This is a genomic window from Bacteroidota bacterium (assembly GCA_018831055.1).
Taxonomy (GTDB): domain Bacteria; phylum Bacteroidota; class Bacteroidia; order Bacteroidales; family B18-G4; genus M55B132.
Genome location: JAHJRE010000145.1, coordinates 1 through 41,077 on the forward strand (window position 1 = coordinate 1; position 41,077 = coordinate 41,077).

Consider the following 41,077-nt stretch of genomic DNA (forward strand, 5'->3'; position numbering starts at 1 on the left):
CAAAGCGCTGGAATCTGCCTGGATCACAGGCCGCCAGATAGAAGCTGCCCGTCAGGCCGTTACACGTCATATGAAACGTGAAGGTCAGATCTGGATTCGCATTTTTCCTGATAAACCGGTTACCAAAAAACCTGCGGAAGTCCGTATGGGTAAAGGTAAGGGCGCACCCGAGTATTTTGTGGCAAGGGTAACCCCCGGCAGAATAATGTTCGAAGCCGAAGGCGTTCCCATGGAAATTGCAAAGGAAGCCTTACGTCTTGCCGCACAAAAGCTCCCGATCAAAACAAAATTAATTGTCAGACGCGATTACGTTGAATAAAAATTTTACCCTATATGAAAATGGAAGTTATCAGAGAGCTCGGTACGGAAGAACTCAAAGAAAGACTGGATGAGGAAAGAAAACAACTGGTCAGGCTGAAGCTGAACCATGCCGTTTCTCCTCTCGAAAATCCTAATAAAATAAAGGAATACAGAAGGACCATTGCCCGGATGATGACCGAACTCAGAAAAAGAGAAAAAGAAGCCAATAATTAGATTAAGAATACATGGAAAGGAATCTCAGAAAAGAACGCGTTGGTGTTGTAACCAGCAATAAAATGGAAAAATCCATTGTTGTTGAGATCATGCGCCAGGTGAAGCACCCGATCTACGGTAAGATCGTGAAAAAAACTTCCAGGTTCGTTGCTCATGACGAAAAAAACGATTGTAATATCGGAGATACGGTAAAAATCATGGAAACCCGTCCGCTGAGCAAGAACAAATGTTGGAGATTAGTTGAAATCATTGAAAGAGCGAAGTAATTATGATACAGCAGGAATCAAGATTATCGGTGGCTGATAACAGCGGTGCCAAAGAAGTATTGTGCATCCGGGTACTGGGCGGTACTGCCAAGCGTTATGCCACCATCGGCGACAAGATCGTTGTCACCGTAAAGAATGCCTTACCCTCCGGCAACATTAAGAAAGGCACAGTTATCAAGGCCGTTATCGTAAGAACCAAAAAGGAAATCCGTCGCAACGACGGTTCCTACATCCGTTTCGACGACAATGCCTGCGTTCTGCTGAATAATACCGGAGAAATGATCGGAACTCGTATCTTCGGGCCGGTTGCCAGAGAATTAAGGGATAAAAAATATATGAAGATCGTTTCATTGGCACCTGAAGTGCTTTAATGATTGAATAAACAAGTAACATGGCAAGGAAATTACATATCAAAAAAGGCGACAATGTGATGGTCATTGCAGGCGATTCCAAAGGCCAGCAGGGTAGAGTGCTGGTTCTGGATCCTGAAAAAGAAAGAGCCATCGTGGAAGGCATCAATATGGTTGCCAAGCATACCCGTCCGAACAAGGATAACCCCAAAGGTGGTATCATCCGCAAAGAAGCGCCCATCCATCTCTCAAACCTGCTGCTCGTCGACAGCAAAGGCAATGCCACACGCATCCGGCGCAGCAAGGATGAAAAATCAGAAAAAAACGTACGCATCTCTATTAAATCAGGGGAGGTTATAAAGTAATGGCATACATTCCAAGACTTAAAACGAAGTATAAGGAGGAGATCGTTCCCGCGTTGATGAAAGAATTCAACTTCAAGAACGTTATGCAGGTCCCGAGACTGCAGAAAATCTCCCTCAACCAGGGTTTGGGTCAGGCTACTGCCGACAAGAAACTCATCGATACCGGTGCAGAGGAAATGTCGATCATTGCAGGTCAACTAGCCGTACCTACAAAATCAAGGAAAGACATATCCAACTTCAAGGTTAGAAAAGGCATGCCGATAGGTGTGCGGGTTACTCTCCGGGGTGACAGGATGTACGAATTCCTCGACCGCCTGGTGTCAGTAGCAATACCCAGGATCAGGGATTTCAGGGGTATTAATGATAAAGGATTCGACGGCCATGGCAATTATTCCTTCGGAGTATCGGAACAGATCATTTTCCCCGAAATCGATATCGACAAGATCGGAAAGATCAATGGGATGAATATCACTTTTACAACATCCGCTAAAAACGACAAGGAAGCTTTTGCCCTCCTCAGAGAATTTGGATTACCGTTTAAAAATCAAAAAAGATAGAACATGGCTAAGGAATCAATGAAGGCAAGGGAAGTGAAAAGGGCTAAACTGGTTGCCAGGTACGCCGCCAAAAGAGCTGAACTCAAAGCTCAGGGTGACTATATCGGGCTGCAAAAACTGCCGAAAAATGCTTCTCCCATTCGTTTACATAACCGTTGCAAATTAACGGGCAGACCGAAAGGTTATATGAGAAAATTCGGTATCTCACGTATCAACTTCAGGGAAATGGCGCTTCAGGGCCTCATTCCCGGTGTTAAAAAAGCTAGCTGGTAAATTTTAAGCATAAGGAAATGATCACAGACCCAATTTCAGATTATTTGACCAGAATCAGGAATGCCATGATGGCCGGCCACAGAGTAGTGGAAATTCCTGCATCAAATATTAAAAAAGATATCACGAAAATATTGTTCGAGAAAGGGTATATCCTGAACTATAAGTTCGAGGATGACGGGGTTCAGGGAACCATAAAAATCGCCCTGAAATACCATCCCGTAACCAAACAACCTGCTATCAGCAGACTTGAACGGATCAGCAAACCCGGCCTCAGAAAATATGTCAATGCCGATAAATTGCCCAGAGTCTTGAACGGTCTCGGTATTGCCATTATCTCCTCTTCCCAGGGTGTGATAACCGATAAGGAAGCCAGGAAGAACAATGTAGGCGGTGAAATTTTATGTTACGTTAGTTAAAAAGAAGGGATCAGGAAAATGTCACGTATAGGAAAACTACCGATCACCATCCCCCAGGACGTTGAGATCAAAATCTCAAAAGAAAACATTGTTACCGTCAAGGGAAAACTCGGAGAACTGCAACAGGCAGTACATCCCGACATCAAATTAGTCGTTGATAACGGAATTCTTACCCTGGAAAGGCCTTCCGAAGAAAAAGACCACAAGGCTATGCATGGCCTTTACCGTGCATTGTTGGCCAATATGATCAAGGGTGTATCAGAAGGCTTTAAAATCGTTCAGGAGATAGTAGGTGTGGGATATAAAGCACAGGCAACAGGTCAACTCCTGGAAATGTCGCTTGGTTTTTCACACAACGTTTTCTTCCAGCTTCCTCCGGAAGTTAAGGTGGAAACACTCACCGAAAGAGGGAAAAACCCAACCATTACATTGACATCGTATGACAAGCAACTGCTGGGACAGGTAGCCGCCAAGATACGTTCCCTCAGGAAACCCGAACCTTATAAAGGCAAAGGAATCCGATTCCAGGGTGAAGAAGTCAGGAAAAAAGCAGGTAAGGCTGCTGCTCAGTAATATCGTTAAACGAAATTAAATCCTACAGGGATGAAGAAGATAAAGGACAGAAAAGAATTCAGAAGGATCAGGATCAAAATGAGGATCCGCAAATCGATTCATGGCACAACAGAAAGGCCAAGGATGAGCGTATTCCGCAGTAATAAGCAGATTTACGTTCAACTCATCGATGATCTTGACGGAAAAACCTTAGTTTCCGCATCGTCTAAAGAAAAGGGGATTGTGGAAAAAGAAGGCAACAAAATTGAACAGGCAAAACTGGTCGGACAACTGATCGCGGAAAAAGCCAGGGAAGCAGGGATCGAATCAGTGGTCTTCGACAGGAACGGATACCTGTATCACGGAAGGGTTAAATCATTAGCAGAAGCCGCAAGACAAGGCGGATTAAAATTCTAATTGAATATGTCAAGCGCAAACGTAAAAAGAGTAAAATCAAGCGAAATTGAATTTAAAGACCGCCTGGTCAGCATCAAACGTGTTACCAAGGTCACCAAAGGCGGGCGTACTTTCAGTTTTTCCGCCATAGTAGTGGTGGGCAATGAGAATGGTATTGTTGGTCATGGTCTTGGTAAAGCCAAAGAAGTAACCTCTGCCATTGCCAAAGGTATCGACGATGCCAAGAAGAATCTCGTGAAGGTACCGGTACTTAAAGGTACCATCCCACACGAATCGACAGGCAAATACAGTGGAGCCAGAGTATATATTCAACCTGCTGCACCGGGTACCGGAGTTATCGCTGGTGGTGCCATGCGCGCCGTTATGGAAAGCGTTGGCATCAAGGATGTGCTTGCCAAATCGAAAGGTTCTTCCAACCCGCATAGCGTAGTGAAAGCAACCATCGACGCCCTCACACGCATGAAAGACCCTTATACGGTCTCCCAGCTCAGAGGCATCAGCATGGATAAGGTCTTTAACGGTTAACAATGCTCAGAATCATGAAGAAACTCAGGATCAAACAAGTAAGAAGTGCCATTAAAAGGCCCGCCAGGCAGAAAAAAACCCTGGAAGCCCTTGGCTTCAGAAAACTCAATCAAACTATTGAAGTAACACTTACTCCCCAGATCGAAGGAATGATTGAGAAGGTAAGACACCTTTTGGAAATTGAAGAAATTAAATAAGAAACTGATAATATTTTAATATCATGGATTTAAGTAATCTTAAACCAGCTCCGAATTCAACCGGAAAAAATAAAAGGATAGGTCGCGGACAAGGATCCGGCCGCGGCGGTACATCCACACGCGGCCATAAAGGCGCCGGATCCCGTTCCGGTTATTCGAAGAAACGCGGCTTTGAAGGCGGTCAGATGCCCCTCTATCGCCGGGTACCCAAATTCGGTTTTAAAAATTTCAACCGGATCGAATACCGCGGAATTAACATCGATACACTGCAAAGCCTCGCAGAGAAACTTAACCTTTCGGTCATCGACCCCGGAACACTGGTTAGTAACGGACTTGCTTCCAAAAACGACCTTATCAAAATCCTGGGTAGAGGAGAACTGAAAGGGAAACTGGAAGTGAAAGCCCATGCCTTTACCGAAAAGGCAAAAAGCGAAATCGAAGCTAAAGGAGGTATTGCATCAAAAATTTAAGGTTTAATGAAAAGATTAATCCAGACAATACGAAACATTTACAAGATTGAAGACCTCAGGAAAAGGATACTCTATACTTTGGGAATCATCCTGATTTACCGCCTTGGATCCTATGTGGTGCTTCCCGGTGTTGACCCCGGGATGCTCGCTAATTTAAGGCAGCAAACCAGCGACGGTCTTCTCGGCTTGTTAAACATGTTCTCAGGAGGAGCCTTCTCCAACGCATCTATCTTTGCCCTGGGGATTATGCCCTATATCTCCGCCTCCATCGTTGTCCAGCTTCTGGGTATGGCCATCCCCTACTTCCAGAAATTGCAGAAAGAAGGTGAAAGCGGCAGAAAAAAAATCAACCAGATCACTCGGTATCTGACCATACTAATCACCGGATTCCAGGCGCCTGCCTATATTACCAACCTCGTTGGCCAATTGAGGAATCCCGACGGTACCATGACAGCCATTATGCCTTTCGACGGTTCGCCGCCTTCCGCATTCTTCTGGCTGTCGTCAACCATTATCCTGATCTCCGGAACCATGTTCATCATGTGGCTTGGCGAAAGAATCACCGATAAAGGTATTGGAAACGGTATCTCCCTGATCATTATGATCGGTATCATCGCTCGTCTGCCCTTTGCTCTGTTTAGTGAGTTTATTTCCAGAATGGAAGAACAGGGTGGAGGACTGGTTTATTTCGTAATTGAGATTGCTATCCTGATATTCGTCATCCTGCTTACCATACTCCTTGTTCAGGGTACCCGGAGGATACCGGTTCAATACGCCAAACGCATCGTGGGAAACAAACAATATGGAGGCGTAAGGCAATATATCCCGCTCAAGGTTAATGCAGCCGGTGTTATGCCTATCATCTTCGCACAGGCAATTATGTTCCTTCCGATAACCATCGCAGGATTTGCACAGTCGGAAGCCCTTTCGGGATTCGCCGCTGCTTTTACGAATATTAACGGATTCTGGTATAACTTCGTTTTCTTCCTGATGATCGTGATGTTTACGTATTTCTATACGGCCATCACTGTCAATCCAAATCAAATGGCGGAAGACATGAAGAAAAACGGAGGGTTTATCCCGGGGGTCAAACCCGGTAAAAGAACTGCTGACTTTATCGACAACGTAATGTCAAAGATCACTCTTCCCGGTTCTATGTTCCTGGGATTTGTGGCCATCATGCCGGCATTGGTTGGTCAGGTGGGAGTCAGCCAGCAATTTGCCCAGTTTTACGGGGGAACGTCCCTGCTGATCCTTGTTGGGGTGGTGCTTGACACCTTACAACAAATTGAAAGCCACCTCCTGATGAGACATTACGATGGTCTTACCAAATCCGGAAGGATCAAGGGAAGGTCGTCGCTGGGCATGTAAGATTGTGTTCGATGAGTTATTGTAAGACTGAAGACGAAATAGAACTATTAAGAGAAAGTTCTTTGCTTGTTGGAAAAACATTGGGTGAAGTGGCTAAGATGCTGAAACCCGGTGTACGCACCATAGACCTCGACCGGAGAGCCGAGGAGTTTATCCGGGATAATGGAGCGGTACCGGGATTCAAGGGATATAACGGATTTCCGTTTACTCTGTGCATCAGCATCAATGAACAGATCGTTCACGGGTTCCCTTCGGAAAGAGAATTGATAGACGGCGACCTGGTCTCTATTGATTGCGGTGTGCTGAAAAACGGGTTTTACGGAGATTCGGCTTACAGCTTTGCTATCGGGAATGTATCTGAAGATATCCGTTTGTTGCTCGACAGAACCTTGGCATCCCTTTACAGGGGTATCGAAATGGCAGTTGACGGAAAACGGATCGGGGATATCGGCCATGCCATACAATCTTTCGTGGAATCCTTCGGATACTCCGTAGTAAGAGATCTGGTAGGGCACGGACTGGGAAGCAACCTTCACGAAAAACCGGAAGTGCCTAACTACGGCCGTCAGGGAAGCGGAGTAAAACTCCGGGAAGGGATGGTTCTTGCCATCGAACCCATGATAAATTTAGGAACCCGCTACGTAGTTCAGGAACCCGACGGTTGGACGATAAGAACTGCAGACAGGATGCCTTCGGCTCACTTCGAACACGACGTGGTCATCAGAAAAGGTAAAGCGGAGATACTGAGTACATTCAGTTATATTGAAGAGGTCATCAACAAACAATAATACATGGCAAAACAAAAGTCGATAGAACAAGACGGGACGGTAATCGAATCATTGGGCAACGCGATGTTCCGCGTTGAACTGGAAAATGGCCATATCATTACGGCCCATATTTCAGGAAAAATGAGGATGCACTATATCAAGATTTTGCCAGGTGATAAAGTAAAACTTGAAATGTCACCCTACGATTTGACTAAGGGAAGAATTACATACAGGTATAAATAGAAAAACAAATAACGATGAAAGTCAGAGCATCAGTTAAAAAAAGAACTCCGGATTGCAAGATCGTTCGCAGGAAAGGCAAGCTGTTCGTTATAAACAAGAAAAATCCGAAGTACAAACAAAGACAGGGATAATATCACAGATAAATTATAACATCTATGGCTAGAATTGCAGGTATAGATTTACCAAAGAATAAAAGAGGCGAAATTGGCCTCACGTACATTTTCGGCATCGGGCGCAGCAATGCCCAGAAAATCCTTACGGAAGCCGGTGTAGATTGGAATAAAAAGGTTCAGGACTGGACCGACGAGGAACAGGCAAGCATCCGCCTTGTGATCAATGATAAGTTTAAGGTGGAAGGAGCCCTCAGGTCGGAAGTACAGATGAACATCAAACGTCTGATGGATATCGGTTGCTATCGCGGAATCCGTCATCGTTCCGGTTTGCCTTTGCGTGGTCAGAGTACCAAAAACAATGCAAGAACCCGTAAAGGAAGGAAAAAAACAGTTGCCAATAAGAAAAAGGCGCCTAAAGGTTAATAAATTGATTATCCGAGTAGTAATATAAATATATTATGGCAAAATCCACAAGATCGACGAAAAAAAGAGTCGTTAAGGTTGAACCGGTTGGAAAAGCATTTATCAGTGCTTCTTTCAACAACATCATTATTTCACTCACAAACAGTTCCGGTCAGGTGATTTCCTGGTCGTCGTCAGGGAAGATGGGATTCAAAGGATCGAAGAAGAACACACCCTATGCAGCACAGATGGCAGCGGAAGACGCATCCAAAGTAGCACACGACCAGGGCCTTCGCAAGGTCAAAGTATACGTGAAAGGCCCCGGAGCCGGCAGAGAATCTGCCATCCGCACCATTCACAGTGCCGGAATCGAAGTTATGGAAATTGTTGATATTACCCCGCTTCCCCACAATGGCTGCCGCCCGCCAAAAAGAAGGCGTGTTTAATCGTATAGGTTATAATTATTCAATATAAGTAAACATTATGGCAAGATACAGAGGACCGAAATCGAAGATAGCCCGCAAATTCCGTGAACCCATTTTCGGCGCAGATAAATCCCTCGAAAAGAAAAATTATCCCCCGGGTATGCATGGCCCGAATAAAAGAAGAAGAAAGGAGTCGGAATACGGCATCCAGTTGATGGAAAAACAAAAGGCCAAGTATACTTACGGCATCCTGGAAAGACAATTCAGAAATACTTTCCATGAAGCTGCCAGAAGAAAAGGGGTAACCGGTGAAATCCTGCTCCAACTCTGCGAATCAAGGCTAGACAACATCGTTTTCCGCCTTGGTATCGCTCCGTCGAGGCAGGCTGCCAGACAGCTCGTTTCACACCGGCATATACTGGTAAACGGCAATGTGGTTAACATACCCTCCTATTTCGTGAAACCGGGTGAAGTGGTTGGCGTAAGGGAAAAATCCAAATCCCTTGAAGTTGTTTCCAATTCACTCGCAGGAAAAGGCAACAGGCTGCCCTGGCTCGAATGGGATGAGGAAAACCTCGCAGGTAAATTCCTGCAATACCCTTCCAGGGAAGATATCCCGGAAAATATTAAAGAACAACTTATCGTTGAGTTGTACTCCAAGTAATAAGTTGTTTAACAAGGATTTGGTCATCAAAATAAAGAGCTCTTTATGGCAACATTAGCGTTTCAGAAACCTGAAAAAGTGATTATGAACGAAGCCGACGATTTCAAAGGCATCTTTGAATTCCGTCCGCTTGAACCTGGCTTTGGGGTTACCATTGGAAATGCCCTCCGGAGAATACTCCTTTCATCCCTCGAAGGCTATGCCATCACTTCCATGAAAATCGAAGGGGTTGTCCAGGAATTCTCCACCATCAAGGGGGTTGTTGAAGATGTATCCGAAATCATCCTTAACCTGAAAAAGATCCGCTTTAAAAGGCAGATCGAGACCGAAACCAGTGAGAAAGTGCATGTTGTGATCGGTGACCAGGATGCCTTTAAAGCAGGGGATATCAACAAATTCCTCTCTGTCTTCCAGGTTATCAATCCCGATGAAGTGATCTGCCATATGGATCCTTCTGTAAGGATGGCTTTGGAACTGACCATCAACAAAGGCAGAGGTTATGTACCGGCAGAGGAAAACAAATCTCTTAATGCATCCATCGACACCATCTCGATCGATTCTATCCACACTCCAATCGTGAATGTTAAGTATTCTATCGAAAATTGGCGTGTGGAGCAGAAAACCGACTTCGAAAAGCTCATCCTTGAGATCAGCACCGATGGGTCTATTCATCCCAAAGATGCTTTGAAGGAAGCTGCAAAAATCCTGATACAGCATTTCCTGATGTTCTCCGACGAAAAAATCACACTCGACTCGGAGGAGAAAACAGTTACGGAAGAATTTGACGAAAGTTCATTACATATTCGCCAGCTCCTGAAAACCAAGCTTGTCGACCTCGACCTCTCCGTCCGCGCTCTGAACTGTCTCAAGGCAGCCGACGTGGAAAGCCTGGGCGACCTGGTACAATACAACAAAAACGACCTTCTCAAATTCAGGAATTTTGGAAAGAAATCACTTACCGAACTTGAAGAACTGGTAAAAACCAAAGGACTCGAATTTGGAATGAATATATCAAAGTATAAACTTGATAAGGAATAACGGAAATGAGACACGGTAATAAAATCAATCATCTAGGCAGAACCCATTCGCACCGTAAAGCCATGCTGTCCAATATGGCGGCATCGCTGATCAAACATAAAAGGATCACGACAACCCTGGCCAAAGCAAAGGCCCTCAGGGTTTATGTAGAGCCCCTGCTCACCAAATCCAAGGATGACACTACGCATTCGAGGAGGGTGGTCTTTAGTTACCTTCAGGATAAAGAAGCCGTAAACGAGCTCTTCCGGGAAATTTCCCCGAAAATCAGCGAGAGACCGGGCGGTTATACCCGTATCCTGAAAACCGGACCCCGCCAGGGTGATAACGCTGAGATGTGTCTGATCGAGCTGGTAGATTATAACGAAAACCTCCTGGGAACCAAGGACACAAAAGCGAAAAAGAGCAGAAGAAGCCGCCGCGGCGCCGGCACAAAAACCGAGGCTGCTGCCAAAACAACTCCTGCAGAAAAACCCGTTGAAACTGCACCCAGCGAAGAACCGGTAGCCGAAAAGACGGATGCACCCGAAGCCGAAACCGACAGCACAACGGTTGCAGAAAACCAGGAAGAACCATCTGCTGAACCGAACGATACAACCAAAGAAAGTTAAATTTCACAAATACTTAACTGAAAGGGATAGGGTTTTTAATAACTTTATCCCTTTCATTGTTTCAACCTTAAAAATTTAAATCTATAGTATTATGGGATCAATCATCAGAATACATGCAAGGCAAATCCTCGATTCGAGAGGAAATCCTACCATAGAGACCGATGTATACACCGACAGCGGCATTGTCGGCCGTGCAGCCGTTCCTTCAGGCGCTTCCACCGGTGTTCATGAAGCCGTTGAACTTCGCGATAACGATAAAGGCACTTACCTTGGTAAAGGTGTACTCAAGGCCGTGGAAAATGTAAATAAGACTCTTAACGAGGAATTGCAGGGTTACTATGTTACCGACCAGGTAGAGATCGACAAACGTATGATTGAACTCGATGGTTCACCCAACAAAGGAAACCTCGGCGCCAACGCCATCCTTGGTGTCTCCCTGGCCGTGGCACATGCAGGAGCCCAGGAAACCGGACAATTCCTCTTCCGATATCTCGGTGGTGTGAATGCAACCATGCTTCCCATTCCCATGATGAACATCCTCAATGGCGGATCTCACGCCGATAATAGTATCGACTTCCAGGAATTTATGATCATGCCCGTTGGCGCACCCAATTTCAGTGAAGCAATCCGCATGGGTGCCGAAGTATTCCACAATCTTAAAAAGGTCCTGAAAGATAAAGGCCATTCCACCAATGTTGGAGATGAAGGTGGTTTTGCTCCTAATCTCGCCTCTAACGAAGATGCCATTAAAGTCGTGCTTGAAGCTATTGAAAAAGCCGGTTATAAGCCGGGAGAAGATATTTATATAGCTCTTGATCCCGCTTCATCCGAGTATTTTATTCCTGAAGAAAATGTTTACCACCTCAAATGGTCAACAGGAGATAAGCTAACACCAAAAGAAATGGTTGATTTCTGGGCAGACTGGGTGAAAAAATACCCCATTCTTTCCATCGAAGACGGTATGGCAGAAGATGATTGGGAAGGCTGGAAGATTATGACACAAGCCCTGGGGCAAAAAATACAACTTGTTGGCGACGATCTCTTTGTTACCAATGTGGAGCGTCTGCAACGCGGCATCAACGAACAGATTGCCAACTCTATCCTGATCAAGGTCAACCAGATTGGAACCCTCACCGAAACCATCAACGCAGTGAACCTGGCAACACGCAATGCATACACTTCCGTTATCAGCCACCGCTCAGGGGAAACGGAAGATACTACCATCGCAGATCTTGCAGTTGCTTTGAACACAGGATTGATCAAAACCGGATCGTCCAGCCGCTCCGACAGGATCGCCAAGTACAATCAACTCCTCAGAATAGAGGAAAGCCTTGGCAATGCCGCTCAATATCTTGGAAAAGGATTTAAGTTTATCCGCTAGAAACAACTATATCTGGGTAAGGAAATGAACAAGGTTTTCATCCTTACCCAGCTTTAACTTCTTCCTGAGGCGGGAGCGCGCAGTCTCCAGAGCTCGTGTACTTTGTTTGGTCAACCTGGATATCTCCCGGGTGGTAAGTCCTGCTTTTAAATGACTGCAAAGCCTTATTTCATTTGGGGTTAGTCCGGGATACTCCCTGTATAACTTCTTCCTGTAACTTTCATCATCAGATACGGCTCCCGGAGACTGTCCGTCCTCTACATTGATTTTCCCTATTTCGGCCATTACCTTGATAATGCTGCTGATCTCCCCGGAAAACCTCCCCGCCGTTTTGTGGTCAATTTGCCTCAGCAACCTTACCGCCTCTTCAATGAGCTTTAAGGATAGATCCCGGCTGGTCGTCTTCTCCTGCTTAAGCTTTTCCAGCATTTCAACCTCTCTTTTGATCACTTCATACTGAACCCTTAACGACATATGAGTGCGGATCCTGGCCGTCAGCTCTATCTCATTAAATGGCTTGGTAACATAATCAACTCCTCCCATCCTGAAACCTTTGATCACATTTTCAATCTCGGTTCGGGCAGTTATAAAAATCACAGGAATATCAGCCGCCCTGGGATTATCTCTCAACAACCGGCAAACCTCGAAACCATCAATATCAGGAAGCATCACATCAAGTAAAATTAAATCAAACTCCTTGTTATTGATAACTTCCAGGGCCGAATGCCCATCAAGGACATAGGTTACCGAATACTTTGACTTTTCCAGGATCTTTCCCAAAAGTTGAATGTTGGCCGGCTCGTCATCTACAATCAGAATGTTTCTTCCCTTATCAATCAGCGTACTCATATGCTTAAACCTTCAGTGAAATCAGTTTATCAATAAGTCTTGGAAATGCTTCCAGGATAATATTTATATTCTCCACATCATAGTCCTTTGAGTAATTGAAAAGGTCTTCACCATATTCCGTTATCTCGGCGATGCCGGAAGAAGCACCCACACTCAGAAGTTTCTCAGCAAACCTTTTTATTGAGGCAAATTCCCTTAAAAGTAACAGTTCATTGTATTCCCCGGTAAGCTCATTCTGAAGGTGCCCCAGTGCCTGCTTCAATTTTTTCTGGTCTACAGATACAGTAATGGTATGTTCGATATCATCATCGTTATTATCCATCTCCTCTGTACCCTTGACAATCAATGGACCTATTTTGTCGAGAAGATCGGTGATGTGAAACGGTTTCAAAAGGTAATCATTAAAACCAAAACCCTCGATCTTTTCAACATCCTCTTTCATTGCCAGGGCGGTAAGTGCTACAATCGGAATCTCGAATAACTCCGGATTTCCGCGCATAATCCGGGTTGCCTCAAAACCATCCATGCGCGGCATGAGAATGTCCATTAAAATAAGATCCGGCCTGTGTTGCTTTGCCATCAGGATGGCTTGCTGACCGTCTTCCGCTTCCAGTATCTTAACTCCCAAATTCTCAAGATTCTCTTTAACCAGGCGGCGGTTGAAATCCGAATCATCGACAACCAATATCGTTTTTCCCTGATATACATCCTTTGGAATGTCACTGCTGGAGCTGTAACTGAGTGTATAATTCTGAACCATGACCTGAGGTAAGGAAACAGTAAATACAGAACCATGCCCCACCGAGCTCTCCACCTGGATACTTCCATCCATCAACTCAATCAGGCGTTTGGTTATTGCAAGCCCAAGTCCGTAACCTTTGCGCTTGGACCTGTTTTTTTGAACCTGCATAAAAGGCTCGAAAATATTATTGTACTCCTCCTCCGGGATACCTATACCGGTATCCTCAACCTTAATGCAAAGATCTATCTCTTCACTGCCGAGAACCATATTCTTTCCTGTAATATATATATCAAGCCTCACCTGCCCATGGTCGGTATACTTGATAGCATTGCTCAATAGATTCGTGATGATTTGTTTTACCCTTACTTCATCCAGGATCAGCATCTTAGGAATAGACTTTTCTACCCTGATAAGAAATTCAAGTTGCTTCCTGACGACTTTTTCCATGAACATCTGCTTAAGATCTTTAACCATCTTGTATATGTTCACGGATTTATACTGCAGGTTGAATTTACCGGCTTCGATGCGGGAAATATCCAGGATGTCATCAACCAACCTCACAATGCTATTACTGGAAGCCTTGATTGAATCAAGATAATCCTTGAAAGTTGGGTCTGTAAGACTGCCATCCAGGAGATCTGTGAAGCCAATAATAACATTCAATGGTGTACGTATCTCATGGGAGATATTCGAAAGGAACTCACTCTTGAACCGGTTTGCCTTTTCTGCCATTTCCTTGGCTTTTTTCAGCTCCTCTTCGTATTTACGCTGCACGGTGACTTCCTGTCCAAATTCAGTAACCCCAATAATATTACCGTCATCGTCAAGAACAGGATAACCGCTGAGTATCCATATCCTGCCGTCACGGGTACGAACCTCTCCTTTTTGAGGAACACCGGTATCCAGCACGGCACGTACCGGGCACGGCTCACATTTCCACTCAGTCCCTTGCCATATCTCATCATAATGGTTACCTGTAAGCTCTGTTGCGTTTATCCCAATACTATTGGCTGCTGTAGAACTTACCCATTGTATGGTAAGGTTCGTGTCGCAAAAAACAAACCATTCCTGCATACTGTTGAGAATGGCGGATTTCTCAATTTCTGCCTGACGCAATTCGCGCTGCGTTTTCCGTAAAGCGGTAATATCTACAACCGTACCTTCATAATAGATCGTCTGCCCGTCAGAATCCCTTACTGCACGGGCATTTTCACGCAAATAACGCTGCTTTCCGTCCAAAGCAGTAATTTTATCTTCATATCCCTGCAAACTTCCCTTCTGCTCCACTTCCTTAATGAATCGCGACCGGTCATAACCCAATGAAGCTAAAATAACATTCAGGTCAAGCGCTTTGATTTCACTGGAATTATCCAAACCCAGTATTTCATAAAACGTATTGTTGGCCATCATGACCTTACCGCCCGGCGTAGTTTTGTATATACCTACGGGTATATTGTCGTACAGCTCACCAAACTGCTGCTCCGAATATTTGATAACATTTTCAGCTCTCACTCTTTCAGTAATATCATTTACAATAAAAAGAACCTCTTCCGTATCAAGAGGAATAACCATGGCTTCGAAAGAATGCTCATCCTGCCCATCCTTGCGTAAGGTGTAGGTAAATTCCTGAACATGCTTTTCCTCCAACGCCTTTTTGATTAATTTACCGGCATTACGGGAAAGGGATTTATCCAGCCCGATCTCATAAATCGTTTTTCCAATGAATTTCTCGGGAGGAACCGCAAGAAAATCTTCATTAAGCGTATGATAATCAAGATACCTCCCCTTTTTGTCAAGCCGGAAAATTATTTCCGGTATCATTCTCAGAAAAACTTCCTTTCGTAAAGTCGATGACTTTCCTTCCCTGACTCCAGCTTCTTTCAGCATGCAATGCATATAACAACCACTGCCTTCCGCACTGCGAATAATGCTGCGATAAAACGGCCTGCTTTGCTTCCGGTGATCAAGAAACTTCCATACATGCAGAAGTCCTTCACTTTTACAATCATTTAAAATGTTACGAAAATCACCGGCAGTTTCGGTTTCCATGATATCTTCCAACGAAACACCATTCAGGGAACCTTCTTCAAATCCCAGATTCTGATAAAATAGCTTGTTTGCCCCTATCACCTCCCCTTTGTTACCCACGGATACATACAATACCGGAATATTTTCAAGAAAGGCCTGAAAGCTGTATCGCAAATTATCCTGAATCATTCGTATAAGAATTTATCAGACAAGGCTTTTTGAAATCTTTGCTAAAGATAAACAAATATCCTGCATAGTTGCAAGCTTTCCGAAAAAAAATGTAAGGAAATGTGAGGTGGGGCATTAAGTCCTACCTGTTTTCCAGGATAATGGAACGTGCGTGTTGCAAGGCTTTGGAAAGCCCTTCAGGATTCTTCCCTCCTGCAGTAGCATAATGAGGTTGCCCTCCTCCACCTCCCTGAATGTCGGGAGCAATCTGCCGTATGATCATTCCTGCATCAAGTCTGTCTTTCCCTGCAATATCACCGGAAATCCCGACGGTTATAAAGGCTTTGTTATTTTCTTTATAGGCTATAACCGCAATCACGTCGCTGAACTTCTTCGTTAGCCCGAACACAAGGTCTTTGACCACTTCAGCTCCGGCATCCAGTTCACGAACCAAAAGCCGGAAACGACCGTGCACTTCCAATTCATTCTCCAGCTCTCCGGTAAGTCCGGCGGCCTTTTCTTTTTTCATCTTCAGAATCTCCTTTTGCAGGATATCGTTTTCCTGCATTAAATTCTGTATGCCTTTCACAATATCGCGGTTGCTTTTGAATATCCCCCGTAGTTCCTTCATAATCCTTTCCTGCTCCAGGATGTATTCTTCCGCTTTTCTGCCCGTGATAGCTTCAATTCTCCTGACTCCGGCAGCAATGGCACCTTCGGAAATAATCTTGAAAAAAACTATTTGTCCGGTAGCCGCAACATGAGTACCTCCGCAAAGCTCCACCGAATCACCAAAGCGGATCACCCTCACCTGCTCCCCGTATTTTTCCCCGAAAAAGGCAAGTGCACCCATCGACTTTGCTTCCTTCATGGGTACCGACCTATGTTCATTCAGTACGCTATTTAGTCGGATGGCGCGGTTTACCATCATCTCAACCTTTTCAATCTCCTCATCTGACATTTTCTGGTAATGCGAAAAGTCGAAACGAAGATGCTCGGCATCCACCAGGGAGCCTTTCTGTTCTACATGCGTTCCGAGAACCTTCCGTAACGCATGATGCAGCAGGTGGGTGGCTGAGTGATTGTTTTCCGTGTCCCTGCGAAGCTCAGTATTTACAGTGGCTTTATAAACTGCGTGAGCGTCCCTGGGTTCCTTTTCCGCCTGGTGAACGATCAGATCGTTTTCTTTCACAGTATCAATGATGCGTATGCTTTCTCCTTCCCTGCCCAAGGTCCCGGTATCGCCGACCTGTCCGCCAGACTCCGCATAAAATGGGGTGCGATCAAGCACAATCTCCCATATCGTTTTCTTCTTGCTTTCCACAGCCCGGTAACGTAAAATCTTTACCTCGGCCTCCGTCTGATCATAACCAACAAACTCGGTGGAGCCACCACTCTCATCAACTACTATCCAGTCACCGGCTTCCCGTGAGGCAGCTTGCCTCGACCTTTCCTGTTGCGCTTTTAATCCCTTATTGAAACCTTCCATGTCGACAGTCCATCCAAGCTCCCGGGCCATCAGTTGTGTAAGGTCAACAGGAAACCCATAGGTATCAAACAATTCAAAAGCAAAGCTTCCTTCAATAACGTTACTTCCCTTATGATCATTGACATAGGAATCAAAACGGCGTATACCCTGAGAAAGGGTTCTCTGAAAAGATTGCTCCTCCTCTGTGATAACGCGCACTATCAAATCCTGCTGACGGCTTAGCTCAGGAAATACATGACCCATCTCGCTGACCAGCACAGGTACCAGAGCTGCAATGAAAGGCTCCTGCTGATCCAGGAATGTGTAACCATAGCGAACTGCCCTTCTGAGGATACGCCGGATCACATAGCCTGCCCCGGCATTCGAGGGTAACTGGCCATCTGCAATGGCAAAAGATACTGCCCTCAGGTGATCGGCAACTACCCGCATGGCAACGTCAATATCATCCGATTGACCGTATTTTTTACCGGTTAACTCTTCTGTCTTACAAATGATTGGCTGGAAAATATCCGTATCGTAATTGCTTTGCTTACCCTGCAAAACACGGCATAACCTTTCAAATCCCATTCCTGTGTCGATATGCTTTGCAGGAAGCTGAACCAGCTTGCCATCAGCCTTGCGGTTGAACTCAATGAAAACCAGATTCCATATTTCAATAACTTCAGGGTGGTCTTTATTTACCAGTTCGGCCCCATCTAACATTTGCCTCTCCTCTCCCGTTCTCATGTCAGCATGGATCTCGGAACAAGGTCCGCATGGACCCGTATCGCCCATTTCCCAAAAATTATCCTTGCGCGATCCGTATAAAATACGGTTTTCAGGAACAATCCTGCTCCAGCACCGGTGTGCCTCATTGTCAGCAGGAAGCCCATCCTCCTCATCACCTCCGAAAACAGTAACATACAAACGGTCACGGTCAATACCCAATACACCGGTCAGCAACTCCCATGCCCAGGCAATGGCCTCTTCTTTGAAATAATCGCCAAACGACCAGTTCCCCAACATTTCGAACATCGTATGATGATAGGTGTCGTGACCTACCTCCTCCAGGTCATTGTGCTTGCCCGACACACGAAGGCATTTCTGCGTGTCGGCTATTCTGGGATGCTTAACCGGAGAGTTCCCAAGAAAAATATCCTTGAACTGATTCATCCCTGCATTGGTAAACATCAATGTAGGATCATTCTTAACCACCATAGGCGCAGATGGAACAATTTCATGCCCTTTATTCCTGAAAAAATCAAGGAATGCCTGCCTGATCTCTGCGGATTTCATCATAATTATTACAAATTTTCAATAAAACAGTGAAAAAGATTTTAAAAAACCTTGCAAATTTAGTCTAATAATGTATCTTTGCTTACTTCGTTCGTTAATAAATTGTTGAATTAAACACCCGTGGGATTGTATGGCAAAGGTACACTATCGATTTAACCCCAAATCTTTAACGTACGAAAAAGTTAGCCGAACCACCAAATCTGTAATACTTAAACTCCTGGGGTACCTGTTAACAGGTACTGCATTTTCTGTTGTTATAATCGCCCTGGCTTTTACATTTTTTGATTCGCCTAAAGAAAAAATGCTTAAGCGCGAAATTGAACAATACAGGTTCCAGTTTGAAGTAATGAACGACAAGCTTGACCAGATGCAACGCTGGGCTCAGGAACTTCAGGATAGAGACGACAACATCTACCGTGTGATCTTTGAGGCTGAACCCATTCCCCAGGAAATGCGTTTCGGAGGTGTTGGAGGTGTTGATATGTACGCCAGACTTGATGGATACCCAAACTCCGAGATCATCATAGAAACAGCGAAAAAGCTTGACCGACTCAAGGCACAAATGGCTGTCCAGTCGAAATCGTTCGATGAGGTTTACAACTTCGCACGCAATAAAGCAGATATGATGGCTTGCATCCCTGCCATTGTACCTGTCGAAAAAAACAAAGGGCACATTGTTTCAGGCTATGGAATGCGCTTCCATCCCATCCTGAAATACCGGAGAATGCATTGGGGTATCGATATTACCGCTCCTTCAGGAACACCTATATATGCTACCGGCGACGGAACAGTCAAATTTGTCGGCAGAAACGGCGGTTACGGTAAAACCTGCATGATCGACCATGGCTATGGCTATGAAACCCTTTACGGTCATATGAAAACCATAACTGCAAAACAAGGTCAAAAGGTAAAAAGAGGAGAAATAATAGGATATGTAGGCAATACAGGACTTTCAAAAGCCCCACATGTTCATTATGAAGTCATATACGATAACAAAAAGATCGATCCGGTGAATTACTTCTACAACGATTTTACCCCGGAAGAATTCGAGAAAATCATTGAAATGGCTTCCCGTGATACCCAGGTTCTGTCATAATTGACTGCTTATGCCTGAATCCCATTCCAGCAACGAAATACAACCTGATAAACTTTATTACACAATTGGTGAAGTAGCGGCTGTTTTCGGATTGAATACTTCCCTTATTCGCTTCTGGGAGAAAGAATTCGATATCCTCAAACCCAAAAAGAATAAAAAAGGAAACCGACTGTTCACGCAACAGGATATGGAAAATTTCCATCTCATTTACCACCTGGTGAAAGAAAGGGGATATACTCTTGAGGGTGCACGTAAATACATGAAAAACCATCCGCAAAAAATCCAGGCTGATTTTGAAATACTCAAATCCTTGAAGAAAATCAAACAGGATCTTCTGAACATCAGGGAAGAACTAAAATAATTTCCTGAAAAGCCATTAACATTCCTTAACAGGGCCTTTAACATATTTTAACAGAAAAGGCATGATAATTAAGGATTTCCTGAGTTATATTTGCCATCAGAATTTAAACATCCGAAATAAAATGATGGAAACTGATATTAAACAACTGAACGAACGCATCGAAAAGGAGAGTGCATTTGTTGACATAATCAACATGGAGATGCACAAGGTCATCGTTGGGCAGAAACAAATGGTGGAAAGGCTGATGATCGGGATGCTTTCAAACGGGCATATATTGCTGGAAGGGGTACCCGGACTGGCAAAGACCCTTGCGATCAAGTCGCTGGCAAACACCATTGATGCACGTTTCAGCCGGATCCAGTTCACACCCGACCTGTTACCGGCCGACCTTATCGGAACGCTGATCTACAGCCAGAAAAAAGAAGAATTTATTGTGCGCCGGGGACCAATCTTCGCAAACTTCATCCTGGCAGATGAAATAAACCGCTCCCCGGCTAAGGTACAGAGTGCCCTTCTGGAAGCCATGCAGGAAAGACAGGTCACCATCGGAGACCAAACCTACCCGCTTGAAGAACCCTTCCTGGTTCTGGCTACTCAAAACCCCATTGAACAGGAAGGTACCTATCCCCTGCCCGAAGCACAGGTCGACCGTTTTATGCTTAAAGTCGTGATCGGTTACCCGAATAAAGAAGAAGAAAAGCGTATCCTGCGCCAGAACATCACCGGCAATTTCCCCGAAACAAGCAAAATCCTTAAACCGGAAGACATCATCAAGGCTCGTGACATCGTACGGCAGGTTTACCTGGATGAAAAAATAGAAAACTATATCACCGATATCGTGTTTTCCTCACGTTACCCGGCCGAATACAAACTTAAAAACTTTGAGCCACTCATCCAGTACGGCGCATCACCCCGAGCTAGTATCAACCTGGCGCTGGCAGCCAAAGCCTTCGCTTTCATCCGTCGCCGCGGCTATGTGATTCCCGAGGATGTCAGAGCCATCGCACATGACGTGATGAGACACCGCATTGGCCTCACTTATGAAGCAGAAGCAGAAAACATAACCACAGAAGAAATTATTAGTGAGATACTTAATACGGTGGAGGTGCCATAAGGGGGAATTGGTTACTGGGGTGTGGGAGCTGGGAGCTGGGAGCTGGGGGCTGGGGACTGGGAGTTGGGGACTGGGAGCTGGGGACTGGGAGTTGGGGACTGGGAAAAGGAAAAAAGATATATTGATTTGAGTTAGAAGTAATGAGAGTTAAGACCTGAAACAAGAAGCCTAAATCATGCAACCCAGCCCCCAGCAACCCAGCCCCCAGCAACCCAGAACCCAGTAACCCAGAACCCTGATATTATAAAACAGGCAATTTTAATCGAAGCGATGGAAACTACCGATATAATCAAGAAAGTCAGAAAAATTGAGATCAAGACCCGGGGGTTATCGAATCAGATCTTCTCGGGACAATACCATAGTGCCTTCAAAGGCAGAGGGATGGCTTTCAGTGAGGTCCGGGAGTATCAGTACGGCGATGACATCCGGAATATCGACTGGAACGTCACGGCCAGATTTAATCACCCATATGTGAAAATCTTTGATGAAGAAAGGGAACTGACGGTGATGCTGCTGATAGACGTAAGTGGATCCAACGAGTTTGGAACACAAAAGCAGCTTAAAGAGGAGCAAATGACCGAAATCGCCGCTGTAATTGCATTTTCGGCTATCCATAACAACGACAAGGTAGGTGTGATCTTCTTCAGCGACCGCATAGAAAAATTTATCCCCCCTAAAAAAGGAACCACTCATATTCTGAGAATCATTCGCGAACTTATCGATTTCAAGCCGGTTAGCCAGAAAACAAACATTTCCGAAGCATTACGCTTTCTTACCAATGCCTTGAAAAAGAAATGCACGGCGTTCGTGATCTCCGATTTTATCGACAAAGGATTCGACGACGCCATCAAAATTGCCGGCAATAAACACGATCTGGTTGCCCTCAGGATCTATGACCGCAGGGAAATGGCCATGCCAAACATAGGCCTGGTGCAGGTTTACTCCAAGGAAGACAGCCGAAGGATCTGGGTTGACACCTCCAGTCCTTCCAATCGTAAAGCATATTCCGCCTGGTGGAAGGATCATGAAAAATACCTGAATAACCTTTTCCTGAGAAGTGGTGTTGATCAGGCCATGATAAGCACTGAGGAGGATTATGTTAAACCTCTTATGAATTTGTTCAAACGGAGAGAAGCGAGATTTTAGCCATGGATTCACTGAAAGTAATAATCCCGATACTATTGATACTGGTCTCCTTTACCGGCCGGTCACAGACACCTGTCGTCAGCACCAGGCTCGATACAAACGATATCCTGATCGGTGACCAGACCGGATTGCTGATAACAGCGTCGTTTCCCAAAAATATGCGTTTGGCCTGGCCTGTTTTCCAGGATACGCTTTCCGGGAACATAGAAGTCATTAAAATAGAACCTGCCGATACCGCTAACGATAAAAGTGGAAATTTAACCAGGGTCTCCCAAAGGTTGATCATCACTTCCTTCGACTCGGGTTATCATAAAATACCTCCATTATCCTTCCTTTATGCTCAGGAAGGAGATACTTCCATACAATACGTGTCAACGTTTCCTTTATACCTGAAAGTTAATACGGTTGAGGTCGACACAACAGCGGCCATCAAACCCATCAAAGCACCGCTGGGGGCACCGCTTACCTTTCGGGAGGTCTTCCCATGGATAATTGGCGCATTGCTGATTACCCTGGCAGCCTGGTTTATATATTATTATTTCAGGAAACGAAAAAAACACCAACCGCTGTTTGCACCCAGACTAAAGCCAACCCGTCCTGCCCATGAGCTTGCCCTCGAAGGACTTGAGAAACTAAGGCACAGGAAACTATGGCAAAGCGGGAAAACCAAGGAATATTACACTGAGATGACCGATATCGTCAGGGATTATATAGAGAACAGATTCAACGTCAGGGCAGTGGAGATGACAACCGATGAAATACTGGATGGCTTGAAAGAACAGAACATCAATAATGATGCTTTTGACAAACTCAGACAAACACTCATCCTGGCCGACCTGGTGAAGTTTGCCAAGGAACAGCCTCTACCGCTGGAGAACGACCTTACACTGAACAACAGCATTGATTTTGTAAGGGAAACCATCCTGAAAATTACGGAAACCGCTGGAACGGGTGAAGATACCCAGGAAGAAACCTTTAAACAAGAGGACCATGTTTAGCAACATAACCTTTGAAGATCCGGGATTCCTTTATCTCCTGCTGGTTCTGCCTGCCATGGGAGCATGGTATTGGTATAAGCTCAAAAAGAACCATGCTGCAGTCCAGATTTCCAGTACCGGCAGTTTCTCCGGAAAGCGCCGTACCCTTCGCCAAAACATGATCCATGTATTGTTTGCGTTCAGATTACTGGCCATCGGACTGCTGATCCTGGTCATGGCAAGACCCCAGTCAAGCCTGAGCCGTCAGGATGTCACCATCGAAGGGATTGATATCGTTATGGCACTTGACGTTTCCGGCAGCATGCTCGCTCAGGACCTGAAACCCGACAGGCTGGAGGCTGCCAAATCAGTCATCATGGATTTCATCGGAGGACGGCCGGATGACAGGATAGGACTGGTAATTTTCAGCGGGGAAACCTTTACTCAGGCCCCGCTGACAACCGATCACAGAATCATACAGAATCTGTTTAAAGATATTAAAAGCGGAATGATAGAAGATGGAACTGCCATCGGCGACGGACTTGCAACCTCTGTCAACCGGCTGAAAGACAGCGAAGCCATAAGCAAAGTAATCATCCTGGTGACCGATGGGGTGAATAATGCCGGATCACTCGATCCACTCTCCTCAGCCGAAATTGCAAAGCTATACGGGATCCGTATCTATACGGTAGGCGTGGGAACCAAAGGAATGGCACCTTATCCTGTGCAAACCCCTTTCGGCATCCAGTACCAGAATATGGAGGTAAACATCGATGAAGAACTGCTCCAGGAAGTGGCAGAAATGACTGAAGGAAGATATTTCCGGGCGACTACAAACCGGAAACTTGAAGAAATTTACCAGGAAATCGACCAAATGGAGAAATCCAAAATCGATGTTACGGAATTCCGTAAGAAAAACGAGGAATTCCTGCCACTGGCCCTCCTGGCTATGGCATTGATCATCCTGGAAATATTATTAAGAAACACTATATTTAAAACATTGCCATAAGAACATGATCAGGTTTGAACATACGGAATATTTGTACCTCTTGCTGCTGATCCCGGTTTTTGCCGTCATCTTCGCTTTGATGATGTACTGGAAAAAACAGGCGCTGAAACGCTTTGGCAATCCTGACCTGCTGACCAGACTAATGCCCGATGCTGTGCATGGCAGGCATTATCTGAAATTCATCATCCTGATGATCGCATTTGGCTTTCTGGTTTTAGGTATTGCCAACCCCCAGACCGGATCCAGGCTGGAAAAGATCAAGAGGAAAGGCATTGACATAATGATTGCATTAGACGTTTCCAACAGTATGCTTGCCCAGGATATCAGGCCCGACAGGCTCAGCAGGGCCAAACAAGCCATCGGCCGTCTCATCGATAAACTGGACGGAGACAGGATAGGTATCATTGTATTTGCAGGAAACGCTTACATGCAATTACCCATTACTACCGATTATGCAGCAGCCAAGTTATTCCTTTCGACCATAAACACCGAGATCGTACCATCACAGGGTACAGCTATAGGTGAAGCACTCCGCCTGGCAACCGGAGCTTTCAGCACCGACGACAAGCATAACAAAGCCATCATCGTGATCACCGACGGGGAAAACCACGAAGGCGACGCTGTGGAAGAAGCCTCGGAAGCATCCGCCCTCGGTATCAGGGTATTCACCATTGGTATGGGATTACCCGAGGGTGCCCCCATACCCGTCTACAATGCCCAGGGTGACCGCGTAGGATATAAAAAAGACCGCGACGGACAAACCATCGTGACACGTCTGAACGTTGATATGCTCCGGCAGATAGCCTCAGCAGGCGACGGCATCTACGTCAATGCAACCAATTCGAACACCGGATTGGATGATGTGCTTGATGAAATAAACCGGATGGAAAAAACAGAACTGGAAACAAGGATGTTCGCTGACTATGAAGACCAGTTCCAGTATTTCATCGGTATCGCCCTCATACTCTTTCTTGCAGAATTCTTAATCCTGGAAAGAAAGGGTCGATGGGCAAGAAAATTCAGGATATTTGAAACGAAAAAGGCATGAAAACAATACTAAACACCGGAATTTTGCTGGCCGTGTTCATTGGTATCATGGCCTTACCTTCATTTGGACAAAGCGAGGAAAAACTGATCCGCAAAGGTAACCGGGCATACAAGGATGGCAATTTCCAGGAAGCCGGAATAGACTACCTCAAAGCTGTCCAAAAGGAAAATGCCACGCACCGGGGACTTTACAACCTGGGTAATGTTACCTATGAACAAAACGAATTTGGTGGAGCCACCGCCATTTACGATTCCGTGCTCACATTTAACCTGCAGGAGGAGGTAAAAGCCAAGACCTTCTATAATATGGGTAATTCTTTACTCAGGCTGGCCCAGGACAGTGCGGCTATTGCCGGACAGGCTCTCCCCGCCAGCATTGAATCCTATAAAAATGCTCTCAGGCTGAATCCAGACGATTTTGATGCTAAATATAATCTTGCCTATGCCCAAAAACTCCTGAAAGATCAACAACAACAAAATCAGCAGCAGGATCAACAGGATCAGCAAAAGGACCAGCAACAGGACCAGCAACAGGACCAGCAGCAGGATCAGCAGCAACAAGATCAGCAGCAACAGGATCAGCAGCAACAGGATCAGCAGCAACAGGATCAGCAGCAACAGGATCAGCAACAACAAGGTCAACAGCAGCAAGGACAACCACAACCCAAGCAAATCTCAAAGGAAGATGCGGAACGAATGTTGCAGGCATTGAAGAACGACGAAAAAAAAACCATGGAAAAGTTGCAGAAAGTAAAGGCCACACAGGCAAGAAGCGTTAAATCGGAAAAAGATTGGTAGGAAACAAAAACATAAGGTAAATTCGGGGGATCAAAACCATGCTGAAAAAAATTTTCATCACCGGAATTATAACACTGTTATTCACAAGTTTCCCTGCCTTTGCTCAGGATGTTCAATTCAGGGCAAACGCAAAGGAGCAGGTTAGCACCGGAGAACGGTTCCAGGTGGTATATTCGGTGAATGCTCAGGGCAAAGGTTTTGCACAACCTGATTTTGAGAGTTTCCGCGTTCTGACAGGTCCCAATGTGTCTACCAGCCAGAATTACCAGATCATCAACGGAAAGATGTCGCAATCGGTCAATGTAAGCTATTCTTTTATCCTGCAGGCAACTCAGGAAGGCACATTTGATATCCCGCCCGCGGTCATCTCCATTGACGGGAAGGAATATAAATCCAATCCGCTGAAGATAACTGTTGTTAAAAGTGTATCATCACAAGCACCGGCTACGCAGAGTGGAAGCCCGTCCTCTACCCGCCAAACTCCTGCCGGACAGCAAGACATGCCGGAAGAAGATGACATTTTCATACGGGCTTATGCTAACAAAACCAACCCCTATCAGGGAGAACAGATTATCGTCACATATAAAATTTATACTACCACACAGATATCCGACATACAGCCCGAGAAAGCACCCAGCTTCCAGGGTTTTTGGTACAAAAGCCTGAAAGAAGATAACCGGCAGATCACAACGTATTCAGAATATGTCAACAACAGGGAATACACGGTGGGCGAATATGCCGCATACGCTATGTTCCCCCAAAAGGCAGGAGAACTGAAAATAGAACCGGTTATTCTGAATTGTGTAGCAAAAATTCGCAAGCCCGGAGCCAGAAGGGTCAGAGATCCTTTCTTCGACAGTTTCTTCGACGATCCATTCTTCAACATGCAATATCAGAACGTGGAAGTGGCGCTGGAATCCAACCCACTTACCATAAATGTAAAACCTTTGCCTTCTGCCGGTAAGCCTGCCGGGTTTAACGGCGCAGTAGGCAGTTTCCGGATTGACGCTTCAGCAGACAAAACCAGCGTTCAGACCAACGAACCCATCACCTTGAAATACACTATAAGCGGTAAGGGAAACCTGGAACTGATCAACAACCTCAGCATCTCTTTCCCACCCGACATTGAAAGCTACGAACCAAGGATCCTTAACAATATCCGGACCTCTTCCTCGGGAATGTCGGGCTCACGCACTTTTGAGTATCTTTTAATCCCCAGGAGAGCGGGTACATTTACTATACCATCTGTTGAATTTTCATGGTTCGACCTGGAAAGCCAAAGCTACAAGACTGGCACAACCCCCGAATACACAATCGAGGTGAGCAAAGGCAGCGGTAATGAAGGTGAAATTGTTTACAGTGGAGTAGCGCAGTCGGATATCCAATATATCGGCAGCGACATCAGGCATATTAAAAGTTTGCCCTTTACCATTTACACTACAGGATATCTTGTTTTCGGCAGCACATTGTTCATCGTGTTGCTTATAGCCCCCATTCTGCTATTTATCCTTGTACTTGTTATATGGCGCAGAAGAATCAGACTTCAGCAAAACACAGCCCTCCTGAAAAACAGAAAAGCTACACGTGTTGCCAGGAAAAACCTGAAAAATGCACACGAGTTCATGAAGAAAAACCAGGAGAAAGAGTTCTACACCGAGATATCCAGGGCACTTTGGGGGTACCTGAGCAATAAATTCAACATTCCATTATCGGAACTGTCAATGGAGAATGTGCAGCAGAAACTGTCAGCCCGAAAGACAGGCAGCGACACGATTAACGCTTTTACTGCCACGCTGGAGCACACTGAATATGCACGCTTTGCTCCGGGTGATGCGGGTTCGCGTATGAATGAAATTTACGGCGAAGCCCTCGACATTATTACCAGAATTGAAAAGGAACTGAAGAAATAAGGAGAAAGAACCATGAAACCGATGATCATTCTTATTGTACTCATAGCTTCCTGGAATCTGACACTAGGGCAACCGGTCAATACACAGTTAATCACCGAGGCAGAAAACGCATACAACCAGGGCAACTACCAAGAGGCTATCGATATCTACCAAGGGATACTTGATTCAGGTTACTTTTCACCGGAACTCTATTATAATATGGGTAATGCCAGTTTCAAGGCAGGAAATATCCCCAATGCCATCCTTTATTTTGAAAAAGCACTGAAGCTTGATCCCGGGAACAAGGACATACAATTCAACCTTAACATTGCAAACAGCAGAATAGTTGACAAAATTGAAAATGTACCCGAGTTATTCTATGTCGAATGGTGGAAAGCAGCACGCAATCTTCTCACTCCCAATGCCTGGGCATGGTTGACGGTGGTTTTGTTTACACTGATATTTGTTATGGCCATATCATTTATGATAAGCAGAAGTGTTTCCGTTAGAAGAACATCTTTCTGGGCCGGAATCATTTTCATCATTCTGTTTCTCTTCGGAATGCTCTTTTCCTGGCAGGAATATAAGGAATTTCATAACAGAGAGCATGCCATAATATTTACACCTACGGTAACTGTAAAATCGTCACCCTCCGGTAACAGTGTCGATCTCTTCGTTATCCATGAAGGGACTAAGGTTCGGATTATTGATCAGGTAGAGGGCTGGTACGAGATCCGGATCGCCAATGGAAGCGAAGGATGGCTTCCGGCATCGGCAATGGAATTGATTTGAATTTGTGAGACGACTACCCTTCCAAACCAGCCGTTAACTGATCATTAAGGGCCGTTAACTTATTTCAGCTTGAATTTTTTTTTAAATCTTTTATCTTTGTGTAGGATAATATTTTAACCTATATTTGTTAATATTTTGTGGTTTTACGGTTTGCACATAATTAAAAAAGGTGTAACTTGTGCCACTATTTAACATGTATTTAACACAAAATTAATATTCTGTTAAACCAAAAATCAAACCCATCTAACATGAAAAATAAAATTTTACCATTTCGCTATTTGGTTTATGTAATTGGTTTGTCATTTTTCCTGTTCCTTTCTTTCAGTGCCGGTTTATATGGCCAAACGACCGTAGACTGGGTTGAGCTCGGTCCCAACAATATGGCCGGCAAAACGAAAGCAGTCATCTTTGACAACCAGGATGCTTCCGCTCAGACCGTTTATGCAGCAAGCACAACCGGTGGTATTTACATTACTACCAACCTGGGTCAAACCTGGTCAAAACTTGACGGGCCGGAAAATGCCCTTCATGTATCTGCCATGGTACAGGATGCCAGCGGAACCATTTATGCCGGAACCGGAAACACTGAATCGAATGATATCGGTAACGGGATTTGGAAATCCACCGATGGAGTGAATTTCATTCAGATACCCTCCACGGTTCCGAATTTTGTTTCCGAAGACTGGTGGTTCATTTACAAATTAGCTGTTGATCCGGCAGGAAACAGAATATTTGCCGCTACCAATGCCGGCCTGCGATATTCCGGAGACGGCGGAAATACCTGGACCCTGGCTAAGACTTCAGACGATGTTGAACTGTCGGGCGAAGGCTTTGACATAGAAGTTGGTTCAAACGGAATACTTCTGGCCGATAACGCTACCCTGGGTTACTATTCCCCTACCGGCAATCCATCGGCATTCATGCTTATCGACACCCTTCCCGATTACTCCGGAAGAGTTGAATTCGCCATCGCTCCATCCAATCCCGATATCATGTTTGCTACCGTAGTTACACCAACCGGTGCACTTAACTCGGTTTGGAGAACCAGCAACGGTGGAGGTGATTGGTATGTTGTCGCTCCGGGTGGATCTACTGCATTGAATTTCTTCAATTCAGGAAACAATGTCGGTGATGGTAACGGCCTAACGAATAACGTGCTAAAAGTTATGGTAGATGATCCGGACAGGATCCTCCTTGGCGGTGTTAATATGTGGGAAGGAAAGAAAATTGATGATGATGGATTCTTCCAATGGACTATGAGATCCAATGGAGATAACAATAATCCTGCCAGTCCTTATTATTTTTCATATGTCCGCCCGAATCATTATGATTATGTTTTCCGCCCTACCAACAGCCGGGAAATCATGATCGCCACACAGGGAGGTGTTTTTGCAGGAATACTTAATTCGATCGAATTTACTTTCGAACCCAAACACAGAAACTACTATTCCACACAGTTTACTTCTGTCGGTGTTTCAGGAGACAAACGCAAAGTGATAGGCGGAACCCTTTCTAACGGTACAGTAAGAATTGACGGAGCCGGTAATCAAACTACCGCAAAATACGGCTACGATGTGTATTTCGATGCAAATGGTTTTGCCAGTTTATCCTCCGGTGGATATTGCGAAATCCCTATCATTGATCCCATGGTAGCCATCTATTCCCAGGCCGATGGCAATTTCAGAAGATCAGAAGACCTTGGTGTAAACTGGTCGGCTACCTTCTTCAGCAGCGATGTAAGCGGAACCTTCACCGCCAATGCCGGTTTCTATGCCCCTACCATCCTGTGGGAAAACTTTGAAGATTATCAAAGCTATGATACCACATGGTTTGTTGCCGATAAACCTTACAACACCGGCGAGAAAATACTTGTTAAAAGCAATAACCGTGCATTCCCGTTCTATTCCACAACCCCTGTAGCTCTCTCCCCTGGAGATAGCCTCCCGGTGAAGGATATCATCTCTACCAAATATTTCCTCGGAGCTTACGACGATGCCATTTGGATGACCAAGGAAATCCTTTACTTCGGAAAAGAACCCGAATGGTTCAAAATTGCCGACAAATCAAATTCAAATTACGATGGAACCCCCAGCAGCCTGGCTCTTTCTGCCGATGCCAACTACCTCTGGGTGGGTACACAGGAAGGCCGGCTTTACCGGATATCTAATCTGCGCAATGCTTATGATTATGACCGTGCCGATGTACGCAGCCCCTTCTGTATCGTTTCGGTCACTGAAGTGCCCATCAATTGGGATGCCTCCGGTGATCCAATAGATGTTCCGATCTCCTCCCTCTATGTTGACCCGAATAATTTTGATAATGTCATTCTTACCCTTGAAGTTTTCGGCGTTCCTCAAACCGTGATGAAAACCACTAATGGATTGGCCCAAACTCCGGTATTTGCAACAATTCAGGGAAATATTCCCAACTTGCCTGCCTTTGCTTCTCTTATTGAAATGGACAATCCCGATATTGCCTTTGTAGGAACAAATCAAGGCATTTTCATGACGGAAAACTTCACATCCGGCAATCCTACCTGGTTTGTACCTGAAGATCCTAGTGGTTTCACCATCGGAACAACCCCTGTTTATATGTTAAAACAACAATTGATTTCCAAACAGGATTTTACCTATACCTATTGGAATGGTGTGGATTCCCTCAAAGCTACATATAAGGGAACCAACAACTACGGTGTGATTTACGCAGCTTCCTATGGAAGAGGATTGTTCCTGTGCGACCAGTTCCAGAAACCCGTTGGTATCTTTGATCCGGGTATAGGCAAAAAATCAGGAAATGATCTGCTGATTTATCCAAATCCCGTTTCCAATACGGCCAATGTCATGATTACCATGGAAAAAGCCGGTACGGTCGACCTTTTGGTATTTGACCTGAATGGAAAAGTAATCATGCAGGAAAGCATCCGTCAGCAAAACAGCGGAACTTCAACAATTCAGCTGAGTACTGATGACCTGCCCAATGGAACATATTTCCTGCAGGTGATCTCCGATCAGCAGAAATCTGTTTCCAAATTTGTTGTGATCAAGTAAATTATACATTTATTCAATTTCATAAATCCATTGAATATGAAAAAACTTTTATCAACACTCATTTTTCTCCTCGTCATAGCCTTGATCCAGTTGGCTGCCCAGAACCGGGTGTATACCCCGAACCTGATCTCACCGGAAAATGAGGCCCTGGGCGTAGTACCTGATATCATTCTCAACTGGCAGGCTGTCTCAGGAATCCACGGGGAAGTAACGTATGATGCTCAGCTCGATACGGATCCGGCTTTTAGTAATCCGGTTACCTTTAATACCAATCTCAGCGGAGCACAGATGGAAGATCTGATATTCGGACAGCAATACTACTGGCGGGTCAGGGCCATCGACGGCCCGGATATTTCCGACTGGTCTGTAGTTTGGTCGTTTACCGTGCTCAACACCATGAAACTTTTAAAACCGGCTAACTTTAAAATCGACCAGGCACCCGATGTAGAACTCGGCTGGACAGGTATCACCGGAGCCGACTACTACGATATCCAGATCGATACTTCATACTACTGGAAAAACCGTAGCGGCATCACCAGCGTTGACATCAATGATGTTGCCCTTATCAGCGAAACCGAAGCCTGGCTGGTTGGAAACAGCGGCCTCTTGCTCCATTATGCCGGAGACTCTTTTGAAATTGTCCTCGATACCCTCACGGATAAGAATCTCAACGCCGTATCAATCACTGCCGGTGGTGGATTCGGAGCTGCAGTAGGTGACGACGGAACCGTCGTGTACTGGGAAGGTACCGAATGGGATATTGAACCGGCTTCAGGTATCACCGAAGATCTGCAATGCGTGGCATTCCTTGCAAACGACAACGGCTGGGCAGGTGGACTGGGTGGCGCTCTTTACCACTTCGACGGATCTGTCTGGAACGACGCAGGTACTTCCTTTAGCGATGATATTTACGGAATGTATTTCGTTGATGAAAACAACGGATGGATCGTCGGTAAAGGCGGATTCATTGCTTACTGGAACGGAACCGAATGGACAGAGCAAAGCTCTCCAATAACAAGAGATATTACCGATGTCTCTTTCATTGCCGATAATTATGGATGGGCTTGCTCCAAAGGCGGAAAACTTATTCATTATGATGGTTTTGAATGGACAGAAGCAACAAGCGGTATCACAAAAGACCTCACTTCCATTGCATTCCTCACTCCTACACTGGGTTATGCCATTGGTATTGAAGGTAACCTTTTGGAATATGATGGTATCAACTGGTTTACATCAACCATAGGTTTCCAGACCGATTACTATGCCATCAGATTTTTCGGTGGTGACATGGGCTTTGCAACAGGAAAAAGCGGTACCATCATGAAATATGACCTGGGTGGATTTGTTACTCCAGGAAACATTATTTCGGTTCCGGGTAATGAAGTCCTGAAAAAGATGCAATACCTCCTCTTCGGAGAAGTCTACGCATGGAGGATCAGAGCAAGACATGCTACCGATACCTCCGGCTGGTCACAGGCCTGGTCGTTCACAACACAGGCAGCACCGGAATTGCAAAAACCAGCAGAAGACGCAGCAGACCTGGGTATGTTTGAAAAGTTTGAATGGAAAAAAATAACCGGAGTTGTTGATTATACACTCGAAATGGACACCGACCCGGCTTTCTCTGCTCCGTTGATCTACATCAGCGAAACCAATAGCGATAGTATCGAGTTCTATCACTTCGGGGAAACGATGTACTGGAGAGTCAGGGCCAATCACCTGAAGGATCATTCAGACTGGTCTGCCGTAAGAATGTTTACCAATATCGACATTGTTTACCTTGACCTGCCCCAGAATGGAGCGATTAACCAAATAGATAAACCCACTCTTTCCTGGGATGCCATTTCAGGTGTTGATTTTTATGAAGTACTTTACGACACCCTTCCTGATATGATAAATCCCTGCTGCCAGGAAATTATTGACGCACCCAAAAGCAATTATAAGATTGGCTGGGCTTTACGTGCTGGAAAGACGTATTACTGGAAAGTCCGCGCTATAAAAGGTGTTGACACAACACAATATAGTGAAAAGTGGTCTTTCACGGTTGCCGGGCCTCAGGGAATCCAGGAAATCAGTGAGCAGAATCTGAATATGTATCCTAATCCAAGCAATGGGTATATTTACCTGGACTACAATGCACAGCAATCTACAACCCTGCAGGTTTATGTTTTGGACCTCGTCGGTCAGATACTCATGGAACAGGAAGTTACTTTCAGCGAAGGAAGTAATACCCGTAAACTGGATCTGAACAACCTCTCAAATGGAATATACATTCTGAGGTTCCAGAACGGAGAACAACACTTCTCCAGAAAGATAAATCTGTTTAAATAAAAAATAAAACCACATAAAAAACCGGGCTTGAAAAAGTCCGGTTTTTTTTATTTCCCTAAACGGTTGTATCGTTTACCCAGACTGAATGTTAAGTATAAAGTGGGGAATATTTCCTGTTCATCCTGAAATGCCATGATCGGAATACCAATGGGGAAAAATTCCAGAATACCGCCTACTTCAAGAGACTTTATCCTGGAATTATATTCACCGAATTCAAAATTGAAACCGAATTTTCCATAAAGACCCGGATAAAAGCGAATTTGATTTAATCCCATTGAAAAAGGGGCACGTCCGTAAATATTATCTAAAAAATGCTTTTCCGGGTCATATTTCTCAGCATCAATGGTATAATCATAATCGGGCGAATAGAAATTCAAAATATACAAATAAATGGGTTTGGTGATGGCTACCGATAATCCGGCAAAATATAAAACCCGAACCTCAACTCCACCCCATGCAGGCTTTCGGTTAAGCAAATGGTCGAAACCAACCCCGCCACGAAGCATATAAACATGATTCAGCTTACCATATACATAACTTCTTGCATTGCTGAAATAAGGATTGATGATTCGCACCTGCTTGGGAGATTTCATGCTTACTGCCTGCACTTCCCATAAAAATGTCCTGAAATAGGTAACGTTCTTTCCTTTTCTGAATTGAAGCCCCATTCCGAGATTGTGAAGCACCAAACCACCGCTGAACTGCTTCTTTAACAAAACTGTATTGAGGATGCTGTCCTCTTCCCAGTTATTTTGTGCCGCCACCCGGCCGCTGGCAATAAGAAAGAGACCACAAAGAAAGATGAGCTTGAGTCTTGATAACATTAATCCATCCATTGTCAGATATAGAAACGGAGGATTACATGTCTGAAATTACCTGTAATCCAATTAATAATTCTGTTGCTTCTGATATTTATAAGACTCCCCGTAGGCGGCGCAACGGTTGCCGGAACCACAGGAGGAAAGAAGAACGACAGCAATGATTGCTACAGTAATGATAATAGCCAGTTTTTTCATATTTTTACCTTTTGATCAAAGCAGATAGATTTTACAATACAAAGTAAAATTATTTTTCTTTTAATAACAACAATTACTTCAAGATATTGTTATTGAAACTCAGGTAATTATTTATAAATCAGGATGAACAGGATAAACCCAGATATTGAGCCATCCTGGAAGGCATTGCTCATAGAAGAATTTAACCAGCCATATTTCCTATCCCTGAAAGAATTTCTGGTTGAAGAAAAGAAGAAACACACAGTTTACCCTCCTGGGAAACTCATTTTCAATGCCTTTAACCTGACACCTTTTGATGATGTGAGGGTGGTAATCCTTGGCCAGGATCCCTACCATGGAAGCGGACAGGCGCATGGGCTTTGTTTTTCAGTGCCCGTTGGGGTTCCTCCTCCTCCCTCTCTGGTAAATATTTTCAAAGAAATTGAAAGCGATCTTGGTATCAGGGCTCCTAAGCACGGAAATCTCGAAAAATGGGCCCGCCAGGGAGTATTGCTTATTAACGCCACGCTTACGGTCAGAGCTAATCAGGCAGGGTCGCACCAGAACAAAGGCTGGGAGAAATTTACCGACTCAGTGATAAAAGATTTATCAGATAGAAAGGACAACCTTGTATTCCTGCTTTGGGGGAATTATGCTCTCGCTAAGGCTGCCATCATAGATGGTTCAAAGCATCATATCCTGAAAGCACCCCATCCTTCGCCCCTTTCAGCAAGCAGAGGATTTTTTGGCTGCCGGCATTTTAGCAAGACTAACGAAATACTCCGGCAAAACGGCCTTAAGGAAATAGACTGGAGATTAGAATAAGAACCTCTTGATTTCGTTTCTATTTTGCATGTTTCAGGAAAGACTTAAAATAGCGTTTATCCTGTTTCTGGTCCTCCAAACAGGGATGTACCTGCATTCACAGGAGTCATTTACATTGGAGATCAGGTATTCGTATATGCAGGAATCCAGGTTGCCTTCTCTCCGTTATGAAAGCAGCTTTGCCAGTATTGAATGGCGTGATCATGAAACAGGGAAAGCACTTTCTTTTCTTTATGGACAAGGATTTCCCGAAGCTTATATAGATTCTTCCAATTACGACTCTACGCATCAGACAATCTGGATTAATCCCGGACCGCGTTATCAATTCACAGGATTAAGACCCGGAAATGCCGATCCCGAAATACTCCGTGGAGCAGGATACAGGAAATCCATGAATTACCGGAATACCATATTTAATTATAATAATCTTTCATCCTTCCTGGAAAAAATACTCATTTATCTGGAAAACCATGGATACCCCTTTGCCACGGTGAAACTCGACTCTATTAGTATAAACCACGGAGAAATTTCCGCGGCGCTAAATATCGACAGGAATATACCGGTAAGCATCGACAGTATACATATAAAAGGGGATGCTCGCATCACACGAAATTATATTTACCAGTATCTTGGCATCAAACCCGGTGATGCTTATAACGAATCAAGAATTCGGAAAATCGGCAGCAGGATAAACAGCATTCCTTTTATCTCAAATCTGTCGCCCCACGAAGTAGCCTTTACGCCCGAAGCAGCATCCCTATACCTGTACCTTGGAAAGAAAAAAGCAAGCCAGTTCGATGGTATTATCGGACTGGCCCCCAACGATAAGACCAGCGGCAAGCTTTTGTTAACCGGCGATGTTAAACTGAAACTGATAAATATTATTGGTAAAGGTGAATTGATTGATATCAACTGGAAGAAGCTGGAGGAAAGCTCACAAGACCTGCGCCTCCATTTCAATATCCCATACCTATTCAAAACGCCCTTTGGGCTGGATTACCAATTCCAGCTTTATAAAAAAGACACCAGTTATATCCGCTTAAACAACAATATCGGAATCCAGTATCTTTTTTATGGGAATAATTATATAAAAGCCTATTACGAAGCTGGTAATTCCTCATTGATCAGTACATACGGATTGGAGTTCGCCACCACACTGCCCCCCTGGGCAGATGTGAAAACAGGATACTACGGATTGGAAGCCTCCACAGAAAACCTGGATTACCGGTTTAACCCGCGTTCAGGATACACAATCCTCGTAAGCGGAGCAGCCGGTAATAAGAATATAAGAAAAAATGATGCTATCAACCCGGTATTGTACGACAATATGGATCTTTCCGGCACTCAGTACAAAACCTATTTACGCATGTCGGGATTTATCCCCTTGGCCCGGAAATTCACTGTGATGGCTTCTACAGAGGGAGCATGGCTGAGTGGCGACAATTTATTTGAGAATGAGCTTTTCCGCTTCGGAGGATTAAAAACCTTACGGGGATTTGATGAGGAATCCCTCAGTGCAAACATATATAATATCCTTACTGCCGAAGTCCGTTATCTCTTTGAGCGCAACTCCTATGTAAGTCTTTTCTGGAACGGGGCCTATTACGAAAAAACAACGCATGAAGAAGATATTATCGACAGGCCATATGGATTCGGAGCAGGGCTGAGTTTTGCCACCCGCGCAGGGATTTTTTCAGTAAGCTATGCATTGGGAAAGGAATTCAACAATCCCATCGACCTTAAAAGTGCAAAGATCCACTTCGGCATAACAGCCGCCTTTTAACATTTACCGGCAAATCATACGGAGAAAAAATCAATATCCTCAGACTTATCATTGCACTTAAAAAAATGCTATCTTGCATCGTTTATTAACCAAAATTTGTGCTATGAAGAGAATTACTTTTACCATTTTGCTGACTGCGGCCTTATGTTGGGTTGCCACTGCCGGTGGTTACCAGGTAAGGTTACAGGGGCAAAAGCAGACAGGGATGGGCCTGGTTGGCTCACCACTGAGCTTTGGAGCTAGCAGCATTTTTTACAATCCTGCGGGTTTGTCGTTCATGAAAACCGACTTCAGCATTTCAGCCGGTGTAAGTGCTATCATGTCGAATATTGCGTTTCAGAAATCCGGCACAGAGGATATCTTCCGCAGTGACAATCCCATGAGTACTCCATTCTACCTTTACGGCGCCGGGAAGATAGGAGAAAACATCACCCTGGGACTCGGAGTTTATACACCCTATGGCAGTTCCACCAAATGGGAAGAAGAAAATGAAGACGGGATTCCATGGGCCGGTAAGTATATCATCCAGGATATTTCCTTCTTTTCCATTTTCATCCAGCCTACCATCGCATACAAAATCAGCGACAAAATAAGCATTGGCGCCGGCTTTATCTATGCCTATGGAAAAGTAAGCCTCAGTAAAGCATTGAACTACAATGAGGACTCAAAGGCAGAACTGGAAGGGAGCACCGGTAATATTGGCTTCAATGTGGGTCTTCAATACCGGCCTACTGAAAAACTCAGTGTTGGTATAGATTACCGTTCAAAGATTGCCATGAAAGTTACCGACGGTGATGCCACTTTCACCATCCCCGAACTGGTGACGCAGCAAATCCCGAAAGATAATAAGTTTGATGCTGAACTTCCGCTTCCTGCCAACCTCGATTTCGGCGTTTCTTTCCAGGCTACCGAAAAACTGTTACTCGGCCTCGAAGTAAACTGGGTTCAGTGGAGCACTTACGAAGAACTTGAATTCACCTTCAAGGAAAGCGGAGAAATGTTGAATAACACCAGCTACAAAGAATACAAAGACAGCTGGATCACCCGTATCGGCGCCCAGTACACCCTGAACAAAACCTTTGATTTCAGGCTCGGTGCCTATTACGATCCCTCCCCGGTCAACGACGACTATTTCAACCCTGAAACCGTTAGCATGAATACGATAGCATGGACTGCCGGTATTTCAATCCGTCCCATTGAAAAGCTCTCCATCGATCTGTCCTTCCTGCAACTCCACGGCCTGAAGGGAGAAAGAAAGCTCCTGAACAAGGAAACCGGTGAAGACACCTTCAGCGGGACCTATAAGGTGCTGACCAATATCCCGGGCATCGGTATCAGTTATAATTTCTAACCAAAAAGTGAAAAGTCATGAAGTACAAATATTTTATCTACCTATTGATCATTGCGTTCATCGGTTCCTGTAAGCCGGAACTGGATGAATTTACACCTGATAAGGGCTCAGCCGACTTCTCCAAATATGTTTCCGTAGGAAACTCCCTCACTGCAGGATTTACCGATGGAGCGCTTTACGAACAGGGCCAGCTGAACTCTTATGCCAACATCCTGGCAACACAGTTTAAAGCCGTTGGTGGCGGGGAATTTAAAACACCGCTATTGACTTATCCGGGCGGTATAGGTACTCAGACCGTTGGCGGCCAAACCCTGCTTATCCCCTACCTTAAGCTGACACTGCTGATGACATGTATGGGTGAGGAATACAAACCCTATCCCTCCGATCCCAATTTTATCCAGAAACAACCTGAGATGCAGGCTGCACTCGCTGCTTCCGTAGCAGCACAGGGCCCTTTTAATAATATTGGGGTACCGGGCGCTAAATCGTATCATGTGATCACTCCGGGTTATGCAACTTTGAATCCATTCTTCGGCCGTTTTGCAAGTAATGCTAACAATACTGTATTGAACGAAGCGGCTCCCATCGCTCCTACTTTCTTTAGTATCTGGCTTGGCTCCAATGACGTTCTTGATTATGCACTCTCCGGTGGTGATGAAGCCGGTCCTGCACATGCAATAACAACCATGGGACCGGATCCCATCATTGGTCATCCGGGGTTCTCAGCCGCTATGGACGCTGTTATCGGTTCTATGGTCCAAATAGGCGCTACAGACTCTAAAGGAGTGCTTCTAAATGTCCCTGATGTGTTGGCTGCGCCGTATTTCACTGCAATACCTTATAATGGCATCTACCTTACCCAGGAAGAAGCCGACCAGCTCAACGGATTCTGGCAAATGCACCAGGTACCGGGGATACAGTTCAACGCAGGACTGAATCCACCCGTTGTGATGAATGCCGATAGCAGCATCCGCCAACTGAACCAAGGTGAAATCATCCTGGCCATACTCAGCGACTCTATCCAGTGCGGTAAATTCCTGGGACGTTATGCGCCTATTCCTGGAAATTATTTCCTTTCCATACCTGAAATACAGAAAATCGATTCGGCCGTCACTAATTACAACACCGAAATCAACAACCTTCTTACAAAATACAATGCAAATGTTGCTTTTGTCGACATACATAAACTGTTGAAAGATGCAGAAAAAGGCATTTTTGTTGAAGGTATCTCCTTCTCCACTGCCGGTGTGGAAGGCAATATTTTCGGACTCGACGGGCTTCATCTGAGTCCGCAGGGAAATGCGCTCATTGCTCACTTCATCATTGAAAAAATCAACGCGACTTTTGGCGCTAAAGTGCCTCAGGTCAATATTGCGGCATACCCCTCCATATTTTATCCGTAATAATTTAATGATAATTACAATTAAAAAAGCTGCCTTGCTACCAGGGCAGCTTTTTTTGTTGTAAAGCCTGCCAATGCTGAATTTTTATTACTTTTGGGATATGAACAAACTGATATTTGCAACCAATAATCCGCATAAACTGAGGGAAATCCGCCAAATCCTCAAAGATAAGTTTGAAGTCGACAGCTTACAGGATATAGGTTTCCAGGAAGAAATCGCAGAAACATCCCATACCCTTGAAGGTAATGCCATCCTGAAAGCCAGGATCATACAGCAACGCTACCGGCGCGATTGCTTTGCCGACGATACAGGATTGGAGATCCATGCCCTGGGTGGAAAGCCCGGAGTACATTCCGCCCGTTATGCCGGGGAGGATTGCATCGCGGAAAATAATATCCAAAAAGTACTATCGGAACTAAATGGCGCTACTGACCGCAAAGCAAGGTTCCGCGCTGTCATCGCATTGATCCTCGATGGAAAAGAATATCTTTTTGAAGGAATAGTCAACGGAACCATTATCGATACCAAACGAGGGAAAGACGGATTCGGCTATGATCCCATCTTTGTTCCTGATGGAAAAGAACTCACCTTCGCAGAAATGAGTCCGGAAGAAAAGAACAAGATCAGC

44 protein-coding genes are annotated in these 41,077 nt (G+C 44.9%); 40 read left to right on the top strand and 4 right to left on the bottom strand.

The window, feature by feature from the left end; translation table 11 throughout:
* From rplP to eno, 23 genes are all read left to right on the top strand, one after another.
* Positions 1-319: 50S ribosomal protein L16 (gene rplP, locus KKA81_09270; protein ID MBU2651111.1), on the top strand; the 319-nt coding region annotated here is incomplete at its 5' end.
* 14 nt (positions 320-333) lie between these two features.
* Positions 334-534 carry a 50S ribosomal protein L29 gene (gene rpmC / locus KKA81_09275; protein MBU2651112.1) on the top strand — a complete coding sequence of 67 codons (201 nt, stop codon included), beginning with the start codon at positions 334-336 and terminating at the stop codon, positions 532-534.
* Positions 535-545: 11 nt separating this feature from the next.
* The gene (gene rpsQ, locus KKA81_09280) at positions 546-800 is read left to right on the top strand and encodes a 30S ribosomal protein S17 (protein MBU2651113.1); all 255 of its coding nucleotides are present in this window, start codon (positions 546-548) and stop codon (positions 798-800) included.
* A gap of 2 nt (positions 801-802) precedes the next feature.
* On the top strand, positions 803-1,171 hold the full coding sequence (rplN, locus tag KKA81_09285; GenBank protein ID MBU2651114.1) for a 50S ribosomal protein L14: 369 nt from the start codon (positions 803-805) through the stop codon (positions 1,169-1,171).
* A 20-nt stretch (positions 1,172-1,191) separates the two neighbouring features.
* Positions 1,192-1,515, top strand: coding sequence for a 50S ribosomal protein L24 (rplX, locus tag KKA81_09290; protein ID MBU2651115.1), 324 nt, complete (start codon positions 1,192-1,194; stop codon positions 1,513-1,515).
* Between the two features lie 8 nt (positions 1,516-1,523).
* Positions 1,524-2,072: a 50S ribosomal protein L5 gene (gene rplE, locus KKA81_09295; protein MBU2651116.1), complete on the top strand. Its 549-nt coding sequence runs from the start codon at positions 1,524-1,526 to the stop codon at positions 2,070-2,072.
* A gap of 3 nt (positions 2,073-2,075) precedes the next feature.
* Positions 2,076-2,345 carry a 30S ribosomal protein S14 gene (gene rpsN / locus KKA81_09300; GenBank protein MBU2651117.1) on the top strand — a complete coding sequence of 90 codons (270 nt, stop codon included), beginning with the start codon at positions 2,076-2,078 and terminating at the stop codon, positions 2,343-2,345.
* Between the two features lie 17 nt (positions 2,346-2,362).
* The gene (gene rpsH / locus KKA81_09305) at positions 2,363-2,761 is read left to right on the top strand and encodes a 30S ribosomal protein S8 (protein ID MBU2651118.1); all 399 of its coding nucleotides are present in this window, start codon (positions 2,363-2,365) and stop codon (positions 2,759-2,761) included.
* Positions 2,762-2,779: 18 nt separating this feature from the next.
* Entirely contained in the window at positions 2,780-3,334 is a 555-nt protein-coding gene (gene rplF / locus KKA81_09310; protein ID MBU2651119.1) for a 50S ribosomal protein L6, read from the top strand.
* 30 nt (positions 3,335-3,364) lie between these two features.
* A complete protein-coding gene (gene rplR / locus KKA81_09315) occupies positions 3,365-3,730 on the top strand; it encodes a 50S ribosomal protein L18 (GenBank protein MBU2651120.1) in 366 nt (121 codons plus the stop codon).
* Positions 3,731-3,736: 6 nt separating this feature from the next.
* Positions 3,737-4,255 (top strand): 30S ribosomal protein S5, encoded by a 519-nt coding sequence (gene rpsE, locus KKA81_09320; GenBank protein ID MBU2651121.1) that lies wholly within the window; start codon positions 3,737-3,739, stop codon positions 4,253-4,255.
* A gap of 11 nt (positions 4,256-4,266) precedes the next feature.
* Positions 4,267-4,452 carry a 50S ribosomal protein L30 gene (gene rpmD, locus KKA81_09325; GenBank protein MBU2651122.1) on the top strand — a complete coding sequence of 62 codons (186 nt, stop codon included), beginning with the start codon at positions 4,267-4,269 and terminating at the stop codon, positions 4,450-4,452.
* A gap of 23 nt (positions 4,453-4,475) precedes the next feature.
* Positions 4,476-4,922: a 50S ribosomal protein L15 gene (gene rplO, locus KKA81_09330; GenBank protein MBU2651123.1), complete on the top strand. Its 447-nt coding sequence runs from the start codon at positions 4,476-4,478 to the stop codon at positions 4,920-4,922.
* A gap of 6 nt (positions 4,923-4,928) precedes the next feature.
* Positions 4,929-6,293 carry a preprotein translocase subunit SecY gene (gene secY / locus KKA81_09335; protein ID MBU2651124.1) on the top strand — a complete coding sequence of 455 codons (1,365 nt, stop codon included), beginning with the start codon at positions 4,929-4,931 and terminating at the stop codon, positions 6,291-6,293.
* A gap of 11 nt (positions 6,294-6,304) precedes the next feature.
* Positions 6,305-7,081: a type I methionyl aminopeptidase gene (map, locus tag KKA81_09340; protein MBU2651125.1), complete on the top strand. Its 777-nt coding sequence runs from the start codon at positions 6,305-6,307 to the stop codon at positions 7,079-7,081.
* Between the two features lie 3 nt (positions 7,082-7,084).
* Entirely contained in the window at positions 7,085-7,303 is a 219-nt protein-coding gene (infA, locus tag KKA81_09345; GenBank protein MBU2651126.1) for a translation initiation factor IF-1, read from the top strand.
* A gap of 14 nt (positions 7,304-7,317) precedes the next feature.
* Positions 7,318-7,434, top strand: coding sequence for a type B 50S ribosomal protein L36 (gene ykgO, locus KKA81_09350; GenBank protein ID MBU2651127.1), 117 nt, complete (start codon positions 7,318-7,320; stop codon positions 7,432-7,434).
* 24 nt (positions 7,435-7,458) lie between these two features.
* On the top strand, positions 7,459-7,839 hold the full coding sequence (rpsM, locus tag KKA81_09355) for a 30S ribosomal protein S13 (protein ID MBU2651128.1): 381 nt from the start codon (positions 7,459-7,461) through the stop codon (positions 7,837-7,839).
* Positions 7,840-7,874: 35 nt separating this feature from the next.
* Positions 7,875-8,264: a 30S ribosomal protein S11 gene (gene rpsK, locus KKA81_09360; GenBank protein ID MBU2651129.1), complete on the top strand. Its 390-nt coding sequence runs from the start codon at positions 7,875-7,877 to the stop codon at positions 8,262-8,264.
* A 37-nt stretch (positions 8,265-8,301) separates the two neighbouring features.
* Entirely contained in the window at positions 8,302-8,907 is a 606-nt protein-coding gene (gene rpsD / locus KKA81_09365; GenBank protein ID MBU2651130.1) for a 30S ribosomal protein S4, read from the top strand.
* A 45-nt stretch (positions 8,908-8,952) separates the two neighbouring features.
* Positions 8,953-9,945 (top strand): DNA-directed RNA polymerase subunit alpha, encoded by a 993-nt coding sequence (locus tag KKA81_09370; protein ID MBU2651131.1) that lies wholly within the window; start codon positions 8,953-8,955, stop codon positions 9,943-9,945.
* A gap of 5 nt (positions 9,946-9,950) precedes the next feature.
* Positions 9,951-10,553, top strand: coding sequence for a 50S ribosomal protein L17 (rplQ, locus tag KKA81_09375; GenBank protein ID MBU2651132.1), 603 nt, complete (start codon positions 9,951-9,953; stop codon positions 10,551-10,553).
* 91 nt (positions 10,554-10,644) lie between these two features.
* Positions 10,645-11,934 (top strand): phosphopyruvate hydratase, encoded by a 1,290-nt coding sequence (gene eno / locus KKA81_09380; GenBank protein ID MBU2651133.1) that lies wholly within the window; start codon positions 10,645-10,647, stop codon positions 11,932-11,934.
* 6 nt (positions 11,935-11,940) lie between these two features.
* Here the strand turns inward: eno and KKA81_09385 are convergent, their stop codons facing one another.
* From KKA81_09385 to alaS, 3 genes are all read right to left on the bottom strand, one after another.
* Positions 11,941-12,783: a response regulator gene (locus tag KKA81_09385; GenBank protein ID MBU2651134.1), complete on the bottom strand. Its 843-nt coding sequence runs from the start codon at positions 12,781-12,783 to the stop codon at positions 11,941-11,943.
* Positions 12,784-12,787: 4 nt separating this feature from the next.
* Positions 12,788-15,742 (bottom strand): PAS domain-containing protein, encoded by a 2,955-nt coding sequence (locus tag KKA81_09390; GenBank protein MBU2651135.1) that lies wholly within the window; start codon positions 15,740-15,742, stop codon positions 12,788-12,790.
* A gap of 121 nt (positions 15,743-15,863) precedes the next feature.
* Positions 15,864-18,485, bottom strand: a complete 2,622-nt coding sequence (gene alaS / locus KKA81_09395; GenBank protein ID MBU2651136.1) for an alanine--tRNA ligase — start codon at positions 18,483-18,485, stop codon at positions 15,864-15,866.
* A gap of 130 nt (positions 18,486-18,615) precedes the next feature.
* Between alaS and KKA81_09400 the strand changes: the two genes are divergently transcribed.
* The 12 genes from KKA81_09400 (at position 18,616) to KKA81_09455 (ending at position 34,092) form a co-directional block, all read left to right on the top strand.
* Positions 18,616-19,581 (top strand): M23 family metallopeptidase, encoded by a 966-nt coding sequence (locus KKA81_09400; GenBank protein MBU2651137.1) that lies wholly within the window; start codon positions 18,616-18,618, stop codon positions 19,579-19,581.
* Between the two features lie 10 nt (positions 19,582-19,591).
* The gene (locus KKA81_09405) at positions 19,592-19,942 is read left to right on the top strand and encodes a MerR family transcriptional regulator (protein MBU2651138.1); all 351 of its coding nucleotides are present in this window, start codon (positions 19,592-19,594) and stop codon (positions 19,940-19,942) included.
* Positions 19,943-20,063: 121 nt separating this feature from the next.
* Entirely contained in the window at positions 20,064-21,056 is a 993-nt protein-coding gene (locus tag KKA81_09410) for an AAA family ATPase (protein MBU2651139.1), read from the top strand.
* A 270-nt stretch (positions 21,057-21,326) separates the two neighbouring features.
* Positions 21,327-22,202 (top strand): DUF58 domain-containing protein, encoded by an 876-nt coding sequence (locus KKA81_09415; protein MBU2651140.1) that lies wholly within the window; start codon positions 21,327-21,329, stop codon positions 22,200-22,202.
* A 2-nt stretch (positions 22,203-22,204) separates the two neighbouring features.
* Positions 22,205-23,200, top strand: a complete 996-nt coding sequence (locus KKA81_09420; protein MBU2651141.1) for a hypothetical protein — start codon at positions 22,205-22,207, stop codon at positions 23,198-23,200.
* Between the two features lie 4 nt (positions 23,201-23,204).
* Complete coding sequence (locus KKA81_09425) at positions 23,205-24,188, top strand: VWA domain-containing protein (GenBank protein MBU2651142.1); 984 nt, start codon at positions 23,205-23,207, stop codon at positions 24,186-24,188.
* A 4-nt stretch (positions 24,189-24,192) separates the two neighbouring features.
* Entirely contained in the window at positions 24,193-25,236 is a 1,044-nt protein-coding gene (locus KKA81_09430) for a VWA domain-containing protein (GenBank protein MBU2651143.1), read from the top strand.
* Entirely contained in the window at positions 25,233-26,033 is an 801-nt protein-coding gene (locus tag KKA81_09435; protein MBU2651144.1) for a tetratricopeptide repeat protein, read from the top strand. Before KKA81_09430 ends, KKA81_09435 begins: the two co-directional genes overlap by 4 nt.
* Before the next feature lie 38 nt (positions 26,034-26,071).
* Positions 26,072-27,943, top strand: coding sequence for a BatD family protein (locus KKA81_09440; protein MBU2651145.1), 1,872 nt, complete (start codon positions 26,072-26,074; stop codon positions 27,941-27,943).
* Between the two features lie 21 nt (positions 27,944-27,964).
* Positions 27,965-28,714: a tetratricopeptide repeat protein gene (locus KKA81_09445; GenBank protein ID MBU2651146.1), complete on the top strand. Its 750-nt coding sequence runs from the start codon at positions 27,965-27,967 to the stop codon at positions 28,712-28,714.
* 248 nt (positions 28,715-28,962) lie between these two features.
* Positions 28,963-31,761, top strand: a complete 2,799-nt coding sequence (locus KKA81_09450) for a T9SS type A sorting domain-containing protein (GenBank protein MBU2651147.1) — start codon at positions 28,963-28,965, stop codon at positions 31,759-31,761.
* 36 nt (positions 31,762-31,797) lie between these two features.
* Positions 31,798-34,092, top strand: a complete 2,295-nt coding sequence (locus tag KKA81_09455; protein ID MBU2651148.1) for a T9SS type A sorting domain-containing protein — start codon at positions 31,798-31,800, stop codon at positions 34,090-34,092.
* A 47-nt stretch (positions 34,093-34,139) separates the two neighbouring features.
* On the opposite strand, the gene KKA81_09460 is transcribed toward KKA81_09455, so the two are convergent.
* The gene (locus KKA81_09460) at positions 34,140-34,916 is read right to left on the bottom strand and encodes a hypothetical protein (protein ID MBU2651149.1); all 777 of its coding nucleotides are present in this window, start codon (positions 34,914-34,916) and stop codon (positions 34,140-34,142) included.
* 324 nt (positions 34,917-35,240) lie between these two features.
* On the opposite strand from KKA81_09460, the gene ung reads away from it, so the two are divergent.
* The 5 genes from ung to rdgB all read left to right on the top strand — a co-directional run.
* On the top strand, positions 35,241-35,912 hold the full coding sequence (gene ung, locus KKA81_09465; protein ID MBU2651150.1) for a uracil-DNA glycosylase: 672 nt from the start codon (positions 35,241-35,243) through the stop codon (positions 35,910-35,912).
* A 28-nt stretch (positions 35,913-35,940) separates the two neighbouring features.
* A complete protein-coding gene (locus KKA81_09470; GenBank protein MBU2651151.1) occupies positions 35,941-37,695 on the top strand; it encodes a BamA/TamA family outer membrane protein in 1,755 nt (584 codons plus the stop codon).
* Between the two features lie 103 nt (positions 37,696-37,798).
* Positions 37,799-39,046: an outer membrane protein transport protein gene (locus KKA81_09475; protein MBU2651152.1), complete on the top strand. Its 1,248-nt coding sequence runs from the start codon at positions 37,799-37,801 to the stop codon at positions 39,044-39,046.
* A 17-nt stretch (positions 39,047-39,063) separates the two neighbouring features.
* The gene (locus tag KKA81_09480) at positions 39,064-40,449 is read left to right on the top strand and encodes an SGNH/GDSL hydrolase family protein (protein MBU2651153.1); all 1,386 of its coding nucleotides are present in this window, start codon (positions 39,064-39,066) and stop codon (positions 40,447-40,449) included.
* A gap of 100 nt (positions 40,450-40,549) precedes the next feature.
* On the top strand, positions 40,550-41,077 hold a 528-nt coding region (gene rdgB / locus KKA81_09485), incomplete at its 3' end, for an RdgB/HAM1 family non-canonical purine NTP pyrophosphatase (protein MBU2651154.1).

Excerpts from the sequence above, each read along its gene's own strand:
- alaS (MBU2651136.1), bottom strand. The coding sequence starts at position 18,485 with ATGAAATCCGCAGAGATCAGGCAGGCATTCCTTGATTTTTTCAGGAAT.
- KKA81_09405 (MBU2651138.1), top strand. The coding sequence starts at position 19,592 with ATGCCTGAATCCCATTCCAGCAACGAAATACAACCTGATAAACTTTAT.
- ykgO (MBU2651127.1), top strand. The coding sequence starts at position 7,318 with ATGAAAGTCAGAGCATCAGTTAAAAAAAGAACTCCGGATTGCAAGATC.
- KKA81_09370 (MBU2651131.1), top strand. The coding sequence starts at position 8,953 with ATGGCAACATTAGCGTTTCAGAAACCTGAAAAAGTGATTATGAACGAA.
- KKA81_09390 (MBU2651135.1), bottom strand. The coding sequence starts at position 15,742 with ATGATTCAGGATAATTTGCGATACAGCTTTCAGGCCTTTCTTGAAAAT.
- rpsN (MBU2651117.1), top strand. The coding sequence starts at position 2,076 with ATGGCTAAGGAATCAATGAAGGCAAGGGAAGTGAAAAGGGCTAAACTG.
- KKA81_09450 (MBU2651147.1), top strand. The coding sequence starts at position 28,963 with ATGAAAAATAAAATTTTACCATTTCGCTATTTGGTTTATGTAATTGGT.
- KKA81_09430 (MBU2651143.1), top strand. The coding sequence starts at position 24,193 with ATGATCAGGTTTGAACATACGGAATATTTGTACCTCTTGCTGCTGATC.
- KKA81_09440 (MBU2651145.1), top strand. The coding sequence starts at position 26,072 with ATGCTGAAAAAAATTTTCATCACCGGAATTATAACACTGTTATTCACA.
- rplN (MBU2651114.1), top strand. The coding sequence starts at position 803 with ATGATACAGCAGGAATCAAGATTATCGGTGGCTGATAACAGCGGTGCC.
- rplO (MBU2651123.1), top strand. The coding sequence starts at position 4,476 with ATGGATTTAAGTAATCTTAAACCAGCTCCGAATTCAACCGGAAAAAAT.
- KKA81_09410 (MBU2651139.1), top strand. The coding sequence starts at position 20,064 with ATGATGGAAACTGATATTAAACAACTGAACGAACGCATCGAAAAGGAG.
- KKA81_09470 (MBU2651151.1), top strand. The coding sequence starts at position 35,941 with ATGTTTCAGGAAAGACTTAAAATAGCGTTTATCCTGTTTCTGGTCCTC.
- rplQ (MBU2651132.1), top strand. The coding sequence starts at position 9,951 with ATGAGACACGGTAATAAAATCAATCATCTAGGCAGAACCCATTCGCAC.
- rpsK (MBU2651129.1), top strand. The coding sequence starts at position 7,875 with ATGGCAAAATCCACAAGATCGACGAAAAAAAGAGTCGTTAAGGTTGAA.
- KKA81_09475 (MBU2651152.1), top strand. The coding sequence starts at position 37,799 with ATGAAGAGAATTACTTTTACCATTTTGCTGACTGCGGCCTTATGTTGG.
- rpsQ (MBU2651113.1), top strand. The coding sequence starts at position 546 with ATGGAAAGGAATCTCAGAAAAGAACGCGTTGGTGTTGTAACCAGCAAT.
- KKA81_09415 (MBU2651140.1), top strand. The coding sequence starts at position 21,327 with ATGGAAACTACCGATATAATCAAGAAAGTCAGAAAAATTGAGATCAAG.
- rplR (MBU2651120.1), top strand. The coding sequence starts at position 3,365 with ATGAAGAAGATAAAGGACAGAAAAGAATTCAGAAGGATCAGGATCAAA.
- KKA81_09435 (MBU2651144.1), top strand. The coding sequence starts at position 25,233 with ATGAAAACAATACTAAACACCGGAATTTTGCTGGCCGTGTTCATTGGT.
- KKA81_09445 (MBU2651146.1), top strand. The coding sequence starts at position 27,965 with ATGATCATTCTTATTGTACTCATAGCTTCCTGGAATCTGACACTAGGG.
- rplX (MBU2651115.1), top strand. The coding sequence starts at position 1,192 with ATGGCAAGGAAATTACATATCAAAAAAGGCGACAATGTGATGGTCATT.
- KKA81_09455 (MBU2651148.1), top strand. The coding sequence starts at position 31,798 with ATGAAAAAACTTTTATCAACACTCATTTTTCTCCTCGTCATAGCCTTG.
- eno (MBU2651133.1), top strand. The coding sequence starts at position 10,645 with ATGGGATCAATCATCAGAATACATGCAAGGCAAATCCTCGATTCGAGA.
- KKA81_09460 (MBU2651149.1), bottom strand. The coding sequence starts at position 34,916 with ATGTTATCAAGACTCAAGCTCATCTTTCTTTGTGGTCTCTTTCTTATT.
- KKA81_09385 (MBU2651134.1), bottom strand. The coding sequence starts at position 12,783 with ATGAGTACGCTGATTGATAAGGGAAGAAACATTCTGATTGTAGATGAC.
- rpsE (MBU2651121.1), top strand. The coding sequence starts at position 3,737 with ATGTCAAGCGCAAACGTAAAAAGAGTAAAATCAAGCGAAATTGAATTT.
- rpsH (MBU2651118.1), top strand. The coding sequence starts at position 2,363 with ATGATCACAGACCCAATTTCAGATTATTTGACCAGAATCAGGAATGCC.
- KKA81_09420 (MBU2651141.1), top strand. The coding sequence starts at position 22,205 with ATGGATTCACTGAAAGTAATAATCCCGATACTATTGATACTGGTCTCC.
- rplF (MBU2651119.1), top strand. The coding sequence starts at position 2,780 with ATGTCACGTATAGGAAAACTACCGATCACCATCCCCCAGGACGTTGAG.
- secY (MBU2651124.1), top strand. The coding sequence starts at position 4,929 with ATGAAAAGATTAATCCAGACAATACGAAACATTTACAAGATTGAAGAC.
- rpsD (MBU2651130.1), top strand. The coding sequence starts at position 8,302 with ATGGCAAGATACAGAGGACCGAAATCGAAGATAGCCCGCAAATTCCGT.
- map (MBU2651125.1), top strand. The coding sequence starts at position 6,305 with ATGAGTTATTGTAAGACTGAAGACGAAATAGAACTATTAAGAGAAAGT.
- KKA81_09400 (MBU2651137.1), top strand. The coding sequence starts at position 18,616 with ATGGCAAAGGTACACTATCGATTTAACCCCAAATCTTTAACGTACGAA.
- KKA81_09480 (MBU2651153.1), top strand. The coding sequence starts at position 39,064 with ATGAAGTACAAATATTTTATCTACCTATTGATCATTGCGTTCATCGGT.
- rpsM (MBU2651128.1), top strand. The coding sequence starts at position 7,459 with ATGGCTAGAATTGCAGGTATAGATTTACCAAAGAATAAAAGAGGCGAA.
- rpmC (MBU2651112.1), top strand. The coding sequence starts at position 334 with ATGAAAATGGAAGTTATCAGAGAGCTCGGTACGGAAGAACTCAAAGAA.
- infA (MBU2651126.1), top strand. The coding sequence starts at position 7,085 with ATGGCAAAACAAAAGTCGATAGAACAAGACGGGACGGTAATCGAATCA.